General features: G+C 41.7%; 47 protein-coding genes and 1 other annotated feature (1 of these 48 cut by a window edge). Of the genes, 18 read left to right on the top strand and 29 right to left on the bottom strand.

Features of this window, described 5'->3' with window-relative positions:
• The 9 genes from BLP92_RS12160 to BLP92_RS12120 all read right to left on the bottom strand — a co-directional run.
• On the bottom strand, positions 1–248 hold a 248-nt coding region (locus BLP92_RS12160), incomplete at its 3' end, for a helix-turn-helix domain-containing protein (RefSeq protein WP_139148953.1).
• 175 nt (positions 249–423) lie between these two features.
• Complete coding sequence (gene murC / locus BLP92_RS12155) at positions 424–1,731, bottom strand: UDP-N-acetylmuramate--L-alanine ligase (RefSeq protein ID WP_090843220.1); 1,308 nt, start codon at positions 1,729–1,731, stop codon at positions 424–426.
• A gap of 86 nt (positions 1,732–1,817) precedes the next feature.
• Positions 1,818–2,486 carry a hypothetical protein gene (locus BLP92_RS12150; protein WP_090843219.1) on the bottom strand — a complete coding sequence of 223 codons (669 nt, stop codon included), beginning with the start codon at positions 2,484–2,486 and terminating at the stop codon, positions 1,818–1,820.
• A gap of 80 nt (positions 2,487–2,566) precedes the next feature.
• Positions 2,567–3,679, bottom strand: coding sequence for a nicotinate phosphoribosyltransferase (locus BLP92_RS12145; protein WP_090843218.1), 1,113 nt, complete (start codon positions 3,677–3,679; stop codon positions 2,567–2,569).
• Positions 3,680–3,720: 41 nt separating this feature from the next.
• Positions 3,721–3,909 carry a hypothetical protein gene (locus BLP92_RS12140; protein WP_090843217.1) on the bottom strand — a complete coding sequence of 63 codons (189 nt, stop codon included), beginning with the start codon at positions 3,907–3,909 and terminating at the stop codon, positions 3,721–3,723.
• A 201-nt stretch (positions 3,910–4,110) separates the two neighbouring features.
• The gene (locus BLP92_RS12135; protein WP_244516825.1) at positions 4,111–6,573 is read right to left on the bottom strand and encodes a DNA translocase FtsK; all 2,463 of its coding nucleotides are present in this window, start codon (positions 6,571–6,573) and stop codon (positions 4,111–4,113) included.
• 119 nt (positions 6,574–6,692) lie between these two features.
• Positions 6,693–7,496 (bottom strand): DUF1444 family protein, encoded by an 804-nt coding sequence (locus BLP92_RS12130; protein WP_090843216.1) that lies wholly within the window; start codon positions 7,494–7,496, stop codon positions 6,693–6,695.
• Positions 7,497–7,620: 124 nt separating this feature from the next.
• The gene (locus tag BLP92_RS12125; protein WP_090843215.1) at positions 7,621–8,646 is read right to left on the bottom strand and encodes a PTS sugar transporter subunit IIC; all 1,026 of its coding nucleotides are present in this window, start codon (positions 8,644–8,646) and stop codon (positions 7,621–7,623) included.
• Positions 8,647–8,721: 75 nt separating this feature from the next.
• Entirely contained in the window at positions 8,722–9,237 is a 516-nt protein-coding gene (locus BLP92_RS12120) for a hypothetical protein (protein WP_090843214.1), read from the bottom strand.
• Between the two features lie 180 nt (positions 9,238–9,417).
• On the opposite strand from BLP92_RS12120, the gene BLP92_RS12115 reads away from it, so the two are divergent.
• Positions 9,418–9,864 (top strand): YtoQ family protein, encoded by a 447-nt coding sequence (locus BLP92_RS12115; RefSeq protein ID WP_090843213.1) that lies wholly within the window; start codon positions 9,418–9,420, stop codon positions 9,862–9,864.
• A gap of 209 nt (positions 9,865–10,073) precedes the next feature.
• Here the strand turns inward: BLP92_RS12115 and BLP92_RS12110 are convergent, their stop codons facing one another.
• Positions 10,074–11,147 (bottom strand): M42 family metallopeptidase, encoded by a 1,074-nt coding sequence (locus BLP92_RS12110; RefSeq protein ID WP_090843212.1) that lies wholly within the window; start codon positions 11,145–11,147, stop codon positions 10,074–10,076.
• A 312-nt stretch (positions 11,148–11,459) separates the two neighbouring features.
• Here BLP92_RS12110 and BLP92_RS12100 point away from each other — a divergent pair, with 312 nt between their 5' ends.
• A complete protein-coding gene (locus BLP92_RS12100; RefSeq protein WP_090843210.1) occupies positions 11,460–11,780 on the top strand; it encodes a PepSY domain-containing protein in 321 nt (106 codons plus the stop codon).
• Positions 11,781–12,395: 615 nt separating this feature from the next.
• Here BLP92_RS12100 and BLP92_RS12090 read toward each other — a convergent pair.
• The 5 genes from BLP92_RS12090 to pulA form a co-directional block, all read right to left on the bottom strand.
• Positions 12,396–13,259, bottom strand: coding sequence for a YtnP family quorum-quenching lactonase (locus BLP92_RS12090; protein WP_090843208.1), 864 nt, complete (start codon positions 13,257–13,259; stop codon positions 12,396–12,398).
• Positions 13,231–13,920 (bottom strand): tRNA (guanosine(46)-N7)-methyltransferase TrmB, encoded by a 690-nt coding sequence (gene trmB, locus BLP92_RS12085; protein ID WP_090843207.1) that lies wholly within the window; start codon positions 13,918–13,920, stop codon positions 13,231–13,233. Before trmB ends, BLP92_RS12090 begins: the two co-directional genes overlap by 29 nt.
• Before the next feature lie 262 nt (positions 13,921–14,182).
• Entirely contained in the window at positions 14,183–14,443 is a 261-nt protein-coding gene (locus BLP92_RS12080; protein WP_090843206.1) for a hypothetical protein, read from the bottom strand.
• Between the two features lie 100 nt (positions 14,444–14,543).
• Complete coding sequence (locus BLP92_RS12075; RefSeq protein ID WP_244516823.1) at positions 14,544–15,347, bottom strand: phosphotransferase family protein; 804 nt, start codon at positions 15,345–15,347, stop codon at positions 14,544–14,546.
• A gap of 88 nt (positions 15,348–15,435) precedes the next feature.
• Positions 15,436–17,505 (bottom strand): type I pullulanase, encoded by a 2,070-nt coding sequence (gene pulA / locus BLP92_RS12070; protein WP_090843204.1) that lies wholly within the window; start codon positions 17,503–17,505, stop codon positions 15,436–15,438.
• A 203-nt stretch (positions 17,506–17,708) separates the two neighbouring features.
• Here pulA and glgB point away from each other — a divergent pair, with 203 nt between their 5' ends.
• From glgB to BLP92_RS12045, 5 genes are all read left to right on the top strand, one after another.
• A complete protein-coding gene (gene glgB, locus BLP92_RS12065; RefSeq protein WP_090843203.1) occupies positions 17,709–19,634 on the top strand; it encodes a 1,4-alpha-glucan branching protein GlgB in 1,926 nt (641 codons plus the stop codon).
• Positions 19,631–20,767, top strand: coding sequence for a glucose-1-phosphate adenylyltransferase (locus BLP92_RS12060; protein WP_090843202.1), 1,137 nt, complete (start codon positions 19,631–19,633; stop codon positions 20,765–20,767). The genes glgB and BLP92_RS12060 overlap by 4 nt, the downstream gene beginning before the upstream one ends.
• Positions 20,768–20,779: 12 nt before the next feature.
• A complete protein-coding gene (gene glgD / locus BLP92_RS12055) occupies positions 20,780–21,886 on the top strand; it encodes a glucose-1-phosphate adenylyltransferase subunit GlgD (RefSeq protein WP_090843201.1) in 1,107 nt (368 codons plus the stop codon).
• A gap of 79 nt (positions 21,887–21,965) precedes the next feature.
• Positions 21,966–23,378, top strand: coding sequence for a glycogen synthase (locus BLP92_RS12050; protein WP_090843200.1), 1,413 nt, complete (start codon positions 21,966–21,968; stop codon positions 23,376–23,378).
• A gap of 332 nt (positions 23,379–23,710) precedes the next feature.
• Positions 23,711–26,137, top strand: a complete 2,427-nt coding sequence (locus BLP92_RS12045; protein ID WP_090843199.1) for a glycogen/starch/alpha-glucan phosphorylase — start codon at positions 23,711–23,713, stop codon at positions 26,135–26,137.
• A 179-nt stretch (positions 26,138–26,316) separates the two neighbouring features.
• Here the strand turns inward: BLP92_RS12045 and BLP92_RS12040 are convergent, their stop codons facing one another.
• The 3 genes from BLP92_RS12040 to thpR form a co-directional block, all read right to left on the bottom strand.
• A complete protein-coding gene (locus tag BLP92_RS12040) occupies positions 26,317–26,574 on the bottom strand; it encodes a hypothetical protein (RefSeq protein WP_090843198.1) in 258 nt (85 codons plus the stop codon).
• 50 nt (positions 26,575–26,624) lie between these two features.
• The gene (locus BLP92_RS12035; RefSeq protein ID WP_090843197.1) at positions 26,625–27,563 is read right to left on the bottom strand and encodes a nuclease-related domain-containing protein; all 939 of its coding nucleotides are present in this window, start codon (positions 27,561–27,563) and stop codon (positions 26,625–26,627) included.
• A gap of 76 nt (positions 27,564–27,639) precedes the next feature.
• On the bottom strand, positions 27,640–28,200 hold the full coding sequence (gene thpR, locus BLP92_RS12030) for an RNA 2',3'-cyclic phosphodiesterase (RefSeq protein WP_090843196.1): 561 nt from the start codon (positions 28,198–28,200) through the stop codon (positions 27,640–27,642).
• Positions 28,201–28,310: 110 nt separating this feature from the next.
• Between thpR and cysK the strand changes: the two genes are divergently transcribed.
• Entirely contained in the window at positions 28,311–29,225 is a 915-nt protein-coding gene (cysK, locus tag BLP92_RS12025) for a cysteine synthase A (protein WP_090843232.1), read from the top strand.
• A gap of 204 nt (positions 29,226–29,429) precedes the next feature.
• Here cysK and BLP92_RS12020 read toward each other — a convergent pair whose 3' ends face one another.
• A complete protein-coding gene (locus tag BLP92_RS12020; RefSeq protein ID WP_244516821.1) occupies positions 29,430–30,608 on the bottom strand; it encodes an MFS transporter in 1,179 nt (392 codons plus the stop codon).
• Between the two features lie 398 nt (positions 30,609–31,006).
• On the opposite strand from BLP92_RS12020, the gene BLP92_RS12015 reads away from it, so the two are divergent.
• On the top strand, positions 31,007–31,225 hold the full coding sequence (locus BLP92_RS12015) for a DeoR family transcriptional regulator (protein WP_090843195.1): 219 nt from the start codon (positions 31,007–31,009) through the stop codon (positions 31,223–31,225).
• Between the two features lie 52 nt (positions 31,226–31,277).
• On the opposite strand, the gene BLP92_RS12010 is transcribed toward BLP92_RS12015, so the two are convergent.
• The 4 genes from BLP92_RS12010 to wrbA all read right to left on the bottom strand — a co-directional run bounded on the left by BLP92_RS12010 (position 31,278) and on the right by wrbA (position 35,263).
• Entirely contained in the window at positions 31,278–31,982 is a 705-nt protein-coding gene (locus BLP92_RS12010; protein ID WP_090843194.1) for a pseudouridine synthase, read from the bottom strand.
• Between the two features lie 124 nt (positions 31,983–32,106).
• Positions 32,107–33,282 carry an FtsW/RodA/SpoVE family cell cycle protein gene (locus tag BLP92_RS12005; protein WP_090843193.1) on the bottom strand — a complete coding sequence of 392 codons (1,176 nt, stop codon included), beginning with the start codon at positions 33,280–33,282 and terminating at the stop codon, positions 32,107–32,109.
• A 12-nt stretch (positions 33,283–33,294) separates the two neighbouring features.
• Entirely contained in the window at positions 33,295–34,479 is a 1,185-nt protein-coding gene (gene ftsW / locus BLP92_RS12000) for a putative lipid II flippase FtsW (protein WP_244516819.1), read from the bottom strand.
• A gap of 163 nt (positions 34,480–34,642) precedes the next feature.
• Positions 34,643–35,263, bottom strand: a complete 621-nt coding sequence (gene wrbA / locus BLP92_RS11995; RefSeq protein WP_090843229.1) for an NAD(P)H:quinone oxidoreductase — start codon at positions 35,261–35,263, stop codon at positions 34,643–34,645.
• Between the two features lie 389 nt (positions 35,264–35,652).
• Here wrbA and BLP92_RS11990 point away from each other — a divergent pair, with 389 nt between their 5' ends.
• Positions 35,653–35,994: a winged helix-turn-helix transcriptional regulator gene (locus BLP92_RS11990; protein WP_090843192.1), complete on the top strand. Its 342-nt coding sequence runs from the start codon at positions 35,653–35,655 to the stop codon at positions 35,992–35,994.
• Between the two features lie 202 nt (positions 35,995–36,196).
• Here the strand turns inward: BLP92_RS11990 and BLP92_RS11985 are convergent, their stop codons facing one another.
• From BLP92_RS11985 to BLP92_RS11970, 4 genes are all read right to left on the bottom strand, one after another.
• Positions 36,197–37,813, bottom strand: coding sequence for a putative polysaccharide biosynthesis protein (locus BLP92_RS11985; protein ID WP_090843191.1), 1,617 nt, complete (start codon positions 37,811–37,813; stop codon positions 36,197–36,199).
• Positions 37,814–37,840: 27 nt separating this feature from the next.
• Positions 37,841–38,242, bottom strand: a complete 402-nt coding sequence (locus BLP92_RS11980; protein WP_090843190.1) for a secondary thiamine-phosphate synthase enzyme YjbQ — start codon at positions 38,240–38,242, stop codon at positions 37,841–37,843.
• Between the two features lie 5 nt (positions 38,243–38,247).
• Complete coding sequence (proC, locus tag BLP92_RS11975; protein ID WP_090843189.1) at positions 38,248–39,060, bottom strand: pyrroline-5-carboxylate reductase; 813 nt, start codon at positions 39,058–39,060, stop codon at positions 38,248–38,250.
• 339 nt (positions 39,061–39,399) lie between these two features.
• Positions 39,400–40,092: a hypothetical protein gene (locus BLP92_RS11970; protein WP_090843188.1), complete on the bottom strand. Its 693-nt coding sequence runs from the start codon at positions 40,090–40,092 to the stop codon at positions 39,400–39,402.
• A gap of 378 nt (positions 40,093–40,470) precedes the next feature.
• On the opposite strand from BLP92_RS11970, the gene BLP92_RS11965 reads away from it, so the two are divergent.
• The 7 genes from BLP92_RS11965 (at position 40,471) to BLP92_RS18350 (ending at position 45,566) form a co-directional block, all read left to right on the top strand.
• Positions 40,471–40,854 (top strand): GntR family transcriptional regulator, encoded by a 384-nt coding sequence (locus BLP92_RS11965; protein WP_244516817.1) that lies wholly within the window; start codon positions 40,471–40,473, stop codon positions 40,852–40,854.
• Complete coding sequence (locus BLP92_RS11960; RefSeq protein WP_090843186.1) at positions 40,851–41,753, top strand: ATP-binding cassette domain-containing protein; 903 nt, start codon at positions 40,851–40,853, stop codon at positions 41,751–41,753. The genes BLP92_RS11965 and BLP92_RS11960 overlap by 4 nt, the downstream gene beginning before the upstream one ends.
• Positions 41,713–42,426, top strand: a complete 714-nt coding sequence (locus BLP92_RS11955) for a hypothetical protein (RefSeq protein ID WP_090843185.1) — start codon at positions 41,713–41,715, stop codon at positions 42,424–42,426. Before BLP92_RS11960 ends, BLP92_RS11955 begins: the two co-directional genes overlap by 41 nt.
• The gene (locus tag BLP92_RS11950; protein ID WP_090843184.1) at positions 42,423–43,079 is read left to right on the top strand and encodes a hypothetical protein; all 657 of its coding nucleotides are present in this window, start codon (positions 42,423–42,425) and stop codon (positions 43,077–43,079) included. Before BLP92_RS11955 ends, BLP92_RS11950 begins: the two co-directional genes overlap by 4 nt.
• Positions 43,080–43,151: 72 nt before the next feature.
• On the top strand, positions 43,152–44,429 hold the full coding sequence (locus BLP92_RS11945; protein WP_090843183.1) for a BaiN/RdsA family NAD(P)/FAD-dependent oxidoreductase: 1,278 nt from the start codon (positions 43,152–43,154) through the stop codon (positions 44,427–44,429).
• Positions 44,430–45,092: 663 nt separating this feature from the next.
• Positions 45,093–45,287: a hypothetical protein gene (locus BLP92_RS11940; RefSeq protein WP_090843182.1), complete on the top strand. Its 195-nt coding sequence runs from the start codon at positions 45,093–45,095 to the stop codon at positions 45,285–45,287.
• A gap of 12 nt (positions 45,288–45,299) precedes the next feature.
• Complete coding sequence (locus BLP92_RS18350) at positions 45,300–45,566, top strand: OsmC family protein (protein ID WP_090843181.1); 267 nt, start codon at positions 45,300–45,302, stop codon at positions 45,564–45,566.
• A 550-nt stretch (positions 45,567–46,116) separates the two neighbouring features.
• Here BLP92_RS18350 and leuS read toward each other — a convergent pair.
• Together leuS and BLP92_RS11925 are read right to left on the bottom strand one after the other, a co-directional pair.
• Positions 46,117–48,534, bottom strand: a complete 2,418-nt coding sequence (gene leuS, locus BLP92_RS11930; protein ID WP_090843180.1) for a leucine--tRNA ligase — start codon at positions 48,532–48,534, stop codon at positions 46,117–46,119.
• A 63-nt stretch (positions 48,535–48,597) separates the two neighbouring features.
• Positions 48,598–48,806, bottom strand: a binding site (T-box leader).
• Between the two features lie 49 nt (positions 48,807–48,855).
• A complete protein-coding gene (locus BLP92_RS11925; protein ID WP_090843179.1) occupies positions 48,856–50,049 on the bottom strand; it encodes an MDR family MFS transporter in 1,194 nt (397 codons plus the stop codon).
• A 137-nt stretch (positions 50,050–50,186) separates the two neighbouring features.
• Between BLP92_RS11925 and ltaE the strand changes: the two genes are divergently transcribed.
• Positions 50,187–50,307, top strand: partial view of a low-specificity L-threonine aldolase gene (gene ltaE / locus BLP92_RS11920; RefSeq protein ID WP_090843178.1) — the start only. It continues 899 nt past the right edge of the window; the window shows 121 of its 1,020 coding nt (coding positions 1–121); the start codon lies at positions 50,187–50,189; its stop codon lies beyond the right edge, outside the window.

The following is a 50,307-nucleotide window of genomic DNA, read 5'->3' as shown; positions in this document are numbered from 1 at the left end:
TCCTGCAGAGAAGCACCTGTCTGGTTCCTAAAGTGTAATACATGCAGTTTGAATTGGACAGAATAAACTGGTTTGGAACGTGGTTTCTGTACTCCTTTTACTCCGTAATGTTGATAGGCACGAACCCACCGTTTGATGGGAGTGACACTAGGGATCAAGTATTTCTTCGCCAATAACCGGTATCCCAGCTCTCCTTGCATATACTCCTTCACAATCATTAATTTAAATTCCTCACTATACATTGTCATACAAAAACACCCCAGAAGTTAGATTTTGAACTCTAACTTCTGGGGTGCACTACCCAAGCTTCCGCCGGAAAGCGGAGGAGAATCTAATACATAGAAAGTCATAAATATACAATAACTCTTACTTTATAACCAATCTGAAAAAAACCTGTCCAAAAAATTGGACAGGTTTTTCTATTTATGCTTCCTCTTGTAACACCGTTTCATAAGCTTTCTGGAATTTCTGAACATCCCCGGCGCCCATAAATAGAAGCACTCCGTTTTCATGCTCCTGCAGGGCAGACACACTGTCTTCTGTTATTAGCAGTGCGTTTGGAATTTTCTTCTGCAGATCTTCAATCGTCAGCGCTGCTTTTTTCTCTCGGGCGGAAGAAAAAATATCACACAGATATACTGTGTCTGCTTCTTTTAAGGTATCAGCAAATTCATCCAAAAATGCTTCTGTGCGGGAAAATGTATGCGGCTGAAAAATAGCTACTACTTCCCGCTCCTTATATTTCTTTTTTGCCGATTCAATAGTAGCGCGAATCTCTGTAGGATGATGGGCATAATCGTCCACAAGAATTTGGGATTTAATATTTTTCTCAGTGAATCTTCTTTTCACACCTTCAAATGTTTTCAACTGCGCTTCCACAGTTTCCCGTTCAATATTTTCGTAGTGTGTCAATGCAATAATTGAAAGAGCATTCAGCACATGGTGCGTACCATATCCAGGGATGGTGAATCTTCCGTAGCTTTCACTTCTTACATAACAGTCGAAATGGGTTCCCTCTTCATCTGTTTCAATATTTGCTGCCTGAAAATCATTTGTGTCTGAGAGCCCGTAATAAATAACCGGAACATTCGCTTTGAGATGCTGTAAATGATCATCATCTCCACACGCAACGATTGCCTTCTGCACCTGCATTGCCATTTCCTGAAAGGCATTAAATACATCTTCCACATTTTTAAAGTAGTCAGGATGGTCAAAGTCAATATTCGTCATAATCGCATAATCCGGATAGTAATTAAGGAAGTGCCTCCGGTATTCGCAAGCTTCAAATGCAAAATACTGGCTGTTCTCCTCTCCTCGGCCTGTCCCGTCCCCGATAAGATAAGATGTCGGACGTGCCGCAGTGAGTACGTGAGAAAGAAGCCCGGTAGTCGTAGTTTTCCCATGGGAACCCGTTACCGCGATACTCGTAAACTGCTTAATAAACTTCCCTAAAAAATCTGGATAGGAATGAACTTTCATCTTTTTTTCTTTTGCTGCTTTCACTTCTTCATTAGTTTCATTATAGGCAGGTGAAGCAATGAGCGTCTGCCCTTCCTGGACGTTTACAGCCTGAAATGGAAGAAGAGGTATGCCTTTTTCCTCCAATGGCTTTTGAGTAAAAAACTGCTTTTCCACGTCTGAACCCTGCACCGTATGATTCATATCGCTTAATATCTGTGCAAGGGCGCTCATGCCTGATCCTTTTATACCTATGAAATGATAATTTGTCATTTCTATGTGCCTCCGAATGTTTGTAAAGTTATATACCGTCTTTTGACGATTATCTTTCCCATTATAGCAAAATAGGGCGCCCCCTGCTACGTTTCGTTTTCAGCGCGGTATTTTAAAAAAGAAATTCCCATTTCTTTGAGGAAACGGTGATACGACTTGGTCCCCATTTTTTCATGCGTTCTCAGCTCCTCCAGGGCTTCCTGTTCTCTTTGGGAAGAGATGGTAATACATGGTCCGACCATCATTTTTTCAAATCCTACAGTAGCTATTCTCGCCATAATGAGCGAGCCGCTTTCCAGCCGTTGCGCCGGGCCAAGGGAGCGTACTGCATTTTCTCTCTCTTCCTGAAATGGAGCCAATAGATGCTCCCGGTCATTTGACTGAAGGACGCGATATGGGGAAAGATGCATCAGCATAAACAGCCCCGCTGTCTCCACCATATATTTTGACATCTCTGACTGTCGGGAACGAACAAATAAGTCGAAAGGACGAGAGCCGATCACAGTAATGTAATCGAATAACAGCCAGTGCTCAAAATGCAGTTCTTCTTCCTTTGTAAGCTTTTTATCTTTCGGAAAGCCGCAAAGCTCACGAAACATTGACTTTGCTCTTACAATTTCTCTTAAATTCATTTCTGTTTCCAAATATTGAAACAGCCATTCATATAAATCTTCGGCATCCTGTATATAAATTTTCTGTTTTTCCCGTTTCACTTTGCTGAAATTAATTAAAAACGACGTTTTCCGACGATCCATGACCGCTCCTCCTTTCTCACAGGGAAAAGGATGACTGAATGCATAAAAGCACTTCCAGTCATCCTTCCAGCTGAGCCAATTTAACTTTTTTCATTCAATTCAATTTTTGTTAAGCGTGGATTCTCTCTGTATTTCCGGCCTTCTTTAGCTTCAGGTTTTCCATTGAGAAGAACGTTATCACCAGTAAAGCCGATATGTACTTTTAAGAGACTGCTGCCCACCCCGTACATGTCGACAGGTACGCCGTACTCTTCGTAGCGGGTGATTCTGGGTGCATCAAATCCGCCGGAAACTACGATTTTTACATGGTCAAAGCCTTCCGCATCCAAAGCTGCACGTAAAGCAAATATAAGTTTCGGATTTACTCCACGGGGGTCAAAGCTTCCTAGAACATCCGGATTCCTGGTGAAGTATCGATCTACCATATGATTGGAGGTATCCAGACGGACACCGCTCAGCTCTGCACCGAATTCTCTTGCCACTTTTAAAGAATCAGTGATTACATCATTATTATAATCTACAAGCGCCAGTAATTCATCTTCCGGAAAAGTATCCTTGTATGCCTGCGTGGCTGCTACCAGATCTCCTTTAAACAATTGAATCAATGCGTGGGGCATTGTTCCAATTCCCGTTTTTCCCCACCATTCATTCATGGCATGCGTTGCCTGTGCTTTCGATCCGCCGATAAAAGCAGCATATCCATCCCCCGCCTGCATGGTAAAGTGATCATCACGGTCGCCCATAAAAATTACAGGCTTTTCTTTTCCAGAGGTTTTTGCTGCTTTTACGACTTCGTATACATTTGTAGAAACCGACGTTCTCCGGGCTAAAATCCCGTCGATGACGCCTTCTAAAAAGCCAAAGTGCTGATAGGGTCCCGTGATCGTCAGGACAGTTTCAAAAGGCTCAATCTTATCGCCGTCTTCCAACGAGTGAACTTCTAGATCTTGAGGCTGGACTGCAAATTCCTGTAATAACGCAATTACTTCGTCTGTGCCGCATAGAACTGCGTGTTCCTTCTGGAAAAATTGCATCGTAACGATATTATCCGGAACGACTTTCTCAGCAATGCTTTTTGTTTTCAAAAAGTAAACCGCTGAAAACCACCCTTCACCAACACGCTCATCAAACTTGAACGTTTTGTTTGTCAGACGACTAATTTCTCCTCGCAGCTTTAATCCAATTTCCTTCATGAATCATAATCTCCTCGTATCTCTTAGAATTTAAATAAATTTTAGTGGTACAGGGTTTCACTTGCATGCTCTGAGATGACTGCTTCCATGATCTCCATTACATCTTCTTCTTTCACATTCTCAACACCATTGCGAAGCACGATATCCTTCGTCCGTTCGTTGTCAGTAAGCAGCAACAACCAATCCGGAGATACGTGTTGAACGAGATGACCTAATGTTATTTGATGCATCGTACTTCCCCTCCCTCGATTTTTTCAAATCTATTGGAAAGAAAAACGGCGCTTCCTATTGCAACTTGCGATCACGGTTCCCTGTTGTTCAATGTTAATAAAAAAAGCTGTTTCAGTCTCTATTGTAGCTGAAAAAATGAGACTTTACAGCCTTTTTCTAACTATACCCTGAAACAGTCTGAATAATCCAGTGATTTAACCTTAGATATCCGGACTGGAAGAATACACATCTCTTGGTTTGCTTCCCTTTGCAGGGGATACAATTCCCTGTGCTTCCATATCATCAATTAATCTCGCTGCACGGTTATATCCTATTTGAAACTGCCGCTGCAGCAGAGAAGTGGAAGCTGCCTGCTTTTCTACTACAAAATTATAAGCTTCCTGAAATAAATCATCTTCAGAAGAAGCAGTCTCTGCTGCCTCTTTTAAAGCTGCAGGGTCAAATAGTGCGGCTGGTTTTTTCATGTTGGCAACGTGATCAATTACTCTGTCTATTTCATCATCTGTCACAAATGTCCCTTGTATCCGCACTGGTTTTGGGCTGCTGTTCGGATGAAACAGCATGTCGCCTTTCCCCAGAAGCCTTTCTGCGCCCCCGCTGTCGAGAATTGTTCTGGAGTCCGCCATAGAGGATACAGAAAAAGCAATGCGCGAAGGAATATTTGCCTTAATTAAACCGGTAATTACATCTACAGAGGGACGCTGCGTTGCCACAAGCAGATGAATACCGCATGCCCTTGCTTTCTGCGCAATTCTGCAGATAGCCTCTTCTACTTCATGTGGAGCTACCATCATCAAGTCAGCAAGTTCATCTACGACAATGACAAGCTGGGGAAGCTTTGTCTCGGCTTTATTATTATAACGCTGAAGATCCCTTGCGCCAGCTTCAGCAAACAGCTGATAACGGCGTTCCATTTCTTCGACCGCCCACTTTAACGCGGCAGTTGCTTCTTTCGTATCTGTAATAACAGGTGCTGCAAGGTGGGGCACCCGATTAAATGGAGCTAATTCCACCATTTTGGGGTCTATAAGTAAAAGTCTTACTTCTTCAGGAGAAGATTTGTAAAGAATACTTGTCAGCATCGAGTTTACACAAACACTTTTACCTGAGCCCGTAGTTCCGGCGATAAGACCATGAGGCATGGATGCGATATCTGTTACAATTGCTTCTCCACTGATATCCACACCTAATGCGACAGTTAAAGGAGAAGCAGCTTCCCTGAAGTTGCGGTCTCTTAATACAGATCTCAGCACGACCGGCGTCGGAGTGGGGTTAGGGACTTCTATTCCTACCGTTGTTTTACCGGGTATTGGTGCTTCTATGCGAATTTCTGTAGCAGCCAGGCTGCGCTTCAAATCATCTGTAAGCTGAACAATTTTGTTTATCTTCACCCCCGGTTCCGGCTGCAGCTCAAATCTTGTAACAGAAGGTCCTGAAGTATACTGGACCACCTGCGCCTGCACCCGGAAGTAAGACATCGTTTCATCCAGTTTTCTGGACATGTCTTTCGCCCAGGCATCCTGTTCGTTATCTATTCTCGGTGGGATGTCCAGCAGGTGAAGGCCTGGATGGATATACTCGTTTTTTTCTTCTTTTTTTCTTTTTTCCAACCGCGAACGATCTGAAGGCTTCATGATTACATTAAAAGGTTCTTTTTTTATACTTTTCGGCTCCTGCTTTAAAACGGCCTGACTTTTATGTCTCATTTTATTTTTTCTTTCACTTCTCGAAACAGAGTGAATTTGAGAAGGCGGTCCTTCTTTTCTGCGAAGTTTTTCTTGAGCTGCGGAAGAAGCTTTCACAGCTTCCTGCCTCTGTGCTTCTTCGAGCGGTGATAAAGCTGCGGCATCTGTTGAAGAGCTGCTGCTCTTATCCATGATCACTTTGTCGGGTTTCTCTTCTGCTTTATCAAGATTCTCCTCCTGCACACGGCTCTCAGCTGTCTTCTCCCACTCATTATCAGAATTGTTTTGTGCCAATTCGTGATCTGGAGGAAAGATTTCCTCTGTCCGGTGCAAAGAATTGGTCTCTGCTGTACCTGTGACATCGTTCTCTTCTGCTGTAATTAACTTCTCTTCCTTTGCTTCGGTTTCTTCGCCAGGTTCCTCTGCTACAGGCTTCTCCACAAAATATTCACGTTTACCGGCGGAAAAACTTTCATATGTAATGGCAGGTTCCACGGGTTCTTCAGATGGTGTATTTTCTATTGTTTCATGATTTTTCTGTGTGAAATATTTGACTCTTTCCCGCTGCAGTTTCAGCCCGTAAATAGGAGAAGGAATTTCCTGCGCTTTAAAAGGACCATTCGAATATACTTCCGGTCTTTCTTTTTTGTTTCCGCTTTTAACTTTCCTGGCTTCCTGGTTCGGGTTCTTTTTCGCTGCTTCCACTTTAGGACGCGGATTGTTCGTCTGCACTGCTTTAGGCTTGCTTCTGTCAGGATGCTGATTTTTCTGTTTTTTCTTTTCATCCTCGATTAAAGGAAAGCGGAAAGGACCTTCTTTTGGATACTGATGCACCATTCTCACAGGTTCCATTGCTGGCATTTCCTTCTTGCTTATATTATTCATCCGCCGGGAACTTTCTCCAGGCGTTTCTTTGGAATCTTCGCCTGCAAAAAGCCACTGCTTTAATTTTGTTAAATAATTTTGCTTGTACTTCAACTGTTCTCACCTGTCTTTTTAATTTTTACTTATGCAAAAGGTGACGCCAAAGCTTCCAAAAAATCCAGCTTCGCGTCACCTGCTTCATTCCCTATCATACATTATAATTTGGGAGGAAATCATCCATCTTTTTTCGTGCTCTTTGGTTTTTTCTGTGCAAGAATAAAGATTGGTTCCAGTTCATTATTATCATCGTAAAGAAAAGGCAGTGCAGTCAGTGGCATATGACCTTCTGAGAAAAATTGAAAAGTCATCTGTCCAAGCACATCATACCCTGTTTCATTTCTAATATCAGCAAAAATAAGCACGTCATGGTGCGGAACAGCTACAGCTAAGTCTCCATGAATCTTTTCCTGCATTTTCTGGATCAGCTGATCATCTAAAATCCGGCTTGCTTCAAAACCGTCTCCGGCATGAAGAAAATAAAATTTATTTCCTGCAACTGTATCTTCTTTAAAGTCTGAAGGAAGTGATCTCACATTAAATTTTGCAGCTTCCCTGATTTCATCTGCAGTTTTTCCTGACTGCTCCAGCATATTCATATCAATTAAAGAGTAAGAAGATTTCTCATCCACTGCATAAAAAATCATTGTCTCTGCTGTATGCTCATCAAACAATAAATTTTTTCCCTCAGCAAAGGAAGGATTCCGCAGTACTGGATAAATCCTGTTTTCTTTCCCGTTTAAATCCACTTTTTCTACGAGGAGCCGCATTCCTTCTTTGATTTTTGCAATCGTATCATTTAAAGCAGTTTCAGGCTGCTTTTCAATATTGTCACTTACATTGCCTAAGCGAATCGTAATTCCTTTATCTACACGATCATCCACGATCCGGAAGGTATCTTTTTCGCGGTCATATGAGGTCACCCAATGTTTGTTCTGCAGCTGTTTTTCCAGCTCTTTTTTGATTTCAATTGATTTCATAAAATATCTCTCTCCTTTACCTTTCCCTAGTGTATCATGCTGTTATATTTCAGACGAACAAGGTGCTTGCAGCCAAGTACTTTATTTTTACACAAAGCTTGAAGACAGCCCCGCTGAAGAAACACTACGTCCTATTGATAAGTAAATCTCCTTCTTTAATCCAGTTTTTCTTCCTCATCCATTCGGACAGAACCAGGCTGATTACGGCAGGAGCTGCAAAGTGCAGGATAAAAATACTTACCCAGACACCGGCTCCTGTCCCCATCGTATTGATTGTCATAATCTGCCCCACAAAGCCGCTCGTTCCCATACCTGCTCCTTCAGGATTGTTCTCCATAAAAAATACCATTGTGGCGAAAGGTCCGAGAATAGCCGCTGCGACGGTAGGAGGAATTAATATAAGAGGATTCCTTACAACATTTCCTATCTGCAGCATTGATGTTCCAACCCCGAGTGCGACCAGGCCTGCACCTTTATTTTCGCGGTAGCTGCTCACAGCAAATCCTATCATCTGTGCAGCACAGCCAACCGTAGCAGCGCCGGCCGCCAATCCTTCAAGCTGCAGGATAATTGCTATCGCTGCACTTGAAATAGGAGCTGTCAGCGCCAGTCCCATTGTCACCGCAATAATTATCCCCATAATAAAAGGCTGCTGGTCTGTCGCCCACATAATAAAAGTGCCAAGCTGAGTCAGCAGGGCGCTGATAGGAGGCCCAGCAGTATTTGCTGCAAGTGCTCCTGCAAGAATGGTAACAAAGGGGGTAACAATAATATCTACCTTCGTTTCCTGCGAAACCATTTTACCTATTTCTGTAGAAAATACGGCAGCTAAAAAGCTTCCGGCCGGACCTGCGAGATCGTAGCCAAGCGCACCGCTGAATACAGCAGCAAATAAAACGAGCCCCGGTGCTCCCAGTCCGTAGGCAACCGCTACGCCGATAGCCGGACCCGCTAAGCCCATAGCGATCGTTCCTATGTTTGTCATCCATTCCATCGGCAGACCAGCTTGTGTGCCTGCATCTCCCAAAGTCTGCATAATAAGACCAATAATTAATGATGAAAAAAGTCCCAGCGCCATATAACTTAGTGCTTTTATAAAATATGTATGGATGCTTGGCTGAATACCTTTCCGGGCTAAAAAGTTTTTCACGCTGCTCCCTCCTGACTATTGAATGAAATCATTAAATGTAAAAGAAGCCAAACGCAATGGATGGCGAAATGGCTTCTAATTAACTGCTATTTGATTGTTTGCTTCCACTGATTGAATAATATCAAACATCAGTTTTGACTGGTCAACAATTTCTGAAGCTTTCAATACGGTAGTCATTGTCACTCCGGATAAACCTATCTGTACTTCATAAGTATCACCATCAAAAAGACCAATAAGTAAAAAAGCTTCTTCTTCCGATCCATGATGAACTTCTGCAAGCAGAGGCTCTTCCTCTTTGACTTTAATCTCTTCCTTACTTTCCTCACGATCTTCTTCGCCCAGCATAATCACATAGACTTGACCCATATAGTCTACTTTAAATTCATCTTCAGACAATTGTTCCAGCACTGCCTCTTCCGGCAGATATAAATTTAATCCAAATTTTTTCGAGGTAACTTCCTGCGGTTCCTGTTCCATTTTTTCACTGAGTATCTCTTCTGCCTGTGTTATAAATTTTCCTTCGTTCGCCCCACATGCTGAAAGTACAGTGATAATTGAGACAGCTGCCACAGTTTTTCCCATCCACCACAAAGGGAATCACTCCAATCTGTTTCTTCCACTAATAGATATAATATCATAAACAAGTCAGTTCATGTCGAAAATTAGGGAATTTCTCATATGCCTTCTAAAAGATTCATTCGAATCAGTTGACTTTTTTCCTGCGAACCAATCATAGTAAAACTATCATTATTATAAAGGAGAGATTTCCCTATGCGTCTTACAGTTTACCTTGCTGGTCAGATTCATGATGACTGGCGTGAACAATTAAAGCAGAAAGCAGAAGAAAAAAACCTGCCGATTGATTTTGTAGGTCCTATGGAAAATCATGAACGTTCAGATAATATCGGGGAAGAAATTTTAGGCGAACAGCCAAATAATATAATAAAGGACGAAACTGCTTCCCAGATGAACAATCTGCGTACGAGAGTGTTAATGGAAAAGTCAGATGCAGTCGTGGCTTTATTTGGTGAAAAATACAAACAGTGGAACAGTGCCATGGATGCAGGAGCAGCAATCGCAACAAATAAGCCGCTGATCCTCGTTCGTCCTGAGTCTCTGCATCATCCGTTAAAAGAGCTTTCGCAGAAAGCACAGGTTACCGTAGAAACAGCCGAACAAGCTTTACAGGCACTTGCTTATATTTTCCAGGAAAACTAAAAGTTCCCCTAAGTAAAGTTTCAATCAATCCTTGCATCACTCAAATAAAGTTTCTAAGTAAAAGCAGCCTGGTTGAGCCAGGCTGCTTTTCAGGCTGTTGAAAAAATATTTCTTCTGTATAAGTTTACGCTTTTATGCTTTGTCGTCGAAGGTGCGCGTTCCGGAGGGAACTTTCTCAGCTAACCTGCCTTCTTAAAAATACAGCACACCTATACATTATCCCGAATTTTCTGCATCGTAGTGGCATCGGTTTTTTTCACGAGTTTGATAAGTAATTCTTTTGCGGCTGCATAATCATCTACGTGCATGATAGATGCTGCTGTATGGATATAACGGGAACAAATTCCGATCACCGCAGATGGTACACCATTATTAGATATGTGGACTCTTCCTGCATCAGTGCCTCCCTGAGATACAAAGAATTGATAGGGAATACCGTTCGACTCTGCTGTATCAAGAATAAACTCTCTCATTCCTCTATGCGTAACCATCGTTCTGTCAAAAATACGAAGAAGTGCTCCTTTTCCTAAATGCCCAAATGCATCTTTTTCTCCTGAAGCATCATTTGCCGGGCTTGCATCCAACGCATAAAAAATATCAGGGTTGATCATGTTGGCAGCTGTCTGCGCCCCTCTTAATCCGACTTCTTCCTGAACAGTAGCCCCGGAATAAAGAGTATTAGGCAGTTCTGTACCCTGCAGTTCCTTCATTAATTCGATAGAGAGACCTACGCCGTACCGGTTATCCCATGCTTTTGCCATAAGTTTCTTTTCGTTCGCCAGCTTTTCTAATGGACAGACAGGCACTACCTGCTGTCCAGGTTTAATTCCAATTCTCTCTGCATCTGCTTTATCATCTGCCCCAATATCGATATACATATTTTTAACAGCCATCGGCTTATTGCGTTTTGCTTCATCAAGCAGATGCGGCGGGATGGAGCCAATCACTCCAGTTACCGGACCATTATCAGTAATGATTTCAAGTCTCTGAGCAAGAAGTACCTGACTCCACCATCCCCCAAGAGGCTGAAAACGGATAAGCCCTTTTTCATTAATGGAAGTAACCATAAACCCTACTTCATCCATATGCCCGGCTACCATAACTTTAGGAGCTTCAGCAGTTCCCTGTTTAACGCCGAACACACTTCCGAGTCTATCCTGTATAATTTCATCACTGTACTTCTGAAGTTCCTCTTTCACATACTTACGGACTTGATGTTCGAATCCTGGAGCTCCTGGCAGCTGCGTCAGTGTTTCAAACATTTGATATGTATCCTTATGCATCTTTTCACCCTTCCTTATTTTGTTTCTCATAATTTTTATTTTACAGAAACAATTAAAGGGTTTCCAGTATTTTTCGAAATGCGAAATATTTTCAGCAGCTTCTCCGGCAGACATGTGAATTTATATATGCGCCTCAGCTTAGATAAAGGAGCCGGGCAGAAAATTCAGTGCCGCAGGAAAAGCACGTTCAACGGAAGTAATTGATAGAAACTATGAAGTTTTCTCTTTAAACCGCCCCTTCATTATTGGCAATTATTATTTCTTTCGATATACTGTAAGAAAGATATGCAGAGATAAGAAGGAGTGTTTGTTATGAGTTGGAAACGTTTTGCCGCTGGCGTAGGTGCCGGTGTTGCTGTAACTATGATTGCAAAAAATACGCTTGACCAGAAAGAATCCCTGCTGGCGCCTGAGAAAGCCTTAAAGCTGGTAAAGAAAAAAGCTTCTGAGCTGGGCACAATCGAAGGTTCCTGGGTCCATATGATTACAGAACAGTATGAAAAGGAACAGCTTGCTTATGATGTGTACCGCGGCGGTATCACTATTGCTGAAGAAAATGGTACCGTAGAAGCCTATGAATTTTATGTAGATGCAGTTTCCGGGACTATTATTGACCTTAAAAAGCAGGATTAATCTTCACTGAAAATGTAAGCGTTAATATAAACTTTCTTATTCAACATCAAAAAATCCCTTCAGATATTGAAGGGATTTTTCGCTGTTGAAAAAAGTGATTTACCTGTATAAGTATACGCTTTTATGCTTTGCCTTCGAAGGTACGCTTTCCGGAGGGAACTCTCTCAGCGAACCTGCCTTCTTAAAAAGAGGAGCATGGCTTCACACAGCCAAATCACTGGAAAGCAAAGAGCTCTTTCCAGTGATTTCAAGATCATTGGCTGGTTTCGCACATGCTTACTATATCTTCCCAGTAAAACACTTGGGAAGATATAAGAATCGTTCTTCATCCTCCAGGAGTCGACCTTCTGCGACTGCAGCATAATTAAGAAAAGCAATGGTTTTTATACGAAACCGAAGAGATGTGAACAATTTTTCTTCGGGAATAACTTTTCTCCATAGTGCCCGGCGGGGACTGCAGGAAGCCAGCCAGGGTTTTGCATCCATCTCGTAAGCTTTTCCCGAGATGGATGTGGCTGCGCGGACCCATGCTCTTCTTATAGGCTGCTTATTATTAGTACCTATATTTCCTGAAGAGGCTATGAATTCTGTTCGGCTTAGTTATGCATAAGCAGCTTATTCAGAAGTTGTATCTCTATTTAAAGACTCTGCAATTTCTTTACCGCTTTTATCCCAGCGGAGCATCCGGTATTTATAGTCATGATAAAATAAGAACCAGTCCTCACGTTCCAGTGCAGGCGTAATATACTTCTGTTTTTTCTCAATAGAATCCATTGGATAATCATCATAAGCAAGTACCCACAGGACATTTTGATGCGCGTGTGTAGGCATAATATCAGCCATATGCCAGATATCTCGGTCTCCTCTGGATATGTGAATGATGCTGTGCCCGGCACTGTGGCCTCCTGTATGAACCATTTCAATGCCCGGTGCTATTTCCCTACTGTCCGAGAAGGTTTTAACAAGATGTTTCACCGGTTCCCAGTTTTCCCTGAAATATGTATTACGGGAACGAATGTTAGGATGCTGCATTTCTTCCCACTCAATTTGAGATGTCCATATTTCAGCATTTGGAAAAGCTGGTGCGGGCCCATCCTCAGTTTCCAGCACCAGACCGCAGGCATGATCAAAATGCATATGTGTCATCATCACTGTATCTATATCATTTCTGGTAAGGCCAAGTTCCTTCAGATTCTTATCCAGCTGAGCTTCTTCCGTGACTCCATAATTTCGCATTGCTTTCTCTGATAACCTTCCATTCCCGATCCCTGACTCCAGCAGAATATTCCGATCCGGCATTTGAATCAGGATAGGATCTGTTCTGAGTTCAATTTGATTTTTTTCATTTACAGGGTATTTTTTTGTCCAGAGCGGTCTCGGCACTACGCCAAACATCGCTCCTCCATCCATATGAGTAACTCCGCCGTTCAACCAAGTTAAAGTAGTGTCTTCACTGACGTGAAACTTTTCTAATGCCATTAGATCCCCACCTTATGCTTTTTTTATGAAGCTTTGCCTCCAATCGATAAATACGCATACCTTTTTTCGAGAATTTCTCTTCATATTCCGTCATAATATTATCTTTTTTCCCGCTGTTGTGTAAATCAAGGCTTACGTTTTGGAGACTGCATCCATAGTGCGTCATCGATTCCAGAGAATACTCAAACAATCCCTGGTTATCTGTTTTAAAATGTATTTCAGCGTTCTCTTTAAGTACTTCTTCATATTTCTCTAAAAATCCTTCATGGGTTAACCTTCGTTTTGCGTGCCGATTTTTCGGCCACGGATCAGTAAAGTTGATATACAGCCGGTCCAGCTCGTCTGCAGCGAAAAAGTCCTGCAGTTCATTCACGTTCTGCTGTAAAAAAATTAAATTGGGTTTAGGCTCTTCAACTGCCTGCTCGACTCCAGTCACAATGACACTTTCGTATAATTCGATTCCGATTACATTTACTTTCGGATAAAGCCTGGCCATTTCATTTACAAATCTACCCTTGCCGGAACCTACTTCTACAAAAATAGGGTTGTCGTTACCGAATCTTTCGCTCCATTTTCCTTTCCAGGACTTCGGGTCCGCCTCAACAATTTGATGATGTTCCTTTATAAAATCTTTCGCCCAAGGTTTATTACGCAGTCTCATATTTTAAATATTCTCCTTTAAAAATTATTTATAGTTGCTGAAAAAACTCACAGATTCTTGTGTTCAGCTCAAATAGTGAAATTTATCTTCAGGTCAGATAAGAAAAAACATAGCTACTTTGAATATAAAATTTCCGCTAAAAGAAGTAATACTGATGTTTCACTTTCGGAGAGGCATACCCAAGGGCATGTTCTCTTCTTCGTTACACAGCAGTATTAATTTTCGTACTTCATGGTGCAAAAATTTTGTATGAGTGTCTCTGTTAAAGTTCCCTGTTGATAGTAAGTGAGTACTCCGCTTTCCCCCGGCTTGCCACAAAGAAATAAAGAGCCGCAGTTGCACCTTCTTTATAACCACACCAGACTATAACAGAGCAAAAACATAAAGGAAGGGCTGTCCTGTAAATCGATTCAGGACAACCCTGTTGCTTATATATTAAATCAACTTTAATGATTGAATCAATGCCGCCCCTTTGCAGAAATGACAGCAGATTTCTGCCGGTCTTGCCTTTCATTTTCAGCATTCACTTATTTCCGGCTTCATCCAGCTTTATTGATCTGTTCCGGCATAATTAGAATATTATTAACAAAAATACAGAAAATCTCAAATAAAGTTTATTATAATTATTTATAGCGTATTAGTTCTTCTAAAGCAGCAAGCCATCTTTCTGCTTCCGGGTCTTCCCGGTCCCGGAACCAGAGCACATTCTCAATACACTGTATCGTACGATACCACCAAAGACGGTATTTCAGTTCATTAGTCAATACAGCTCCATAAGCTTCTATCCAGCTTCCCCAGTCTTCTCCGGGTACATATTCATAAAGAAGCGGGGCTAAATCGAGCGCAGGATCTGCTACCTGCGCTCCGTCCCAGTCGATTAAAAATAAATTCCTGCGTTCATCTTCAATCCAATTATTATGATGAACATCTGCATGACATACTACAAAAGAACTTTCTGTCAATCCTGGAAATTCTTTTTCCAAAAGAGTAAGTGCTTTATCAACAGCATCCTCTGCTAATTGCTTATGTTTTACATGTGTTTCCAGTGCCCTGTAGATATTTTGGGGAATTAACGGCTTGTTACCCATCCTTTTAAACATATCGAGCAGTTCTTCCGACTGATGAATCTTCGCAAGAAGTTTACTCACCCGCTTATTATTCATTTCCTGGACTTTTAATTCTCTCCCATTTACCCACTGTTGTGCGGTAATCACATCACCGTTTTCCAGACGTTTCGTCCAAAGCAGTTTAGGAACAATCCCTTCCGCAGACAAAACAGCTAAAAATGGCGAAGAATTACGCTTAACAAATATTTTCTGTTTTCCTTGTTCAGCTACATAAGCCTCACCGGTTGCTCCACCGGCAGGACGCAAATGCCATCCATCACCTATAAAGTCTTTGCCTGTGAAATGTTCCAATTGTTTCACCCTTACCCCTCGTTCATTTACTTTCGATGCATCTTCTTTCGACAGAAAAGCCTTTTCTCATTGTAAATAAGTTTTCTATATTGTTCAACTATCGGCGGAACTTTTTTAGCACAAGAAATTCATAAGGTTCTAAATGCAGGAATTCGCCCTGTAACGGCTCTTCCCCCGGTTTTTGATTTGACGCAAGTCTCAGCCATGTGCCTGAAGAAGGAAGTTGAATTTCGTATCTTCTTTTTGTCGGGTTCACATAAATCACAATATCTCTTCCGTCTTCCAGCAAGGTGTAACCAAACACCGGCGCAGGGGTAGTCAATATATGCAGCCGGTCTCGAATCGTGTCGGTGGAGCGAAGACGGAACACCTGCAGACGGCGGCGGATACTGATGAGATCCCGCACGAACTGAATATCTTCTTCAAAAATTTCCCGCCGCTCCCAGTCCAGCGCGTTGATATCATCCCCGGAAATATAACTGTTCCCTTCACCCTTTTTCGTACGGTAGAACTCCTGGCCTGCATGAATAAAAGGGACCCCCTGGCTCATAAGAACCAAGCCGGTTGCCAGCTGCTGCATTGCCCGTCGGTCTGCTTCCTCTTCACTGCCATTTGCTTTTTCCAGCCGGTCCCATAAAGTGTGGTTATCATGAGATTCCACATAATTCACCGTCTGCACTGCCTCCGCTACATAAGGAGGGACATTTTCCTGATCATCAGCAGATCCTTTTACCAGCTGCGCCATCCGCTCAACAAATCTTCCTTTCCCATTCACAAATCCATAATCATTAAAATCAAAGGTGCTTCCCTTTACTGTGTCCCTGAAAAAATCATTGAAGAATCGAATATAAGGTATATCTCCCGCCTGTGTATGCACCGTTTTCTGGTCTTCAGCAAGCGCGGTAGGAAGATTCCATCCTTCTCCAAGAAGGAGAATAGGCGTTTCTTCCTCCTGGCATCTTTCAGAAATAAGCTGCATCGTTTTCTTATCGATGGTACCCATTAAATCGAACCGGAATCCATCTGCTTTAAAATGATTCAACCAGTAATCTACTGCATCCAGGATGAATTTTCTTCCCATATGCCGCTCAGAAGCAAAATCATTACCGACACCTGTGCCATTACTGATTCTCCCGTCCAGCTGATACCTGAAATAGTAACCGGGCACCAGCTGCTCAAATGGGGACTCTTCCATAACAAATACGTGATTATAGACAACATCGAGAATTATTCCCAAGTCTTCTTTGTGAAAAGCATCGATCATCTGCTGTAATTCTTTTATCCTTGCAAAAGGATCTGTTACATCCTGTGCATAGCTTCCCTCCGGTGCCATAAAGAAAAGCGGATCGTATCCCCAATTATATTGTTTATCTGGTGCCAGATCATCTACTCTTCCAAAATCATTTACTGGAAGCAGCTCTACATGCGTTACACCTAATTCTTTAATATAAGATAACCCTGTAGAATAACCCCGGGAGGTTTTCGTGTTTAATTCTGTCAGGCCGAGATATTTTCCTTTTGCTTTCATCCCACTTTCTTTATGTATCGAAGCATCACGTATATGCAGTTCATAAATTATGCTGTCCTGCGTATGTGCAAGCTGAGGACGTGCAGCTGCAGCACGTGCCGGCTGGTCATATACCACAGCTTTGGTGGAATTTGGAGTAAGTGCTTTTGCATAAGGGTCTACAACATATTGTGTTTCCCCGTGGATTACGGCTTTATAAATATATTCTTTTCCCGTTAAATTTTCTTCCAGTTTTATTTCCCATGTACCGTTCGTCTTCTCATTCATCTCAAATTCTTCATTCTCTAAAACAAGACTCATCTTCTCAGCAACAGGACTCCACACGCTGAAGGTTGTGTGCGATTCCTGTACAGATGCACCAAGTACTTCTTCTGCTGCAGGAAAAATATCATCAAAAACAATATCTCTTACAATTCCTCTTAAATATACGGGCAGTGTTTCTTCTTCGATTACTACCTTCATTCCTTTTTCCACCGGCAGCATTTTTTCAGACCTGTAGCTGGCAGCGTGTTCTCCCAGATTTTTTTCATAATAGAGTACATATTCTTCTTTTTCAGCTGTAGTTAAAATAAGTTCCTCACTGAATTTATCCGTTTCTACGACAATCACATGCCGCTCATCCATCCACACTTTGTTCATTTGGGCTTCCCTCTTCTCTAAGTTAGCTATATTCTAGCCTATGCTCTTTTTTATTCTCTTTCAAGTTTAAGCTCAAAATGAATACTTATTCAATAAATATCACAAATTCATGCTTTTTTAAACAGGACTTTTACTGCATAATGAAGAACTAATAATATAGAGCATTTTTGCTTGTATAAAGCTGGTGAAGGAGGTTTGCATAAATGTCATTGAAATTATCTGAAGAAGATATATTTTTATTCCATCAAGGAACGAATTATGAATCCCACAGTATGCTGGGATGTCATCGAATTAAATACAAACAGGAAGAAGGATATCGATTTGTTGTGTGGGCTCCCCACGCCTCGGCTGTTTCTGTAGCGGGAGATTTTAACGACTGGGACTGGGAATCCCATTCATTAAGCCGGCTCAATGACACTGGATTATGGGGGAATTTTTTTAAAGACGTCCCTTCCGGTGCTGCATATAAATATGCGATTAAAAATGAGAACGGCTGGAGCGGATTAAAAGCAGACCCTTTTGCCCGGCAGTCTGAGTTAAAACCTGCTACAGCTTCGATCACTCCTTTTGACAGTGAAGAATATAACTGGAAGGACCAGGATTGGCAAAAGAAGAAAAAATTAAAACCTTCTTATGAAACGCCAATTAATATTTACGAGGTCCATTTTGGTACCTGGAAACAAAAAGAAGATGGATCTCACTATACTTATGAAGAAATGGCAGACTTATTAATACCCTATGTAAAAGAAATGGGCTATACCCACATTGAATTAATGCCTCTTGCTGAGCACCCTTTCGATTTATCATGGGGATATCAGATTACTGGTTATTTTTCTGTTACCAGCCGTTTCGGCACTCCAAATCAATTTAAATTTTTTGTTGATCAATGCCATCAAGCGGGTATAGGGGTAATAATGGATTGGGTTCCTGGTCACTTCTGTAAAGATGATCATGGTCTGCGGATGTTCGATGGACAGCCCTTGTTTGAATACGCTGATGAACAGAAAGCAGAAAAGCCTTCCTGGGGTACGCTTACTTTTGACTTCGGGAGACCTGAAATTCAATCTTTTTTAGTATCCAATGCAATCTTTTGGCTGAAGGATTGCCACGTTGACGGCATACGTGTAGATGCTGTAGCGAGCATGCTGTATTTGAATTTTGATAGAAAGGATGCCCCCGACAAGCTTTACAACTCCTATGGCGGCGAGGAGAACCTTGAAGCGCTCGCTTTTCTCCGCAAGTTGAATGAAGCAGTATTTGCTTATGATGAACATGTGTTAATGATGGCGGAAGACAGCTCCGATGTGCCGCTTGTAACTTCTCCCACCTATACAGGCGGGTTAGGATTTAATTACAAATGGAACATGGGCTGGATGAATGACATGCTGAAGTACATGGAATATGATTCCTATTACCGGAAATGGCACCATAATTTACTGACCTTTTCCTTTATGTATACCTTCAGTGAAAACTTCGTGCTCCCCCTTTCACACGATGAAGTAGTGCATGGGAAAAAAGCGTTAGTAAATAAAATGCCCGGGGATCAGTGGCAGCAGTTTGCTCAGCTCCGGCTGCTTTACGGTTATAAAATGGCGCATCCTGGAAAAAAGCTTTTATTTATGGGAGGTGAGTTTGGTCAGTATGCAGAATGGAAAGACCAGGAAGGTCTGGATTGGCTGCTGCTCGATTACCCACTACACGCCGCAATGAAAAAGTATGTATCATCTTTAAATCACTTGTATAAGAATGAATCAGCGCTGCATGAACTCGATCACGATGAAAAAGGATTTGAATGGGTGGACCCCCATAACAGTGAGCAGAGTATTATTGTGTTTCAAAGAAACAGCAAAACGCAGAAAGATCAGCTCATTATTGTATGTAATTTCACCCCTGCTGTGCATTATGACTATAAAATAGGCGTATCTCAACCAGGAACTTACGAAGAAATTTTCAATTCAGACGCTGCCGCGTATGGAGGATCTGATCAACTTAACGGAAAAGAACACTTTAGTTTCCCTGAACAGTGGCACAGCAGACCGCAGCACATCCGCATCAAGGTACCTCCGTTTGCGGTGTGCGTGTTTAAGCAAACTAAATCTGACCGCAGAAAAGAGGAGGAGTCATCATGAAAAAAAATGTTGTAGGTATGCTTTTAGCAGGCGGAGAGGGTAAGCGTCTTGGACTATTAACTAAATCCCTCGCCAAACCTGCAGTCCCATTTGGAGGGAAATACCGTATTATCGATTTCACATTATCCAACTGCTCCAATTCTGGTATTCATACAGTAGGAGTACTCACTCAGTATTCTCCTCTCGTACTAAATACGCATATTGGTATTGGAAAACCTTGGGACCTTGACAGACAGGAAGCAGGACTTACCATCCTTTCTCCTTATACAGCAAAGCAGGGCGGCAGCTGGTATAAAGGCACAGCTGATGCCATTTACCAGAATATCCATTACATTGATGAACATGATCCTGATTACGTTCTAGTTATTTCCGGAGATCATATTTACCAGATGAATTATGACCAGCTTATCCAGCATCATGAGGAAAAGCAGTCAGATGCCACCATTTCAGTGCTGGAAGTTCCCTGGGAGGAAGCCTCCAGATTCGGTATTTTAAATACGCATGAAAACCTCGAAATTTACGAGTTTGATGAAAAACCGGCAAATCCGAAAAGCAACCTGGCTTCCATGGGAATTTATATATTTAACTGGAAGGCGCTGAGAAGTTATTTAATCGCTGATGCAAAGCTGGAAGAGTCAGATCATGACTTCGGAAAAGACATTATCCCTGCTATGCTGAATGATGGGAAAAGAATGTACGCATACCGATTCGACGGCTACTGGAAAGATGTAGGAACGATACAAAGCTACTGGGAGGCCAACATGGACCTGCTGGAAGAAGACCTTTCCATGTCACTGAATAACAGAGAGTGGCGTACTTATTCGCAGGACACCAACTTCCCTCCTCAATTCATTGACAGTAACGCTGTGGTTGAAAATTCTCTTATTAATTCCGGCTCCTGGATAAGCGGCACAGTAAAGCACTCTATCCTATTTGAAGGAATTGAAGTGAATTCAGGAGCACTGGTGAATAAATCAATACTTCATCCAAATGTTAAAATCGGGAAAAACTGTACAATTGATCACGCCATTATTATGGAAAATGTTTCTATTCCCGATGGTACAGAAATTGACGGATCAAAAGAAGAAGAGCCGGTAGTAATTAATAATGAATATGTAGCTCAGCTAAATTAGGAGGGGAATTTTATGAACACATTAATGGGGTTAATTAATATCGAGCATGAACATGATTTCCTGGAAGAATTAACGTATTTCAGATGCGGCGCTGCAACTCCTTTTGCAGGCAGATACCGCCTCATTGATTTCTCCTTATCTAACATGGTGAAATCCGGGGTAGAAGAAGTCGGGATTTTCACCAACCATAAATACCGCTCTCTCATGGACCACGTCCGTTCCGGCGGCGCCTGGGAGTTAGCAAGACGCAGGGGCGGATTGTTTATCCTTCCACCGGACTGGAATGATCCTACAGATATCTCCAGAGGAGACCTCCGGCATTTTCATAATAACCGGGATTATTTTCACCGTTCCAAATCAGACCATGTATTGATCTGCGGAAGCCAGTATATCTCCAACACAAGTTATGACAGTGCATTTAAGCATCACCTTGATACTGATGCGGATGTAACGTTAATTAAAGTGCAGATTGATGAAAATAAGCCTGAACATATGTCGCAGCTGCGTGTGGAACAGGACGAGGAAGGCCGAGTCACTAATCTGACGAACGACCAGAATAATCACAACGTATTTACAAGTGTTTATATTATTAAAAAAGAAGTGTTAATGAATCTTGTAGATCAGTGTATTGCTTTTCACAAAGATAATTTCTTCTTTCACGGAGTTAAAGAAAACATTGAAGAATTAAAGGTAGAAGCTTATCAGTACGACGGCTATTTTGCTTTTGTTAATTCTGTCGAAAGCTTTTTCCGCAACAATATGAATCTGCTTAATCCAAAAGCGTATAAAGAACTCTTTTTTACCAATGAATTTGTCCAGACAAAGGTAAGTAATGAACCTCCTGTCAAATACCGGACTACCGCCGAAGTAACAGATTCCCTGCTCGCGAACGGCTGCGTAATTGACGGTGATGTGCACAACAGCCTTCTGTTCCGTGGTGTAAAAGTAGGTAAAGGTGCTGTAGTAAAAAATTCAATTATTATGCAGCGCTGTATTATTGAAGAAGACGTCCATCTGGAAAATGTAATTCTTGATAAAGATGTGCATATCAGCAGTGGGCAGACTTTTATCGGCTCTTCCGAAAAGCCGTACGTTGTTGCAAAAAGACAGGTAATTTAAAAACCGGCCGGGGGTTTTCTCATGATAACTATTGAGAAAGCCCTTCTGCCTTCCATCATTTAAACAAGGAGGAGACACTTTGAAAAATATATTATTTGCAGCATCAGAATGTACTCCCTTCATTAAAACGGGTGGACTTGCGGATGTGATTGGTTCTCTTCCTCAGGCACTCAATACTGACAGGACAAATGAAGTGAGGGTAATACTGCCTTTGTATGAAGGAATGGATGATTCATTTAAAGATTCTTTAACTTTTGTTTCAGATATCACGGTGCCAGTCGGCTGGCGCTCACAGCAGGCTTCCCTTCTTTCCTTACAGCATGAAGGGATCACTTTTTATTTTGTCCAGAATGATTTTTACTTCGGCCGCTATGGAACCTATGGTTACTTTGATGATGGAGAACGTTTTGTGTTTTTCAGCCGGGCAGTGATAGAAGCGCTCCCGCTGATTGATATGGACGTGGATATTCTTCACGCACATGATTGGCAGACCGGAATGGCTGTAGCTTTCGCTAATATTATGAGACCTGATATCAGAACCGTATTTACGATCCACAATATTCAGCATCAGGGCTGGATGACCCATGAGGCGTTTGGTGATTTGATGAATATTGGTCCCGAGCATTTTGCAGGACTGGAATGGCAGGGAATGATCAACTGTATGAAGGCCGCTTTATTTCATGCAGATAAAATAACAACCGTGAGTCCCACGTATGCCGAGGAAATTAAACAGCCGTATTACAGTGAAGGGCTGGACTCTATACTTAACGAGCGATCCGGTGATTTAATCGGAATAATAAACGGTATTAACGCAGATGAATATAACCCGGTAACAGACCCTTATATTTTTTCACAGTACAAAACTTCCAGATTAAAAAAGAAAGAAAATAAACTGTTTCTGCAGCGGGAACTTTGCTTAACAGAAGATCCTGATATTCCGATGTATGTAGCAGTATCAAGGCTCGTAGAACAAAAAGGTTTTCATCTTCTGGAAAGAATTTTAGAAGATTTCCTGCAGGAAAATGTGCAGGTAGTTATTCTCGGTACAGGCGATTATTCTTTTGAACAGTCTTTCGCCTACTTTGCAAGCAGATACCCGAAAAAAATGGCTACGCTTCTAAAGTTCAGTGAAGCTACAGCAAGACAGCTGTATGCAGCTTCTGATTTCTTTATTATGCCTTCGAAGTTTGAGCCGTGTGGTTTATCACAGCTGATCGCACTGCAGTATAAATCTATTCCAATTGTCCGGGAAACCGGCGGACTAAGAGATACGGTACAGCCTTTCAATGAAATTACAGGAGAAGGGAATGGCTTTAGTTTTGCCAATTATAATGCACACGAGTTATTGTATACGCTCCGCTATTCTCTTCTCACCTATTCACGGCCGGATATTTATAAGCCGCTTATAAAAAATGTGAATAAAAGTCAGTTCAGCTGGAAAGACTCGGCAAAACTTTATACCGGAGTCTACAAAGAGCTTGTAAGCAGGTAAATCATATTAGAAACACGTTTTATTTTCTGGCTCTGTTATCAGATCCGTGATGATCTATACGCTTTCTCATTCTGCAGGCCGCTATACCGCCTTGTCTTCATTTAGTGGATAGAAATCATCCCTTTCTTTTGCTTCAAAAAAGGAAAGAACGAAATGAAATTGTGCCTTTTATAAACATGCAGCTGATTTGATAACTGTATAATTCCGTGCCCGCAACGCCTCCTTGACGTTTCACATAACTATTCATTTCATCCTGCTGAATTTTTATACTGGATGAACAAACCACCGCCGTCTGTTTTTATAAGAATTAACAATTTAAGGGAGGCACACTTATGCACACCACTGAAACTTTTAAAGATCTGCTTACAGATAAACTGACCCGCAATCTCGGAAAAAATATTGAAGAGGCAACCGATAAAGATTTATATTATGCAATAGCTTCCATTACGCAGGAAGAAATTAATGAAAACTGGTTGAGTACCCGACGCAGATATGATGAAAAAAACGAAAGACAAATGTATTATATTTCGATGGAATTTCTGATCGGACGATTAATGGAGAGCAACCTGCTGAACTGCGGGCTTCTCGATATATGTTCAGAAACACTCCGTGAATTAGGACGGGATCCGGAAAACGTTTATCAGCAGGAAGCGGATGCCGGACTTGGCAACGGTGGTTTGGGACGTCTCGCTGCTTGTTTTCTTGACTCCATAGCTTCTCTTCAATTCGCAGGTCACGGCAGCGGCATTCGCTACCGTTATGGTCTTTTTGAGCAGAGAATTATCCATGGAAATCAAGTCGAGCTTCCGGATTACTGGCTGAAAGAAGAATATCCATGGGAAACCCGTAATGCAGAAGAGGCCCTGTCCATCCACTTCGGTGGGGAAATTCATATGCATAAGCGTGTGGACGGAAGTCTGGAAGTCACTCATAAAGAGGCGGATGAAGTACATGCTGTACCTTATGATGTTCCCGTTGTCGGCTATAATAATCAAGTAGTCAATACACTTCGTTTATGGAGTGCGGAACTGCCGGCCGAAACTGCAGAGATATTGGCAGAATCTGAGAGCAAATATTATCATCATTTGGATCATATGCATTCCATAGAGCAGATCTCCGGCTTTCTTTATCCTGATGATTCTAATTATGAAGGAAAAGAGTTGAGACTGAAGCAGCAGTACTTCCTTGTCTCCGCTACCATTCAAAACATCATCCGGGATTTCAAGCGCAGGGGCAAATCTTCTCTTAAGAAACTTCATGAGAAAATCGCCATTCAAATAAATGATACGCATCCTTCTCTCGCAGTCCCGGAGTTAATGCGGCTGCTTATGGATACAGAAGGCTTTTCATGGGATGAGGCATGGGAAATTACTACAAAAACTATTGCTTATACAAATCACACTACCTTAAGCGAAGCGCTGGAAAAATGGCCGGTAGGAATGATGGAATCCCTGCTGCCCCGTATTTTTATGATTATTAACGAGATCAATGAACGGTTCTGTCTCGGTATTTATTACGACCGGCCGGAAATGCGCGACCTTATACCGGAGGTAGCCGTAATTGCAGATGACCAGGTTCACATGGCCCGGCTGGCAATCGTAGGAAGCTTTAGTGTGAACGGCGTAGCGAAGCTGCACACTGAAATATTGAAAAAGAGGGAAATGAAGCCTTTTTATGAGCTATATCCGAAAAAATTCAATAACAAAACGAATGGAATCACCCACCGACGCTGGCTGCTGCAGGTAAATCCTAAACTTTCAGAAGTGATTACGGACGCCATCGGTTCTCAATGGATAGCTCAGCCGCTGAAACTCAACGGCTTAATGCGCTACTCCAATGATGCCCCTTTTCTGGAAAAAATCTCGGATGTAAAACAGCACAACAAAAAAATTCTTGCGCAGCTCATAAAAGAACGTACAGGAATTACGGTGAATGAATATTCTATATTCGATGTACAAATTAAACGTCTCCACGAATATAAGCGTCAGTTGTTGAATATCTTTCATGTAATTTATTTATATAATGAAATGAAAGAAAATCCGAAGCTTGACCTTACACCGCGAACTTTTATCTTTGCTGCAAAAGCAGCTCCCGGGTATCATATGGCAAAGGAAATTATTAAACTGATTCACCACGTAGCATCTGTAGTTAATAATGATCGGACTATTGGAGATAAGCTGAAGGTCATTTTCCTGGAAAATTACAATGTAAGCCTTGCTGAAAAAATTATCCCCGCAGCAGAGCTCAGTGAACAGATCTCCACTGCAGGAAAAGAAGCTTCTGGTACAGGAAATATGAAAATGATGATGAATGGTGCGATGACAGTAGGTACAATGGATGGTGCAAATATTGAGATATTTGATCTGGTTGGAAAGGAAAATATTTTTATTTTCGGCTTAAACAGTGACCAGGTTCACCACCATAACGAATTAGGAGATTATAACGCGAATGCCATTTATCATACAGATGATAGAGTAAAGAAAATATTGGATCAGATTAATGGAGGAGAATTTGGATCACAGGAAATTGAATTTAAGGATATTTTTTATCATATCCTTTATCATAACGATCCTTATTATGTACTTAAAGATTTTGATTCCTACATTGATACGCATGAAGTAATTGAACGAAATTACCGCGACCAGAAAACATGGCAGAAAATGAGCGTAGCGAATATTGCCTATTCCGGCAAATTTTCAAGTGACCGTACCATTCATGAATATGCAGCCGACATTTGGAAGCTGAAACAAATTCGATGAAACCTGAGATCTGAATTAGGCGTTTAAACTTTTTATTCCACTGCGATTTTGCAATTCAGGCAGGCAACACCAGACAAAATTTTTAACACATGGATAAAAAGAGATTCGACCATAGTAATGTTAACTATTAGATAATCAATCAAAAAACCCCTTATGGATTAATTTCCATAAGGGGTTTTCTATTCTGCTTCCGCATGCCATTCGAGCAGCGCTTCATTTAATTGTGTAAATTCATCTCTGCTCATAGAGGGTTCTATCTGAAAGATCACTTCTGCATTCTCATTAATCAGCGGAAGCAGTTCTGCTTGTGCCTGATGAAATGTATCTGCAAAAATAAAAACCTCAGGATTTTCCGCAAACATTTCTATTCCTTTACCTCCGTGCCAGTCAAAGGCACGGCGCAGATAGATTGTTAATAAATTACAATCGTTATTCAAAGTTGTTCCGCTCCTTTGTGATGTTAACCGCCTTGTACATCTTAACGGAATTACTTCTCATTTTCAAGACTATCTTCTTCTATATCCGCATTTAACCTGCTTTCAGATATTGTTAAGCTCGATTGAAGAATTGCATCCGCTATTTTCAGCTGTGTGTGTTTGATAGGTGCCTGCATTTTCAAAAAACTGTCCCGGAATTCAAAAAGATTCCGGCGGTCTATTAGTTTTGCCAGCTGCGTGCCCTGGCCTACATCTATATAGCTGTCTTTAGATAGGATCGCTGTTCTGACTGGAATACTTAAACCCTCTTTTTCTAAAATGGACTGGATGACAGTCTTCGTCCTTTTCAAAGAAATATTCGGATGCAGAAAACTTTCCTGCTGGTCTTCATCTCTCCTCTGCCAATATCTTCCCTCCAGCGCGGAGAAAATCGTTTCTTTATTTCCGTGCAGCGGCGTAATAATCCACAAATCATTTGGGGATAAAATAATAATATCGCAATCTACCGGCGCTTTCCGGGCAAACAGCACTGGATGATAAAAGATAAAAAAGGTATCCGGCAGCTCCTGCAGCAGATATTGCAGGAGCTTGTCATTATAGTATTCACGATTCAAATGAGAAATTTCTGAAACTGTCGAACTCGCCCAGTTCAGCTGAAACTCGAGTAATTCCTGCAGGAAATTTGTTTTAATTTCCTCCAGCGAACGATGACGCAGCTGCCAGTCTGTAGGAAGGTCTACTTCTTCCTTCGTTTCATTTTTATCTTTACGGCTGAACATGCTTCTTGTACGTTTCCACAGCGATAGCGATGTCTCCTCTTCGTAATGCTGAAAGAGTGGAAAATTTCCGTGACTGCTTCTTGTTGCTTCCCAATCCTGCTTCAGGCGAAGCCACCTTTCTTTTTTCAGCCTAACGTATCGGCTTGGATAACGATAAATATCTATTTCATAGCGGGAGACGTAATCCGCTAACTTTAGTAACTGCGCCAAGAGGCTTCTCTCCTTTATACTGAAACTTTTTTATCAGGCAATCCTGAAACTGATGGTTTTGATACTATCTTTAAGTTCACTCTTTAGTTCCGGGAAACGTTTCTGTTAATTCCAGTGTTCTTATTGTCTGATATCTTGGATGATCCTGGGGTTTTACTTGAAATAAGTTTACTTCATGGACGGATTGATCTATTTTTTCGATTGTGCCGTAGGAAGCATAAGGAAAATTATTAGTATTGCCGAATTTTTTAGCAATCGTTATATGAGGTCTGAAACCGTTTTTGGGAGCTGGGTAACCTAACTGCAAAGCTTCTTCTAAAATAATATCATACAATTGCTGCAGGAGTTCATTATCCTCCGGCTGCAAAAAAAGAACTCTTGGCTTATCAGGATTTCCAAAATAAGCATAGCTTGAAAAAGTTAAGCTGAATTTCGGCAGCCGGTAGTGCTGCAGCCGCTCCCAAAGCTGTACCTTTTTTCCCCATTCCCATCCTCCCAGAAATAATAGAGTTAAATGAAAATCTTCTTCCGAGGGCAAAGCTTTATAGTAACGTTTCAGGTCCAGGCCGGTCTGCAGTTCGACTGCTTCCTTTTTTACCTGTACACCTGCTTTTATGCCGATAAAATGATGTTCCATAAAGTCAGCCTCCTTTTTGCTTCAACAGCGAATATGATATAGTAATCATATCAGAATATATAACATTTTTTTATGAAAGGGTGTCAACCTTGGCGAAAGTAGTAAACCATATGGACGAACTAATCGGAGATACTCCGGTAGTGAAATTACGGCATCTTCCTGATCCAGAAGGTGCGCAGGTATACTTAAAACTCGAATTTATGAATCCGAGCGGCAGTGTTAAAGACAGAGCTGCTGCAAATATGATTGAACAAGCTGAAAAAGATGGAATTATCAACAAAAATACTGTGATTATTGAACCAACATCCGGCAACACTGGTATAGGTATTGCTATGAATGCCGCTGCAAAAGGCTACAGAGCAATCCTGACGATGCCCGATACGATGTCACAGGAACGGATCAATCTGCTGAAAGCCTACGGTGCTGAAGTAGTACTAACTCCTGGAGAAGAGAAAATGCCAGGAGCAATATCGAAAGCAAAGCAGCTTGTGAATGAAACAGAAAATGCATTTATGCCGATGCAGTTTGAAAACGGAGCAAATCCAGATGCACACCGCTTTACAACCGCAAAAGAAATTTCAGAAGCAGTGCAGGAAATTGGCCTGCCGCTGGCAGCTTTTGTTGCCACCTCAGGTACAGGCGGCACTATCACCGGTACTGGAGAAGAATTAAAAAAAGAATTCCCTGATGCTTCTATTCATGTTGTGGAACCAAAAGGTTCTCCTGTACTTTCTGGCGGAAAGCCAGGGCCGCATAAGCTTGTAGGCACCTCACCAGGATTTGTGCCCCCTATTTTAAACGAAGAAGTATACGGAGAAATTCATCAAATTTCAGATGAAGATGCCTATGATGCGGCACGAAGATTATCCAGAGAAGAAGGAATTCTTGTAGGTCCATCTTCCGGTGCAGCATGTTATGCAGCTTTACAGGTGGCAAAAAGATACAGCCCTGATGAAGTTGTGATCGCAATTGCCTGTGATACCGGGGAACGCTATTTAACTACTGATTTATTTCAATTTGAATAAATCATTTTAAAGCTTCTTTTTATCAGTTTATATATTCAGTGATTATATAAACCATTAATATTCAGCTCTGCTAAAGTTTGGTGCGGATACAGGAAAGGTAAGACTCTCAAAAAGTGAAGCAGTATGATTACTTCTTTTTAGCAAAACTTTTATTTTCAAGGCGCTTAATATTTAACCAGGCTGTTCCTATTACCGGGAGCGGCCTTATTTTACGATATGCGGCTGTTTCCTGGCGAGTATGAACAGCAATACAGTACCGGTAAGCGTCATAATACCGTAGAATAAATACACTGCGAGGATGGAATGAAAATCAATTAACAAGCCAGCTGTCATGCTGAAGAAAAATGCCCCGATTCCATTCCCTACTGCTGCATATATCGATACTGCCGTAGCCTTGACATCTTTCGGAGCAATATCAGTAACATACTGCAATGCTGCCGGCACAAATAAACCAATACTGAAACCCTGCATTACTGTTGTAATATATATCCAGGAAGGGTCCGGACCTGTTGCATAAAATATCCAGCGTGCCCCTGAAACAAATGATGCACTGAACAAAATGATCAGAATCCCTCTTTTTTGAATCCAGGCACCTGCCCACCTCATGAAAGGCACCTCACTTCCGGCTGCAAGGAGAAATGCAAACCCTACTCCAGCCAGCGTACCGCCGACAGATTGAATAAGTACGCCAAAGTAAAAGTTATTCGCCATAATTGGACCGTAGACAAGAAAAGTAATGATTAAAAACAAAATGAACCCATCCACTTTTACAAGCTGCCTCATACCTTCTTTCACGTCAACCCTCGGTGCAGCCGGCTCATTCGGCATGTTTGCCGCAAAAAAAGAACTCATCAATAATACGATGGCGAAGCCGTAAAAAATAACTTCCAACCCTAATAAATCTGAAAGATTCCCCATAATCCATACTGCCACCGCAAAGCCTACCGCTCCCCACATACGGATTTTTCCATAGTCTCCTCCATTGCGTTTCACATAATTCATAGCAATACTATCAGACAAGGGAATCATTGCACTTTGGAACACGGCTACTAAAGAAGCAATTATTACAAAAGTGAAATGCTCTGCCGCAAAAAGATATGTAAACCCGCTGCACCCTGCTCCGATGGAAGCAATTACTAAAATAATTTTAGGTTTTCTCGTGTAGTCGCTCAGCATTCCCCACAGCGGCTGCACCATTATCATAATTACCGGACCAATAGAGGTGATGACACCAATCTGCGCTCCTGATAATCCGACATCACTTTGCAGGTAAACAGTAAGAAGTGGAAATAACCCTCCTAGTCCAAAATACAATAAGAAAAAATATCCTTTCATACTAAAAAACGAACGTTGCTTCATATAAATATCCCTGGCTTTCTTCATTTTTTCTTTACACCGTTAAGTATACGCTCCATTTTTAAAAGTGCAATGAGTCAAAATCCGAACGTTTGATACATTATTTACGTAGTTTTTACGAAATTTACATATTTATTGCTTTACGAAAAGCTGTTGAATGAGGTAAAATGTTAAATAAAGAAGGAGGACATTTTGCACTTGAGTATGATTAGAAGTGCCCAGCCTTCCCAGCGCTGATTAATTAGTTATTTCATTGCTGGAATTCAGGAAGGAAAGCAGATGAAAAAGCCATTATTATCATTTTAACATTCTGCATTCGGCACAACGATCAATATCCGTCTATAGCTTAGTCATTATCGTTACGCCCTTTCTGCACATGATGTGCCTCGGTTTTTCTGGGTGACAAACTTGAAGGAGTGGTTTTTTTGAAGCCGTCAACTGACCGTATGTTAACTCGTATTAAATCTGTGTACCTCTATATTGATCAGAAAGGAAGCGTCACTACTCAAGATCTCGTTGAAGAGTTTGGCATTACTGAACGAACAATTCAGCGTGACCTGAATGTTCTCGATTACAACGGACTTGTTACCAGCCAGGAACGGGGCGTTTGGACAACTACCGGTAAAAAAGTAAAAGTATCGTAAAAAAAGATGGGTGTACTGCTATTGGAAATTCCAGCAGTTTCACCCATCTTTTTTAATTTTCGCTTAACCGCTGCACTTCTTTTTCTGTCAGTTCCCTGTATTCTCCCGGAGAAAGATCATCGTCAAGATATAATGTCCCCATCCGCACCCGTTCCAGCTCTTCCACATGGTTTCCGCATGCTGCCATCATTCGTTTCACCTGATGATATTTCCCTTCCTGAATAGTTAGAAAAATAATGTTATTTGATTCGGTGCTTACAGCTTTTGCAGGCTTTGTTTTATAACCATCTTCCAATAATACACCTTCTCTTAGTTTCCTCAACGCCTCTTCTGTAATCGGCTCACTCAGCGTTACCCGGTATTCCTTATCTACTTTCCGTTTCGGAGATGTTAACTGATGTGCCAGCTTTCCATCATTTGTTAACAGGAGAAGTCCCGTAGTATCTTTATCAAGCCTGCCAACTGGAAATGGAGCGAAAATTACATCTTCCGGTTCCAAAATATCTATTATCGTATCTTCTTCAGCATCTTCGGTAGCAGAAATTACTCCCGAAGGTTTATTCATCAATAGGTATATATATTCTCTATAAGTCACTTTCTCCCCAAAGAGTTCTATCTCCTGATTTTCTGTATCTACATGTGTTTTAGGATCTTTCACTGTTTCTCCATTCACAACTAAAGCGCCCTGCCTTAAAAAACGTTTTACTTCCCGCCGCGACCCATGTCCTAAATGCGACAATAATTTATCAGCTCTCATCGTCGTTCCTCCTCGTTTGTTCCTCACTATTATTCTGAACCAGCAGATTTATTAATGCAAGTGCTGTCGAATTACAACTCAAAAAAAGCCCGGAGTACGTATGCCTCCGGGTTTTTCAGGAAATTTATTCTTCTTCTCCAAACATATAATGTTTCGTTCGTATATTCACGTTCAATACGAGCCCGATTGCCAGCATATTTGTTACTAAGGCACTTCCTCCATAGCTGATAAATGGAAGAGCTAACCCTGTAATCGGCACTACCCCAATGGTCATTCCAACATTTTGAAACACCTGAAATACAAGAAGGCCAACTACACCCGCTACAATATAGGTTCCAAAAGTGTTATTACAGGTAAAAGCAATTAACACCATTCGGTAAAGAAGAAGAAAATACACAACCATTAAAATTGTAGCACCGATAAAACCAAATTCTTCTGCAATTACTGTAAATATAAAGTCTGTATGGAGTTCAGGAATAACACCGCTTTGTGATTTCACCCCTTGACCAAAGCCGCTTCCATAAAGCTGTCCTGCACCGATTCCCTGGATTGCATGGTAAAGCTGATAACCTTCTGCCCCTACGTTCGCGGAAGGATCAAGCCAGGCGTATATACGACTCAGCTGGTGAGGCCTGATAATCTGGGTAAAAATTGCAAAAGCGTTGTTATGAAGCCATACAAGGGAAGCAATACCTGTCAACCCTATTGTGATAAGCAGCCCTATCATCCGAAAAGTTACTCCAGCCATAAGAATCATTATAAATATTATTGAAAGAATAACCAGAGCGGTACCTAAATCAGGCTGAATTAAAATAAAAGCAAAAGGCGGCATCCCTACACCTAGTATTTTCCCCACCACAATAACATCCGATGTAAACGTTTTGGGGCGGGGATGACGAGTGATTACAAAAAGTAAATGCGCCATTGAAATAATGATAAAAATCTTTACGAACTCTGAAGGCTGAAATGTGAATAAACCAGGTACGCCAATCCAGCGCTGCGCTCCGTTTACTTCTATACCAAATAAATGTGTGGCAATCAGGAGCATCATACTTACTGCATATAAAGGAATAGAAAGCTTTTTAAAGGCTTCATAGTCAATTACCATTGCTGATATCAGTAAAACAGTTCCTACAGCAAACCATAAAATCTGCCGCTGCACAAAATAACTTGCTGGTACATTATATTGTTCAGAGGTGGCAGCACTGTAAATAGCAACAAGGCTGATACACATCAAAACAAATAAAAAGAACAGCAAAGTAAAATCTAATTGTTGAAATGGACTTTTTCTTTCTTGCATCTTTTCACCTACTTACACATGCCGCGACAAAGGTATTTTACTTTCATCGGGCGCATGCGCTTCCTTTTGATCAGATCTGTGCGCCTGACGATCACGCTCAGTTTTTCTGGATATATTTGCTAATATGCCTAGCGAGGCAAGTGTGATTAGTAAAGAAGAGCCTCCGTAACTCAAAAACGGAAATGGAATTCCTGTAATAGGCAGAAATCCGCTGACTGCTCCTCCATTAAATATAATTTGAATGGAAAGCTGTGTTACTATTCCAAAAGCAAGCAGACTTCCAAAGGTATCCTTGCACCGGGCTCCAATAATAAAACCTCTGCAGATGATAAATCCCATACATCCTAACACGAATAAAATTCCCAGGAGTCCCAATTCTTCACTTACAATTGCAAGAATAAAGTCTGTATGTGCTTCCGGAAGATAAAACAATTTCTGTACACTCTGTCCAAATCCTGCTCCAGTGATACCACCATGTGCAATGGCAATATACGACTGCACGAGTTGAAACCCTTCTGTCTGCTCCAGTTCAAAAGCATTCCAGAACCCCGTGATCCTGTTCATTCTGTACTCTTCAGAATTAGCGTAGTAATACAAGCCTGCTCCTGCAAAAACACTTAACGACAATAAATGCCAGTAGCGCGCTCCTGAAAAATAAGCAATAAATCCTGCCACCAGAACAATTGCAGTACCAGTTCCAAGGTCAGGCTGCGTCATTATTAAAAGAAATATAATGCCCACAATAATCAGCGGCGGGAAAAGGCCACTTTTGAAATTATGGATATACGCCTGCTTACGGGAATAAATATATGCTACATAAATAATCATCCCGAGCTTAACGAATTCAGAAGGCTGTATTGTAAATCCCCCTATCGCTATCCAGCGGGTTGCTCCATTCACTGTATGATTAATTCCAGGTATCATTACTAATATCAGAGCAGTAAAGCAGAACAGCAGAATCAATGGTATAAACCTTTTAAAATGTCTATATGGAAAAAACATAAAAAATATAAAGGCACTCATGCCGATAAATATCCATAATAAATGACGGTCAAAGAAAAATGTCGCTTCATTATATGTCTGATAGCCCTGTACGAAACTTGCACTGTAAACCATCAGAAGTCCAAAAGAAGTCATCAGGATAATTCCTATAATTAAGTACCAGTCTATGTAAAGCTTTCTTTTATTGTCTTCCAAAGATGCCCACCTCCTAGATGAGCTTTGCTCATGCTAATCTTTATATTATATCAGATGGCTTCCTCCTCATAAAGAGACTTTGGAGGTGAAAGACACGATCCCACAAAAAAAGAGAAGTCTCCAGACGGAGTACTTCTCTTTAGACGATAAATTAATAGTTTTGTTACGCTTTTAATTTTTTAGATACTGTTGCCACTCTCTTACCGAGGCTGCGCGCCATGATAAGATCACGTTCATCCGGCTGTTTGCTTCCATCCGGGCCTGCGACTGTCGAAGCAGAATAAGGAGAACCACCAATGCCGTCTGCTGTCATCTGTTCTGTGTTCTCTCCATAAGGCAGTCCAACATAGATCATTCCAAAATGAAGCATAGGAATAAGGGAAGTAATTGCCGTTGTTTCCTGTCCCCCGTGAATAGAACCGGTACTCGTTACAATTCCAGTTGCTTTCCCTTCCAGTTCTCCATTCATCCAGAGCCCGCCTGCAGAATCAATATACTGCTTCAGCTGTGCAGGCATCGAACCATAGCGTGTCGGAATACCCCAGACAAATCCATCTGCCCAGCGAAGGTCATCGTGTGTTGCCACAGGTACGTCTTTTTGTGCTTCCTGTGCCTGAACATAAGCATCCTGAGAAGACATTGCCTGTTTTACTGCATCAAACTCTTCAACACGAACAATTTTCACTTCAACGCCTTCCACTGATTCAGCTCCCTCAGCTGCAGCTTTTACCATCGTATAAATGTGTCCATAAGAACTGTAATAAGGGATAAGAATTTTTGTCATGTAATAATCCGCTCCTTTAAAATTAATTATGTGCTCCATGACTAGTATTCCTTTTATTTCAAAATCTAAACATAAAAACTTTGTAATTTATTTTTTGTATCTTACTTAAAAAAAGTTCATTAATAAGGTTATATTCTTTTGAATCGGGTATTTGTGTTATAATAGTAATAGGTAATTGACTAAGTTCTGCAGGCTGTTTTTGTTGTATTTCTCCAATATTTCCTGTTGATTTATACTGCAGCCGGCACTTTTTCATTTATTTTTTATGAATGCTTTATATCTTGTTATGAACAAGTTTCAGCTGCACAGCGGCAGATATCTATTCAGAAATATATCTGATATACAGGACAAATATAATTTGTTTAATCTTTAGAAATGAGGTGACCACCATGGAAGAACTTGCTATGTGCCCAAAATTCGAATCAGCTTTTCAACTGCTTGGAAAGCGTTGGAATGGATTAATTATCCGTGTTTTGCTTCACGGCCCTGCTCGTTTTCGGGATATTTCAACAAACATTCCTAATATGAGTGATAAAATGCTTGTCGATCGATTGAAACAACTCGAAGAAATCGGTGTTGTAGAAAGAAATGTATATCCTGAGACACCGGTGCGTATTGAATACCAGCTTTCTGATAAAGGTCGTGCGCTTGAACCCGCTCTGGATGAAATTCAGGCGTGGGCTGAAGCATGGGTAGAAGGAGACACGCCGCAGGAAGCGGTTACTAAATAGCCTGCGGTCTGTGATTTTTTTTAAAAAGCTGGTTCACATTTGTGAACCAGCTTTTTATTATTTATCAGGGCTTTGTTAAAGACTGTGGCTCTGGATAGTACACGGAATTTCGCATCCGTAACAGCTCCGTGTAAAGTAATACAGCGTATCCTGCTAAAAAGTAACCATGTGGAACTTTCAGGACATTTTTACACAGCGTGTATCATTCTTTCTTCAGCATTGAAAAGCGATGTCCCAGAACTTTTCCTGCTAATCCAGATCTGATTGCGATATTCATATAAACGATTACTCCCGCTCCCACTGACGTTGTAAGTACAATCGCTGCATTCATACGAGAATCAAGCGGGAACATTCTTTCCAGCCCAAACGCCACATAAACCACTACTGCAGCCATAATCGCTGTAAACACAAGTACCTGCATCAGCCTTTTGCGAATCAGCCGGTAATCAAACTCGGCAAACCTGCCAATTGCCCATACATTTACAGCTACAGAAAGAATATATCCTCCAGTAGTAGCGAATACTCCTCCCTGCGGACCAAACCATTGAATAAATACAGAATTTGTTACTACTTTAAACGTGACTCCTGCAATCAGTGCCAGAACAGCATATTTCTGCTTATCGATTCCCTGCAGAAGAGATGCGGTTACGGCAAATATTGAAAACAAGACAGCAACTGGTGCATAGGTGCGTAATATTTCTCTTCCTATTTCGATTTCCTCCAGGCCGAACAGTGTCCCGTACACAGGACCTGCCACTGCGATCAGCCCGGCTGCTGCTGGAATAGTAAGAAATAAAATAATTTGATAGGTCTGCGTGATCGTACGCTGCAGCTTATCATTTTCCTTGTTGGTAAAAGCTTCTGTAATTGTCGGTAAAATGGTTAGTGACATGGCAGTAGCGATAGAAACTGGAATCAATATCAGCTTGTGCGTCGACTGTGTAAAGGAAGCATAGTACGTTTCTGCTACGGAAGTTATGTAGCCTGCTTCTCTCATCGAAGGGTTGAACGTCCATAAATCAACTGTTTGATATAAAGGAATTGCAAGACCTACAAAAGATAGAGGCAGAGCATACCGAAACAATTCTTTATACATCGCCGGAAGAGGAATTTTATGGTCGACTGTACTTAGTCTCACCTGCTCCTTAATTCCAGCCAGGCGTTTTTTCCAATACCACAGCAGTACTGCCAGGCCGCCTAAGGCACCTGCGAAAGCTCCAAATGTCGCAAAGCCGACTGCCGTTCCCAGTTCTCCATCAAATATATACATAATCATATATGTTACCGCCAGAATAAATGCAATACGGATGACCTGCTCAATCACCTGCGATACTGCTGTAGGGCCCATCGACTGATTTCCCTGGAAGAAACCACGGATAATTGCCATAACAGGAACTACCAGCAGCGCCACGCTTACCATGCGTATCGTAAAGACTGCGTCTTCTACTCTGTTTCCTTCAAGACTATCCGGTTCCAACACTCGGTTTGCTATCATCTCTGCAGAAAAGAACAGCACGAGAAAAGCGATAAAACCAGTAATTGTCATGATTATCAGACCTGATTTTAACAGCCTCTGCCCTGTATGGTAATCTCCAAGAGCATTATATTTTGAAACGAATTTAGATACAGCAAGCGGGACACCGAGTGTCGCCAGGCTCAGCAGCACAGTATAAGGAGTATATCCATACTGATATAATGCAAGCCCCTGGTGCCCTACGATTGCTGTAAAAGGAAAAATGTATATTAAGCCAAGCATTTTCGTAATAAATATCCCGGCTGTCAGTACCATCGTTCCCCGTAATAATTGTTGATCAGACATAGTTAGTATCTCCTGCTCTTTTCTCTATTAACCTTCAATAATTTTAACGTAGACATTACGTGAACGCGGACCGTCAAATTCACAAAAATAAATTCCCTGCCAGGTTCCTAAAATCATCTTGCCGTCCTCGATTAAAACGACCTGTGAAGCTCCTACAGTGCTTGCTTTTAAATGTGAAGCTGTATTACCTTCCATATGCTGATATTTCGGATGGTTCCATGGATACACTTCATCGAATTTCATCAGCATATCTGATTTCACATCCGGATCGGCATTTTCATTAATTGTAATCCCTGCAGTGGTATGCGCACAAAAAATGTAAACAACTCCATTTTTTACACCGCTCTCCTTTACCGTTTTTTTCACCTGCAGTGAAATATCAATCATTTCATCTCTGGCATTTGTTCGAACAGAAAGTTTGTGTACCATTGAAATTACCCCTCTCCATTATTTTTCGCATGCGAATTCGTTGCTTCTACCGCCTGCTTTAACATCCGGTCCACACCATAAGTTTCAAGGACACGGAGACCTTCAGCTGTTGAACCACCGGGGGAAGCAACTTGCGCTATTAAGTCATCAGGTTCATTCCCTGCTTCGAGCATTGCTACCGAGCCTTTCAGCATCTGGATTACAAGCCGGCGCGCCTGGGCATCAGAAATATCATAGGCTGCTGCTGCTTCCTCCAATGCCTTTACGACATAATAAATAAAAGCAGGTGAGCTTCCAGTGATTGCTGTTAAATCGTGCACCTGCTCCGCGCTCAGCTCCTCGGCTGGACCTATCGCCGCAAGCAAAGATTCTATATAAGGTCTGTGATGATCTTTAACAAAGGTACCACAGGCGTAAGTAGACATAGACATTCCAACCTGTGCAGCAGTATTCGGCATAATCCAGCAGACTGGAGTTTCTTGCGGAAGCCTCTTTTCCAAATATGCTGGGTCAATACCAGCTGCTACTGTAACTACCAGCTGGCCGTTCAGCTGCGGTGTCAGCAGTTTTAATAATTCTTCATGGGTATGTGGTGGAGTAGCTAATAATATTATATCGTTTTGCTGCACAGCTCTCAGCCAGTCTGAGGTACTTTTAACCCCGTATGTACGCTGCAGCTGTATTAATTTTTCTTTATTTGAGCGATTTGCCATAGTTACTGTACCAAATGCGGAGTGTTCTGACTTTACTATTCCGGAGACCATAGCTTCTGCCATTCTACCTGCGCCTATAAATAAGATATTCGCTTTCTTCATCACAAAATCACTCCTCTCGCTTCTTACTTTACCATTTTTTCCCCCGTGGTACCAAAGCAGATTTACGTTATTTGTGAAAATGATTTTAAATTAATGCTCCATAGTTAAGCAGAATCCACAGATATTTTAAATGTAATGCTGCATTATGCAAACGAATTCGTGCACTGGTCTTTCTCCTCCAAGCATCCATTCACAATGGTGCAGTTTTTCTGTCTATTATGCCTGCCGGAAAAACAGTACGCTGAATTTTGCCAGGCAAAAACACACATAATAAAAAGCCATCTATCCCATGAAAAGAACAGATGGCTTACTTTATTTATTATAGGCAGCTGAGAGAATCGATTAACTGATTTTCTGCAGGCGGCGCTCCAATTGCTTCAGTTTAAACTCCTGCTTTGTTGCTTTTTCAAACTGCTTGAGTTTACGCTTCATACGCCCTTTTGTCCAAGTGAAATCTGCAATACCTTTCTGGTTCAGGTAAGTTGCGAAATAGTCCAAATGGCCGCTTTCGTACTTATTTTCAAAATCTACTGTTTCTAAATACAGCTCGAAAGCTTCTGTAATAGATGCTTCTGCCGGCACAAAGTCTCCATAAACTTCTGTTAGATAACGGAAATTATTTTCACGGAGTTTTGTTAAAAAGTTCTCCATAAAGAACTTTTCCTGCCCTTCCATACGAAAGCCTTTGCGTTCAATTAATTCGATGAAAACTTTTAATTCATTATGATAAAAAGAATATGCTTTGCGCATTTCTTTTGTCATGGACATATTTATGCTGAAAGTTCCTTCTGATCGGGCATATAACATGTTCAATAGTGCACGATTAACTTCCGGCTTAATAAGAAATGTCGGGTTGACCGTCTTTAGATACTTCCCAACCTCCTGATTTAAAATAAAATGCTGTGACTGCTCACGTTCCATGTCTTCCAGAGAGCGTCGGCGCTCAAATGCTGCGAATCGTTCAATACGCTCCTGTGTCTCTTTGGACCAGAGCGCACGTTTTTCTTCAATTCTTGTCTTAAGTCCTGCAAACATGTGTAAATCCTCCTTTCAGATGCCATTGTATAAGTTAGTTTGATCTCCACAGAGCAGTGTAGCACATTCAAATCAGAAAGAAAATAGAGTTTTATTAAATAATATAAACTATTTTAAAGGATAATGCCCTCTCATCCTGTCTCAGTACTAATCAACTCTCTATATCCCTAATTATAGTGATTATATGTATTATTTACAATGTATATGCTTACGCTTTCATTTAAGTCAACTTTTTAGTTATTACGGTTGTATTTCCTCTTTTATATCAAGCCTGTCTAAAATTAATTTAATAATTCTTGCAAATCTATAAAGCTGGATATATACTTAGTGCATTACTCCACTAATGCACTAAGTGATATTTGGGAAGGAGGGAAGCTTTTGCTGCATGACCAGAGCGAAAAACCAATTTATAAACAAATTGCAGAATGGCTGGAAGAAGAAATACTTGCTGAGCGTCTGCAGGAAAACGCCAAAGTCTATTCTCAGTATCAGCTGGCAGAAATATATACGATTAATCCTGCTACAGCTTCCAAAGGATTAGCGATCCTGGTAGAAGAAGGTACACTTTTTAAAAAACGGGGACTCGGCTGTTTTGTTTCACCGGGTGCACAGAAAAATCTTTTGGCAAAAAGAAAAGCTACCACTCTGAAAACCTTACTTTCTTCTTCAGTTAAAGAAGCGGGATATTTAGGAATTACGAAAGAGGAATTTCAAAAATTAGTAGAACAAGAGTGGGAAAATCAGAAGGGAGATAAAAAATGAATGCCATATCATTTGAAAATGTAAATAAATCATTTCACAGACAGTCTGCTTTAATAGATTTTAATTTACAAATCCCTGAAAACACAATTGTAGGTGTTGCCGGAAGAAACGGGGCAGGTAAAACAACGATGCTGGAAATTATTTCTGGCCTGCAGACACCAAGTAGTGGAAGGGCAGCCGTTTATGGGTTTCCAGTGACATCTCTTGAAGTTCAGTCGAATTCAATTTTCGTGGAAGAAAATATGGCTTTTCCTGCCCACTTCACACTGGGAGAGATTCTCGCTGCAGGTGCAGAACAGTATACTTTCTGGGAGAATGCTGTGGCACTTCCTCTCTTTCAATATTTCGAATTTAAAATGTCTGCAAAAATCGAGCAGCTGTCAAAAGGTCAGAAACGTCTGTTCCAGGCTTTATTTGGTTTATGCACACGTGCTCCGCTTACTTTGATGGATGAGCCTTTAGAAGGAATGGATGAGACCATCAGAAAAGATTTTATGGAAGCTTTATTAAAAGATTATATTCAAAAACCGAGAACAATTTTAATTTCCTCCCATCACTTAAAGGAAATTGAAAATCTGCTTGAATACTTACTTATTATTGAAAACGGACATAACATCTTATTTTCCAGCATTGAGGACCTGCGTCATTCTGTTCTGGAAATTACAGGCCCTATTGCTGAATTGCAGCAGCTGCTTACCGGCAGAGAAATAATTTTTGAGGAAGAAATTTCTCCAGGAATTCTGAAAGCTGTTTTTTATTACAGCGGCTCAAAAGATAAATTTTCTTCTTTCCACTGCACTTGGTCATCTATCAGCGATATTTATACTTATCTAGTGAAAAAGAAGGGTGGAATCAGAGATGTCTATCACAGCACCTCCAGCCAGAGAAATTATTCTTAAACAGCTCCGCTGGAAGCAGCGGTATTTTGCCAGTATCATTTTTGCTTTCGTTATTATACAAGCGTTTGGTATTTTTCTCAGCGTAATGAATGCATATCACCAAGCTTCTTTTAACTCTACTTATATTAGGGCACATTCTCAGAATAACTTGTTTTTCCTAATGATTCTCTGGATATTTATCTCCAGCCTGGCTGCACCTGCTAAAGCAAACCGCAAAATAGATTTCACTTTTATATCTACTAGAAAAATCAGCCATATCACAAATATTATCTTTTTACTTCTTATTGTTTCAGCTGCTTCCCTCCTGTCAGTACTTTCGCATTATTTAATTATACTGCTTGTTCCTATGATCCACAGTCCAGAAGTATTTATCCTTCTGCCCGGATGGATGGATCTTCTGCATTCTTTTATATGGTGGTTCAGCTGCCTGCTGCTTACAGCCGCCGCAGGTTATTTTCTCAGTATGATTTATCAGCTCACTCTTTTGTGGAAGATCGTAATCGGAGGGCTCATTTTCGGTGTTTTTTATTTCGACTTTATGCCAATTAGCGAAGGTTTCCAAATGCTTTTCTCTTCTGACATATATTTAATTACGCTGTCTGTTTTAGGGGCTTCCCTTTTGTTCTTCAGCAGCATTTTTATTAAAAGGAAGAATGGAGGAATTGTGATATGAATTTTATCTTATTGGCTGTTATCATTGGACTGATTATACTTGCAGCCTTCGGGTGGAGGTTTTATGCAAAAAGGCCGTTGCATTCAAAAGCTCCGATGTTCCTCCTTGCCTGTTATACGATTATTTTAATTTTGGCCGTTCCTGCAGCTTATATATTCATTGACGAATCTTCTGAAAGAAATGCACAAGCAGAAGATTATATTTCTTCTATGCTGATGGAAGACCCGGATACATCGGGTTCTTCATTTACGTTTTTATTTGAAGAGGAAAATCCTTCCGAAGAATGGAAAATCGGTGCTCCCTATACCGCTGATGTGAATATTATTGTGGAAGAAACCGAACAGGAAAGCGTCCGTTTTTATACTGCTCCTTCCATTGTAGAATTCAACGATTTTTCCGCTTTTATTGAACCAAAACTGCCTGCTGTGCAGAATACAGATTCCTACACTTACATTCAGCTTTATGAACTGGAAGAACAGGAGTTACGGGCTGTATCCAGTATTATATCCAGAGAAAACGTACTGCGCGCTGAAATGATGCCGGAGAACATAACCCTCTCTTCCCAGGTATTTTATTTAAAAGTACCCGAAGGAACAAAAGTTGCTGCTGAGGATGCAGAGACTCCTGTTAATTTTCATTATGTTGAAGAATAAGCCCAGCTTGTATTTCTTTCATACATTGCTTACAATCAGAAAAGACTCTTTGGCGTGAAAGGAAGTAATCATATGAAAGACGTAGTAGTAATCGGCGGAGGCCCTTCCGGTTTAATGGCCAGTGTTGCTGCAGCAGAAAACGGTGCGGATGTCCTCCTTTTGGATAAAGGCAGCAAGCTGGGACGTAAGCTCGCAATTTCCGGCGGAGGGCGCTGTAATGTCACCAACAGAGTGGATGCCGCAGAAATTATTAAGCATATCCCCGGAAATGGACGGTTTATGTACAGCCCGTTTTCCGTCTTTAATAATGAAGACATTATTGCTTTTTTTGAAGGGCTCGGCATAGAACTGAAAGAAGAAGACAACGGCCGGATGTTCCCGGTAAACGATAAAGCAATTGAAGTAGTAAGAGCTCTGCTGAACAGGATTCAGCAGCTGAAAGTGGAAATCCGTAAAAAGACCGAAGTAAAAGACCTTCATTTTAATGAGATAGAGGGACATAAGGTAGAGCTGGCTGACGGAGAAGTAATTAAAGCAAAAAATATTATTGTAGCGGTAGGCGGGATGTCTGTGCCTCATACAGGTTCAACGGGAGATGGCTATCCGTGGGCAGAAAAAGCAGGCCATACCATTACCGACCTCTATCCTACCGAAGTGCCGATCACGATGACAGACCCTCATATAAAGTCTACAGAACTGCAGGGGCTGTCACTTCGCAATGTTACACTCTCAGTGCTTGACCCGAAAAAAGGGAAATTAATAAAGGCGCATACCGGAGATATGATTTTTACCCATTTCGGTGTTTCCGGTCCCATCGGCCTCCGATGCAGCCAGTACGTAGTAAAAGCGAAGAAAAAGCATAATGTTCGCGAAGTGCCGATGGAAATAGACGTATTTCCTGAAGAAAATACGGAAGTTTTGTTTCAGCGCCTGAAATCACAGCTGGAAAAAGAGTCGAAAAAAGCTGTAAAGAATGCTTTATCAGGCATCATGCCTGAGCGAATGCTTCCAGTATGTTTAAGATTTGCTGAAATAGAAGAAACAAGTCTTGGCCCGGAAATATCGCATGAAAAACTCCGGAATCTCGCGAAAATGATGAAGGAGTTTCCTTTAACGGCAGACGGAACACTGGCGATTGATAAAGCTTTTGTTACCGGTGGCGGCGTAAGCGTTAAAGAAGTTTATCCCAAGCGGATGGAATCTAAAAAAATGCCGGGCTTGTTTTTCTGTGGAGAAGTAATGGATCTGCACGGATATACAGGCGGTTATAACATCACTGTCGCTTTCTCTACTGGATATACTGCAGGAAGTGCTGCTGCAGAAAGGGTAAATGAAGCAGAACTTACTTGAGTAAAGACCGCTGTAAAAACATAGCGGTCTTTACAGCGTGTTTATAAAGCAAGAAATTTTTTATATTTATGATTTGCTAAGTATAAGGTTCTCCTCCGCTTTCCGGCGGAAGCTTGCCGTGGGGCTAGTCTTCAGCTATTTGCAATGCCTGCCGGCATTACAAAGGATCTTCAGACTGCGCTTAAATCCCACAGGGTCCCCGCCGGGCGCTATGGAGAGGAGTTATTTCCGAAGAAAAAGTGTTCACATCTCTGCGGTTTCGTATAAAAACCATTGCCTCCCTTAATGATGCTGCAGTCGCAGAAGAGTCGACTCCTGGAGGATGAAGAACGATTCTTATATCTTCCCAAGTGTTTTACTGGGAAGATATAGAAAGCATGTGCGAAACCAGCCAATGATCTTGAAATCACTGGAAAGAGCTCTTTGCTTTCCAGTGATTTGGCTGCGTGAAGCCATGCTCCTCTTTTAAGAAGGCAGGTTAGCTGAGAGAGTTCCCTCCGGAAAGCGACCCTTCGGAGACAAAAGTATAAAATCGTATGCTTATACAAAAAAAGTGCTTTTTCAACAGCCTGCAAAGACCGTTATAAAAACACAGCGGTCTTTATTTGTTTCTTTAAATGACAGCGGTTACAATATTATTAATTCTTGAAAGGAGTGATTTTTTTGGCAGAACCTATCGCGTTAACGAAAATTACCATTGAACAGGATAAGCCGCCCCACCGTCTTGCTTTTGTAGAAGGTTTTTCAGATCCATTTCATTTCGGCGTGCACGGCGGCGTAAAAGAGTTTTATGGCGTTGAACCGGAAGTGGAATATCCCTCTACTTTGGATCACATCGTTGCCGCAGCAGGCGGCTGACTATCCGGGACGTTGTCCGGCGCGCTGGAAGCGCGTCAAATACCATCGTATCCAGATAAAATTAAAACAAGTGTCCAGGGGACAATTGAAGCACCTGAAGGCATTCTAAAAATTACAAAGATTGCGTGCCACTACGATTTAAAAATTCCTGAAGGCAAGCGGAAAGCTGCAGAAAGGGTCCTGAACGTTTTTGAAAAAAACTGTCCTGTAGCCCAGACCTTAAAGGGCTGCGTCACGTTTGAACATACCTGGGATATTGAGGAATATAAAAAAGAATAATTGAACCTTTCTTAAATGTTTAAGCACTAAATTTAAATTCACGAGCCATTTCAATGAAATTTAATAGTAACTGTACAATTCCTCTTCTAAAATGTTTAGAGGTACGATTTGTCTGTATAAGTTAACTTCATCGTCATCTGCCTTTAAAGAAATTGCTCCGCATAACCGTTTATTTTCATAACTACCAATTAATTCTGCCTTGACGTGATATTTGGACATTTAAAACTTTTTCAGTGTATTTTCTGCATCAAAAAAGATTTATGAAAAGAAAGTACAAAAATACTGATCTCTTGAAATAAACTGCCGTTTCTCCGCAGCGTCCGGCGGTGACGCCGGTGGGATTAAAGCGAAGTCTGAAGATCCTTTGGAATGCCATGAGGTATTCCAAATAGCTGAAGACGAGCCCCACGGCAAGCTTCCGCCGGTAAGCGCAGGAGAAATCCATACAAAGCAGAACTTCTTTTCTTTGTATTTTTTATTTGTTTATACTTGAAGCGGCCTCTTTGTTTAAAGAGACCGCTTCTTTTTCATTTCATAAAATTGTAAGTTCTTAGTTCGCTACGATGTTTACAAGCTTTCCTGGAACTGCAATTACTTTACGGATCGTTTTCCCTTCAATATCTGATTGAATGCGCTCATCCGCCATCGCCTGCTTCTCCATATCGTCTTTTGAAGCATCTTTTGCGACATTCAGTTTTACTCTCACTTTTCCGTTTACCTGCACGGCAATTTCCACTTCGTCTTCTGTTAGCCACGTTTCATCATGCACCGGCCATGTTGCATAGGAAATAGTATCCGCATGGCCAAGCTTGCTCCACAGTTCTTCTGCCACGTGCGGCGCTATTGGAGAGAGGAGCTTTAAAAAGCCTTCTAAATGACTTTTGGACAGCTTCTCCTGCTTGTAGCCTTCGTTGATGAATACCATCAGCTGTGAGATACCCGTATTGAAACGAAGACCTTGAAAATCTTCGGTTACTTTTTTGACAGTCTGATGATAGACACGCGTCATTTCGTCAGAACCCTGGCTGTCTTCAATCGTATTACGCAGGCTGCCTTCCTGGTCTGCAAATAATCTCCACACGCGGTCGAGGAAACGGCGCGCGCCGTCAAGGCCATTTTCACTCCAGGCAATGGAAGCATCCAGCGGCCCCATAAACATTTCATACAGACGCAAGGTGTCTGCTCCGTGTGTCGTCATAATATCATCGGGATTTACTACATTTCCTTTTGATTTACTCATTTTCTCATTGTTTTCTCCCAGGATCATTCCCTGGTTATACAGCTTTTGGAACGGTTCCTTTGTGTGCACTACTCCGATATCATAAAGCACTTTATGCCAAAAACGTGCGTAGAGCAGGTGCAGCACTGCATGTTCCGCGCCGCCGATATAAATATCCACCGGGAGCCATTCTTTGAGCTTCTGCGGATCAGCGAGCTGCTCCTCATTATCCGGATCGATAAAGCGCAGGTAATACCAGCAGCTTCCTGCCCACTGTGGCATCGTATTTGTTTCTCTGCGGCCTTTCATGCCAGTTTTCGGATCAGTGACATGCAGCCATTCTTCATTATTCGCAAGCGGAGATTCCCCGGTGCCGGATGGCTTGAACTCATCCATGTCCGGCAGTGTGAGCGGAAGCTCTTCTTCGGGAACTGTTTCCATCGTGCCGTCTTCCCAGTGAATTACAGGAATCGGCTCTCCCCAGTACCGCTGCCGGCTGAAGAGCCAGTCCCGCAGGCGGTAGGTAATCTGCTGCTTCCCTTTATTATTTCCTTCCAGCCATTCAATCATCGCTTTGATTGCTTCATCGTTGTTTAAGCCGTTAAGGAAATCGGAGTTTACATGCTCGCCGTCACCGCTGTAAGCTTCTTTTGCAATATCTCCACCCGCTACTACTTCCACAATCGGGAGTTCATATTTAGTCGCAAATTCATAGTCCCGCTCATCATGCGCAGGCACAGCCATAATCGCTCCTGTACCATAAGAGGCAAGTACATAATCTGCAATCCATACAGGAACTTCTTCTCCGGAAACTGGGTGAATTGCATACCCTCCCGTGAACACACCGGTTTTCTCCTTGGACAGCTCGGTCCGCTCCAGATCACTCTTTGTAGCTACTTTCTGCTGGTACGCTTTTACCGCATCTTTCTGTTCGGCAGACGTTACTTCTTCCACCAGGCTGTGCTCCGGGGCAAGTACCAGATACGTCGCACCGTATAGCGTATCCGGACGCGTCGTAAACACCGTGATTTCTTTACCGGTATTTTTTAATTCAAAAACTACATCTGCCCCTTCCGAGCGACCGATCCAGTTCCGCTGCATATCTTTTATGGATTCAGGCCAGTCAAGCTCTTCGAGATCTTCGAGAAGTCTGTCAGCATAGGCAGTGATTTTCAGCATCCACTGCTTCATTGGACGGCGCTCCACTGGATGTCCGCCGCGCTCACTGAGACCATCGATTACTTCTTCATTTGCAAGCACCGTACCGAGCGCCGGGCACCAGTTCACAGCGACCTCATCCACATAGGCAAGCCCCTGGTTATACAGCTGGATAAAAATCCACTGCGTCCATTTATAATATTTTTCATCTGTAGTATTAATTTCCCGGTCCCAGTCATAGGAAAAGCCGAGCGCTTTAATCTGGCGGCGGAATGTATTGACGTTAATTTCCGTGAATTCTCTCGGGTGCTTGCCTGTGTCCAGCGCATACTGCTCTGCAGGAAGACCGAATGCATCCCAGCCCATCGGGTGAAGCACGTTGTATCCCTGCATCCGCTTCATGCGTGAGAGAATATCCGTTGCCGTGTATCCTTCCGGGTGGCCTACGTGCAGTCCTGCTCCTGAGGGATAAGGAAACATATCCAATGCATAAAATTTCTCTTTCCCCGGGTCTTCTGTCGTTTTAAATGTTTTATTTTCTTCCCAGAATTTCTGCCATTTCTTTTCAATACTTTCATGGTTAAAAGCCAAAACAATTACCTCCTGTCAAATATGTAAACTGATAATACAAAAAAACCCCGCACCCCAACTAGACATTGGGACGAGAGGTTTCTATCCTTCCCGCGGTACCACCCACGATTAGCACTGTTTATACAGCACCCGCTTAACATCGGTAACGTCGATTTACGGCGTATATACGCAACTCCGAGGTAAGTTCATAGCATTGTGACGTTAACTCTCAGCGGCCGTTAACTCTCTGGTAGGACACTTCAGCTACTACTGCTCCTCTTCTATGTCATTTCTTATTATAGACGTGTGTCGTTATTATTGTATGCATGAGAAACTAAACTGTCAAGCGTTGTCGCGGGTGAATTGAAGGTGCGGGACCCCTCTGTCAAAAATCTTCGTCATGATAAACGGAATCAGAAATAATACAGCAATCGTATAAAAAAGCACCTGCATCCCAAAAACGTCTGCCATAAAGCCGCCAAACAGCGGACCAAGCATTCTTCCACCCGTAGCAATGCTGTTTACGATTCCCTGGTAAAATCCTGCTTTTCCTTCCGGTGCGAGCTGATGCGCAATTGTCGGCACGGCCGGCCAGACAAACATTTCTCCAATTGTTAAAATAATCATCGCTGCCACAAAACCGGTGTACATCTCTGTCTGAGAGAGCACCCCGAAAGCCACGGTGAAAATAACCAAGCCCACGTAGATCTGTGCTTTTAATGAGTGGACAAATTTTTGAATTATAATTTTTATGAACGGCTGACAGAAAATAATCATTGCCCCGTTTATCGTCCAGAGCAGACTGTAATACGTAATAGGAATTCCAATATCCTGTGTATAGGCTGCAATGGTAGATGCCCACTGTGCGTAAGCAATCCAGCAGATTAAAAATCCCGCGCACAGCAAAGCAAGCGCTTTGAATCTTTTTTTATGCTCTATTTTCTCTGCCTGGTTAAAAACATTTGCTGTCTGCTGTCCCCTTCCTGCGCCATCAAATTTTCTTATGTATACAAGCACCAGCACTAAAAAAATTATATATAGAAAGCCATTTCCAAAGAAAATAAAATCAAACCGCATACTTGCAAGAAGCCCGCCGATCGCTGCACCGACTGCCACACCGACATTCTGGGAAACATACATTGCATTAAACGGCCTCCTCCCACCTTCCGGCCAGACAGCTCCCGCTAAAGCATACATACAGGGAATCATAATTCCGGAGCCAAAACCAAGCGCTATCAAACAAAGCACATAGGCCGTAAAAGAAGTATACAGCGCCGCCAGGGTGAAAGCAGCCACCATCGCTGTACAAAGGCCTATTAGAATTGTTTTAAAACCCCCGATCCAGTCATACAGCTTTCCTCCAATTAGATTCCCTATCACTCCTGCCATTGCATTAATTGTTAACACACTTCCAGCAACTGTAAGAGATCTTCCCAGTTCCTGAGAAATATAGATAGTATTCAGCGGCCAGATAAAAGATGCCGCAGTAATATTAATAGACATTCCAATAATTAATATCCAAATCGCTCTGGGCATAAAAGCCCTCCTCTAAACATTTCGTGTCCCCAGGAAAATAGTAAATGATTTCCCTCGTTCCGGCAACCTTTCCTCTTTTATTTAACCCGTGGTAGGATAAGGTTATTAATCTCACTATAGAAAGGAACGAACAATAGATGATAGATCTTAGAAGTGATACTGTTACGAAACCTGATCAAGTGATGAGAGATTTAATGAGAGATGCAGAAGTGGGAGACGATGTATTCGGAGAAGATCCGACTGTAAATGCGCTTGAAA

It is taken from the genome of Alkalicoccus daliensis, from assembly GCF_900103955.1.
Lineage (GTDB): Bacteria > Bacillota > Bacilli > Bacillales > Salisediminibacteriaceae > Alkalicoccus > Alkalicoccus daliensis.
Note: the sequence above shows the minus strand (reverse complement) of the source record. Positions and strands in the feature narration are given on the sequence as shown.

Coding starts and splice junctions, on each gene's coding strand:
- murC (WP_090843220.1), bottom strand. CDS start 1,731: ATGACAAATTATCATTTCATAGGTATAAAAGGATCAGGCATGAGCGCC.
- BLP92_RS12150 (WP_090843219.1), bottom strand. CDS start 2,486: ATGGATCGTCGGAAAACGTCGTTTTTAATTAATTTCAGCAAAGTGAAA.
- BLP92_RS12145 (WP_090843218.1), bottom strand. CDS start 3,679: ATGAAGGAAATTGGATTAAAGCTGCGAGGAGAAATTAGTCGTCTGACA.
- BLP92_RS12140 (WP_090843217.1), bottom strand. CDS start 3,909: ATGCATCAAATAACATTAGGTCATCTCGTTCAACACGTATCTCCGGAT.
- BLP92_RS12130 (WP_090843216.1), bottom strand. CDS start 7,496: ATGAAATCAATTGAAATCAAAAAAGAGCTGGAAAAACAGCTGCAGAAC.
- BLP92_RS12115 (WP_090843213.1), top strand. CDS start 9,418: ATGCGTCTTACAGTTTACCTTGCTGGTCAGATTCATGATGACTGGCGT.
- BLP92_RS12110 (WP_090843212.1), bottom strand. CDS start 11,147: ATGCATAAGGATACATATCAAATGTTTGAAACACTGACGCAGCTGCCA.
- BLP92_RS12100 (WP_090843210.1), top strand. CDS start 11,460: ATGAGTTGGAAACGTTTTGCCGCTGGCGTAGGTGCCGGTGTTGCTGTA.
- BLP92_RS12090 (WP_090843208.1), bottom strand. CDS start 13,259: ATGGCATTAGAAAAGTTTCACGTCAGTGAAGACACTACTTTAACTTGG.
- trmB (WP_090843207.1), bottom strand. CDS start 13,920: ATGAGACTGCGTAATAAACCTTGGGCGAAAGATTTTATAAAGGAACAT.
- BLP92_RS12080 (WP_090843206.1), bottom strand. CDS start 14,443: ATGCTGAAAATGAAAGGCAAGACCGGCAGAAATCTGCTGTCATTTCTG.
- pulA (WP_090843204.1), bottom strand. CDS start 17,505: ATGAACAAAGTGTGGATGGATGAGCGGCATGTGATTGTCGTAGAAACG.
- glgB (WP_090843203.1), top strand. CDS start 17,709: ATGTCATTGAAATTATCTGAAGAAGATATATTTTTATTCCATCAAGGA.
- BLP92_RS12060 (WP_090843202.1), top strand. CDS start 19,631: ATGAAAAAAAATGTTGTAGGTATGCTTTTAGCAGGCGGAGAGGGTAAG.
- glgD (WP_090843201.1), top strand. CDS start 20,780: ATGAACACATTAATGGGGTTAATTAATATCGAGCATGAACATGATTTC.
- BLP92_RS12045 (WP_090843199.1), top strand. CDS start 23,711: ATGCACACCACTGAAACTTTTAAAGATCTGCTTACAGATAAACTGACC.
- thpR (WP_090843196.1), bottom strand. CDS start 28,200: ATGGAACATCATTTTATCGGCATAAAAGCAGGTGTACAGGTAAAAAAG.
- cysK (WP_090843232.1), top strand. CDS start 28,311: ATGGACGAACTAATCGGAGATACTCCGGTAGTGAAATTACGGCATCTT.
- BLP92_RS12020 (WP_244516821.1), bottom strand. CDS start 30,608: ATGAAGAAAGCCAGGGATATTTATATGAAGCAACGTTCGTTTTTTAGT.
- BLP92_RS12010 (WP_090843194.1), bottom strand. CDS start 31,982: ATGAGAGCTGATAAATTATTGTCGCATTTAGGACATGGGTCGCGGCGG.
- BLP92_RS12005 (WP_090843193.1), bottom strand. CDS start 33,282: ATGCAAGAAAGAAAAAGTCCATTTCAACAATTAGATTTTACTTTGCTG.
- wrbA (WP_090843229.1), bottom strand. CDS start 35,263: ATGACAAAAATTCTTATCCCTTATTACAGTTCTTATGGACACATTTAT.
- BLP92_RS11990 (WP_090843192.1), top strand. CDS start 35,653: ATGGAAGAACTTGCTATGTGCCCAAAATTCGAATCAGCTTTTCAACTG.
- BLP92_RS11985 (WP_090843191.1), bottom strand. CDS start 37,813: ATGTCTGATCAACAATTATTACGGGGAACGATGGTACTGACAGCCGGG.
- BLP92_RS11980 (WP_090843190.1), bottom strand. CDS start 38,242: ATGGTACACAAACTTTCTGTTCGAACAAATGCCAGAGATGAAATGATT.
- BLP92_RS11970 (WP_090843188.1), bottom strand. CDS start 40,092: ATGTTTGCAGGACTTAAGACAAGAATTGAAGAAAAACGTGCGCTCTGG.
- BLP92_RS11960 (WP_090843186.1), top strand. CDS start 40,851: ATGAATGCCATATCATTTGAAAATGTAAATAAATCATTTCACAGACAG.
- BLP92_RS11955 (WP_090843185.1), top strand. CDS start 41,713: ATGTCTATCACAGCACCTCCAGCCAGAGAAATTATTCTTAAACAGCTC.
- BLP92_RS11950 (WP_090843184.1), top strand. CDS start 42,423: ATGAATTTTATCTTATTGGCTGTTATCATTGGACTGATTATACTTGCA.
- BLP92_RS11945 (WP_090843183.1), top strand. CDS start 43,152: ATGAAAGACGTAGTAGTAATCGGCGGAGGCCCTTCCGGTTTAATGGCC.
- BLP92_RS11925 (WP_090843179.1), bottom strand. CDS start 50,049: ATGCCCAGAGCGATTTGGATATTAATTATTGGAATGTCTATTAATATT.